At 71.4% G+C, this 56,109-nt stretch carries 55 protein-coding genes and 1 pseudogene (2 of these 56 cut by a window edge); 30 read left to right on the forward strand and 26 right to left on the reverse strand.

Going from position 1 to position 56,109, the window contains the following annotated elements:
• A protein-coding gene (allB, locus tag ACZ7OH_RS19605; RefSeq protein ID WP_470282053.1) for an allantoinase AllB crosses the window boundary here: on the reverse strand, positions 1-964 show its 5' portion. Its footprint begins 365 nt before the window's first position; the window shows 964 of its 1,329 coding nt (coding positions 1-964); the start codon lies at positions 962-964; its stop codon lies beyond the left edge, outside the window.
• A 130-nt stretch (positions 965-1,094) separates the two neighbouring features.
• Here allB and ACZ7OH_RS19610 point away from each other — a divergent pair, with 130 nt between their 5' ends.
• The 6 genes from ACZ7OH_RS19610 to ACZ7OH_RS19635 all read left to right on the forward strand — a co-directional run bounded on the left by ACZ7OH_RS19610 (position 1,095) and on the right by ACZ7OH_RS19635 (position 5,690).
• Positions 1,095-1,637, forward strand: a complete 543-nt coding sequence (locus ACZ7OH_RS19610; protein ID WP_470282054.1) for a helix-turn-helix domain-containing protein — start codon at positions 1,095-1,097, stop codon at positions 1,635-1,637.
• Positions 1,638-1,692: 55 nt separating this feature from the next.
• Positions 1,693-2,145 (forward strand): 2-oxo-4-hydroxy-4-carboxy-5-ureidoimidazoline decarboxylase, encoded by a 453-nt coding sequence (gene uraD / locus ACZ7OH_RS19615; protein WP_470282055.1) that lies wholly within the window; start codon positions 1,693-1,695, stop codon positions 2,143-2,145.
• Entirely contained in the window at positions 2,142-2,459 is a 318-nt protein-coding gene (gene uraH / locus ACZ7OH_RS19620) for a hydroxyisourate hydrolase (protein WP_470282056.1), read from the forward strand. The genes uraD and uraH overlap by 4 nt, the downstream gene beginning before the upstream one ends.
• A 3-nt stretch (positions 2,460-2,462) precedes the next feature.
• A complete protein-coding gene (gene pucL, locus ACZ7OH_RS19625; protein ID WP_470282057.1) occupies positions 2,463-3,344 on the forward strand; it encodes a factor-independent urate hydroxylase in 882 nt (293 codons plus the stop codon).
• A gap of 54 nt (positions 3,345-3,398) precedes the next feature.
• Entirely contained in the window at positions 3,399-3,983 is a 585-nt protein-coding gene (locus ACZ7OH_RS19630) for a TetR/AcrR family transcriptional regulator (protein ID WP_470282058.1), read from the forward strand.
• A 129-nt stretch (positions 3,984-4,112) separates the two neighbouring features.
• Positions 4,113-5,690 carry a glycoside hydrolase family 27 protein gene (locus ACZ7OH_RS19635; RefSeq protein WP_470282059.1) on the forward strand — a complete coding sequence of 526 codons (1,578 nt, stop codon included), beginning with the start codon at positions 4,113-4,115 and terminating at the stop codon, positions 5,688-5,690.
• Here ACZ7OH_RS19635 and pucD read toward each other — a convergent pair.
• From pucD to ACZ7OH_RS19655, 4 genes are read right to left on the reverse strand one after another with little or no spacing between them, the layout of a single operon-like run.
• On the reverse strand, positions 5,683-7,941 hold the full coding sequence (pucD, locus tag ACZ7OH_RS19640) for a xanthine dehydrogenase subunit D (RefSeq protein WP_470282060.1): 2,259 nt from the start codon (positions 7,939-7,941) through the stop codon (positions 5,683-5,685). The genes ACZ7OH_RS19635 and pucD overlap by 8 nt on opposite strands.
• On the reverse strand, positions 7,938-9,278 hold the full coding sequence (locus ACZ7OH_RS19645) for an 8-oxoguanine deaminase (protein WP_470282061.1): 1,341 nt from the start codon (positions 9,276-9,278) through the stop codon (positions 7,938-7,940). The genes pucD and ACZ7OH_RS19645 overlap by 4 nt, the downstream gene beginning before the upstream one ends.
• Positions 9,275-9,742 (reverse strand): (2Fe-2S)-binding protein, encoded by a 468-nt coding sequence (locus ACZ7OH_RS19650; RefSeq protein WP_470282062.1) that lies wholly within the window; start codon positions 9,740-9,742, stop codon positions 9,275-9,277. Before ACZ7OH_RS19650 ends, ACZ7OH_RS19645 begins: the two co-directional genes overlap by 4 nt.
• On the reverse strand, positions 9,733-10,605 hold the full coding sequence (locus tag ACZ7OH_RS19655; protein ID WP_470282063.1) for an FAD binding domain-containing protein: 873 nt from the start codon (positions 10,603-10,605) through the stop codon (positions 9,733-9,735). The genes ACZ7OH_RS19650 and ACZ7OH_RS19655 overlap by 10 nt, the downstream gene beginning before the upstream one ends.
• A 141-nt stretch (positions 10,606-10,746) precedes the next feature.
• Here ACZ7OH_RS19655 and ACZ7OH_RS19660 point away from each other — a divergent pair, with 141 nt between their 5' ends.
• Together ACZ7OH_RS19660 and ACZ7OH_RS19665 are read left to right on the forward strand one after the other, a co-directional pair.
• Entirely contained in the window at positions 10,747-12,069 is a 1,323-nt protein-coding gene (locus ACZ7OH_RS19660) for a PucR family transcriptional regulator (protein WP_470282064.1), read from the forward strand.
• Between the two features lies 1 nt (position 12,070).
• On the forward strand, positions 12,071-12,553 hold the full coding sequence (locus ACZ7OH_RS19665; protein WP_470282065.1) for a MarR family winged helix-turn-helix transcriptional regulator: 483 nt from the start codon (positions 12,071-12,073) through the stop codon (positions 12,551-12,553).
• Here ACZ7OH_RS19665 and ACZ7OH_RS19670 read toward each other — a convergent pair.
• Complete coding sequence (locus ACZ7OH_RS19670) at positions 12,550-12,873, reverse strand: DoxX family protein (protein WP_470282066.1); 324 nt, start codon at positions 12,871-12,873, stop codon at positions 12,550-12,552. The genes ACZ7OH_RS19665 and ACZ7OH_RS19670 overlap by 4 nt on opposite strands.
• 56 nt (positions 12,874-12,929) lie before the next feature.
• Here ACZ7OH_RS19670 and ACZ7OH_RS19675 point away from each other — a divergent pair, with 56 nt between their 5' ends.
• Positions 12,930-14,099, forward strand: coding sequence for a DUF2786 domain-containing protein (locus tag ACZ7OH_RS19675; protein ID WP_470282067.1), 1,170 nt, complete (start codon positions 12,930-12,932; stop codon positions 14,097-14,099).
• A gap of 3 nt (positions 14,100-14,102) precedes the next feature.
• On the opposite strand, the gene ACZ7OH_RS19680 is transcribed toward ACZ7OH_RS19675, so the two are convergent.
• Both ACZ7OH_RS19680 and aceB read right to left on the reverse strand, forming a co-directional pair.
• Positions 14,103-15,290, reverse strand: coding sequence for a DUF6986 family protein (locus tag ACZ7OH_RS19680; protein WP_470282068.1), 1,188 nt, complete (start codon positions 15,288-15,290; stop codon positions 14,103-14,105).
• Positions 15,290-16,867, reverse strand: a complete 1,578-nt coding sequence (gene aceB / locus ACZ7OH_RS19685) for a malate synthase A (RefSeq protein WP_400903629.1) — start codon at positions 16,865-16,867, stop codon at positions 15,290-15,292. Before aceB ends, ACZ7OH_RS19680 begins: the two co-directional genes overlap by 1 nt.
• 112 nt (positions 16,868-16,979) lie before the next feature.
• Between aceB and ACZ7OH_RS19690 the strand changes: the two genes are divergently transcribed.
• Positions 16,980-17,756, forward strand: coding sequence for an IclR family transcriptional regulator (locus tag ACZ7OH_RS19690; protein ID WP_470282069.1), 777 nt, complete (start codon positions 16,980-16,982; stop codon positions 17,754-17,756).
• A 73-nt stretch (positions 17,757-17,829) separates the two neighbouring features.
• A complete protein-coding gene (locus tag ACZ7OH_RS19695; protein ID WP_470282070.1) occupies positions 17,830-18,129 on the forward strand; it encodes a hypothetical protein in 300 nt (99 codons plus the stop codon).
• 4 nt (positions 18,130-18,133) lie between these two features.
• On the opposite strand, the gene ACZ7OH_RS19700 is transcribed toward ACZ7OH_RS19695, so the two are convergent.
• Positions 18,134-18,634, reverse strand: a complete 501-nt coding sequence (locus tag ACZ7OH_RS19700) for a GNAT family N-acetyltransferase (protein WP_470282071.1) — start codon at positions 18,632-18,634, stop codon at positions 18,134-18,136.
• 145 nt (positions 18,635-18,779) lie between these two features.
• Between ACZ7OH_RS19700 and ACZ7OH_RS19705 the strand changes: the two genes are divergently transcribed.
• Complete coding sequence (locus ACZ7OH_RS19705) at positions 18,780-19,232, forward strand: hypothetical protein (protein ID WP_470282072.1); 453 nt, start codon at positions 18,780-18,782, stop codon at positions 19,230-19,232.
• A 36-nt stretch (positions 19,233-19,268) separates the two neighbouring features.
• Here ACZ7OH_RS19705 and ftsY read toward each other — a convergent pair whose 3' ends face one another.
• On the reverse strand, positions 19,269-20,561 hold the full coding sequence (gene ftsY / locus ACZ7OH_RS19710) for a signal recognition particle-docking protein FtsY (protein WP_470282073.1): 1,293 nt from the start codon (positions 20,559-20,561) through the stop codon (positions 19,269-19,271).
• A 139-nt stretch (positions 20,562-20,700) separates the two neighbouring features.
• On the opposite strand from ftsY, the gene ACZ7OH_RS19715 reads away from it, so the two are divergent.
• From ACZ7OH_RS19715 to ACZ7OH_RS19730, 4 genes are all read left to right on the forward strand, one after another.
• A complete protein-coding gene (locus ACZ7OH_RS19715) occupies positions 20,701-21,906 on the forward strand; it encodes an anhydro-N-acetylmuramic acid kinase (protein WP_470282074.1) in 1,206 nt (401 codons plus the stop codon).
• A 16-nt stretch (positions 21,907-21,922) separates the two neighbouring features.
• A complete protein-coding gene (locus tag ACZ7OH_RS19720) occupies positions 21,923-23,488 on the forward strand; it encodes a sodium:solute symporter (RefSeq protein WP_470282075.1) in 1,566 nt (521 codons plus the stop codon).
• Positions 23,489-23,574: 86 nt separating this feature from the next.
• Positions 23,575-24,075, forward strand: a complete 501-nt coding sequence (locus tag ACZ7OH_RS19725; RefSeq protein WP_470282076.1) for a DUF3455 domain-containing protein — start codon at positions 23,575-23,577, stop codon at positions 24,073-24,075.
• 54 nt (positions 24,076-24,129) lie between these two features.
• Complete coding sequence (locus ACZ7OH_RS19730; RefSeq protein ID WP_470282077.1) at positions 24,130-24,354, forward strand: hypothetical protein; 225 nt, start codon at positions 24,130-24,132, stop codon at positions 24,352-24,354.
• 6 nt (positions 24,355-24,360) lie between these two features.
• Here ACZ7OH_RS19730 and smc read toward each other — a convergent pair whose 3' ends face one another.
• Together smc and ACZ7OH_RS19740 are read right to left on the reverse strand one after the other, a co-directional pair.
• Positions 24,361-27,963 (reverse strand): chromosome segregation protein SMC, encoded by a 3,603-nt coding sequence (smc, locus tag ACZ7OH_RS19735; protein WP_470282078.1) that lies wholly within the window; start codon positions 27,961-27,963, stop codon positions 24,361-24,363.
• 169 nt (positions 27,964-28,132) lie between these two features.
• Positions 28,133-28,420 carry an acylphosphatase gene (locus ACZ7OH_RS19740; protein ID WP_400903605.1) on the reverse strand — a complete coding sequence of 96 codons (288 nt, stop codon included), beginning with the start codon at positions 28,418-28,420 and terminating at the stop codon, positions 28,133-28,135.
• Between the two features lie 221 nt (positions 28,421-28,641).
• Between ACZ7OH_RS19740 and ACZ7OH_RS19745 the strand changes: the two genes are divergently transcribed.
• Entirely contained in the window at positions 28,642-29,235 is a 594-nt protein-coding gene (locus tag ACZ7OH_RS19745; RefSeq protein ID WP_470282079.1) for a hypothetical protein, read from the forward strand.
• 46 nt (positions 29,236-29,281) lie between these two features.
• On the opposite strand, the gene ACZ7OH_RS19750 is transcribed toward ACZ7OH_RS19745, so the two are convergent.
• Positions 29,282-29,923: a TetR/AcrR family transcriptional regulator gene (locus tag ACZ7OH_RS19750; RefSeq protein WP_470282080.1), complete on the reverse strand. Its 642-nt coding sequence runs from the start codon at positions 29,921-29,923 to the stop codon at positions 29,282-29,284.
• Positions 29,924-29,988: 65 nt separating this feature from the next.
• Here ACZ7OH_RS19750 and ACZ7OH_RS19755 point away from each other — a divergent pair, with 65 nt between their 5' ends.
• Positions 29,989-31,128 carry an acyl-CoA dehydrogenase family protein gene (locus tag ACZ7OH_RS19755; protein ID WP_470282081.1) on the forward strand — a complete coding sequence of 380 codons (1,140 nt, stop codon included), beginning with the start codon at positions 29,989-29,991 and terminating at the stop codon, positions 31,126-31,128.
• On the opposite strand, the gene ACZ7OH_RS19760 is transcribed toward ACZ7OH_RS19755, so the two are convergent.
• The 8 genes from ACZ7OH_RS19760 to kdpF are packed head-to-tail and all read right to left on the reverse strand — an operon-like array spanning position 31,125 to position 39,268.
• A complete protein-coding gene (locus tag ACZ7OH_RS19760; RefSeq protein WP_470282082.1) occupies positions 31,125-31,322 on the reverse strand; it encodes a hypothetical protein in 198 nt (65 codons plus the stop codon). The genes ACZ7OH_RS19755 and ACZ7OH_RS19760 overlap by 4 nt on opposite strands.
• Before the next feature lie 31 nt (positions 31,323-31,353).
• Positions 31,354-31,581 carry a hypothetical protein gene (locus ACZ7OH_RS19765; protein ID WP_400903596.1) on the reverse strand — a complete coding sequence of 76 codons (228 nt, stop codon included), beginning with the start codon at positions 31,579-31,581 and terminating at the stop codon, positions 31,354-31,356.
• 22 nt (positions 31,582-31,603) lie between these two features.
• Positions 31,604-32,302 carry a response regulator gene (locus ACZ7OH_RS19770; RefSeq protein WP_400903594.1) on the reverse strand — a complete coding sequence of 233 codons (699 nt, stop codon included), beginning with the start codon at positions 32,300-32,302 and terminating at the stop codon, positions 31,604-31,606.
• Positions 32,299-34,836, reverse strand: coding sequence for a sensor histidine kinase (locus ACZ7OH_RS19775; RefSeq protein WP_470282083.1), 2,538 nt, complete (start codon positions 34,834-34,836; stop codon positions 32,299-32,301). The genes ACZ7OH_RS19770 and ACZ7OH_RS19775 overlap by 4 nt, the downstream gene beginning before the upstream one ends.
• A gap of 4 nt (positions 34,837-34,840) precedes the next feature.
• Positions 34,841-35,452 (reverse strand): potassium-transporting ATPase subunit C, encoded by a 612-nt coding sequence (locus ACZ7OH_RS19780; RefSeq protein ID WP_470282084.1) that lies wholly within the window; start codon positions 35,450-35,452, stop codon positions 34,841-34,843.
• A gap of 5 nt (positions 35,453-35,457) precedes the next feature.
• Positions 35,458-37,509 (reverse strand): potassium-transporting ATPase subunit KdpB, encoded by a 2,052-nt coding sequence (gene kdpB, locus ACZ7OH_RS19785; RefSeq protein WP_470282085.1) that lies wholly within the window; start codon positions 37,507-37,509, stop codon positions 35,458-35,460.
• Positions 37,506-39,167, reverse strand: a complete 1,662-nt coding sequence (gene kdpA, locus ACZ7OH_RS19790) for a potassium-transporting ATPase subunit KdpA (protein ID WP_470282086.1) — start codon at positions 39,165-39,167, stop codon at positions 37,506-37,508. The genes kdpB and kdpA overlap by 4 nt, the downstream gene beginning before the upstream one ends.
• The gene (gene kdpF, locus ACZ7OH_RS19795) at positions 39,167-39,268 is read right to left on the reverse strand and encodes a K(+)-transporting ATPase subunit F (RefSeq protein ID WP_155545259.1); all 102 of its coding nucleotides are present in this window, start codon (positions 39,266-39,268) and stop codon (positions 39,167-39,169) included. Before kdpF ends, kdpA begins: the two co-directional genes overlap by 1 nt.
• 402 nt (positions 39,269-39,670) lie before the next feature.
• Here kdpF and asnB point away from each other — a divergent pair, with 402 nt between their 5' ends.
• Together asnB and ACZ7OH_RS19805 are read left to right on the forward strand one after the other, a co-directional pair.
• Entirely contained in the window at positions 39,671-41,512 is a 1,842-nt protein-coding gene (asnB, locus tag ACZ7OH_RS19800; protein ID WP_470282087.1) for an asparagine synthase (glutamine-hydrolyzing), read from the forward strand.
• A 19-nt stretch (positions 41,513-41,531) separates the two neighbouring features.
• Positions 41,532-41,840: a hypothetical protein gene (locus tag ACZ7OH_RS19805; protein WP_470282088.1), complete on the forward strand. Its 309-nt coding sequence runs from the start codon at positions 41,532-41,534 to the stop codon at positions 41,838-41,840.
• On the opposite strand, the gene ACZ7OH_RS19810 is transcribed toward ACZ7OH_RS19805, so the two are convergent.
• The gene (locus ACZ7OH_RS19810; protein WP_470282089.1) at positions 41,837-42,835 is read right to left on the reverse strand and encodes a Gfo/Idh/MocA family protein; all 999 of its coding nucleotides are present in this window, start codon (positions 42,833-42,835) and stop codon (positions 41,837-41,839) included. The two genes, ACZ7OH_RS19805 and ACZ7OH_RS19810, sit on opposite strands and share 4 nt — an antisense overlap.
• Positions 42,832-43,851 carry a LacI family DNA-binding transcriptional regulator gene (locus tag ACZ7OH_RS19815; protein ID WP_470282090.1) on the reverse strand — a complete coding sequence of 340 codons (1,020 nt, stop codon included), beginning with the start codon at positions 43,849-43,851 and terminating at the stop codon, positions 42,832-42,834. Before ACZ7OH_RS19815 ends, ACZ7OH_RS19810 begins: the two co-directional genes overlap by 4 nt.
• 114 nt (positions 43,852-43,965) lie before the next feature.
• On the opposite strand from ACZ7OH_RS19815, the gene ACZ7OH_RS19820 reads away from it, so the two are divergent.
• The 9 genes and pseudogenes from ACZ7OH_RS19820 to ACZ7OH_RS19860 all read left to right on the forward strand — a co-directional run.
• Positions 43,966-44,844: a TIM barrel protein gene (locus ACZ7OH_RS19820; RefSeq protein ID WP_470282091.1), complete on the forward strand. Its 879-nt coding sequence runs from the start codon at positions 43,966-43,968 to the stop codon at positions 44,842-44,844.
• Positions 44,845-44,867: 23 nt separating this feature from the next.
• Complete coding sequence (locus tag ACZ7OH_RS19825) at positions 44,868-45,866, forward strand: sugar ABC transporter substrate-binding protein (RefSeq protein ID WP_470282092.1); 999 nt, start codon at positions 44,868-44,870, stop codon at positions 45,864-45,866.
• Positions 45,863-46,906, forward strand: coding sequence for an ABC transporter permease (locus ACZ7OH_RS19830; RefSeq protein WP_470282093.1), 1,044 nt, complete (start codon positions 45,863-45,865; stop codon positions 46,904-46,906). The genes ACZ7OH_RS19825 and ACZ7OH_RS19830 overlap by 4 nt, the downstream gene beginning before the upstream one ends.
• Positions 46,903-47,682 carry an ATP-binding cassette domain-containing protein gene (locus ACZ7OH_RS19835; protein WP_470282094.1) on the forward strand — a complete coding sequence of 260 codons (780 nt, stop codon included), beginning with the start codon at positions 46,903-46,905 and terminating at the stop codon, positions 47,680-47,682. The genes ACZ7OH_RS19830 and ACZ7OH_RS19835 overlap by 4 nt, the downstream gene beginning before the upstream one ends.
• Entirely contained in the window at positions 47,679-48,608 is a 930-nt protein-coding gene (iolC, locus tag ACZ7OH_RS19840; RefSeq protein WP_470282095.1) for a 5-dehydro-2-deoxygluconokinase, read from the forward strand. The genes ACZ7OH_RS19835 and iolC overlap by 4 nt, the downstream gene beginning before the upstream one ends.
• Positions 48,605-49,495, forward strand: coding sequence for a Cgl0159 family (beta/alpha)8-fold protein (locus ACZ7OH_RS19845; protein WP_470282096.1), 891 nt, complete (start codon positions 48,605-48,607; stop codon positions 49,493-49,495). The genes iolC and ACZ7OH_RS19845 overlap by 4 nt, the downstream gene beginning before the upstream one ends.
• On the forward strand, positions 49,492-50,382 hold the full coding sequence (gene iolB, locus ACZ7OH_RS19850) for a 5-deoxy-glucuronate isomerase (RefSeq protein WP_470282097.1): 891 nt from the start codon (positions 49,492-49,494) through the stop codon (positions 50,380-50,382). Before ACZ7OH_RS19845 ends, iolB begins: the two co-directional genes overlap by 4 nt.
• Entirely contained in the window at positions 50,379-52,214 is a 1,836-nt protein-coding gene (iolD, locus tag ACZ7OH_RS19855) for a 3D-(3,5/4)-trihydroxycyclohexane-1,2-dione acylhydrolase (decyclizing) (protein ID WP_470282098.1), read from the forward strand. Before iolB ends, iolD begins: the two co-directional genes overlap by 4 nt.
• A 68-nt stretch (positions 52,215-52,282) precedes the next feature.
• Positions 52,283-52,713: pseudogene (locus ACZ7OH_RS19860) on the forward strand (transposase); the annotation flags it as partial.
• Positions 52,714-52,766: 53 nt separating this feature from the next.
• Here ACZ7OH_RS19860 and ACZ7OH_RS19865 read toward each other — a convergent pair.
• Positions 52,767-54,149 carry a cytochrome P450 gene (locus ACZ7OH_RS19865; RefSeq protein WP_470282099.1) on the reverse strand — a complete coding sequence of 461 codons (1,383 nt, stop codon included), beginning with the start codon at positions 54,147-54,149 and terminating at the stop codon, positions 52,767-52,769.
• Positions 54,150-54,228: 79 nt separating this feature from the next.
• On the opposite strand from ACZ7OH_RS19865, the gene ACZ7OH_RS19870 reads away from it, so the two are divergent.
• Complete coding sequence (locus tag ACZ7OH_RS19870) at positions 54,229-54,801, forward strand: TetR/AcrR family transcriptional regulator (RefSeq protein ID WP_470282100.1); 573 nt, start codon at positions 54,229-54,231, stop codon at positions 54,799-54,801.
• Here the strand turns inward: ACZ7OH_RS19870 and ACZ7OH_RS19875 are convergent.
• Positions 54,791-55,732 carry a TolB family protein gene (locus tag ACZ7OH_RS19875; protein WP_470282101.1) on the reverse strand — a complete coding sequence of 314 codons (942 nt, stop codon included), beginning with the start codon at positions 55,730-55,732 and terminating at the stop codon, positions 54,791-54,793. The genes ACZ7OH_RS19870 and ACZ7OH_RS19875 overlap by 11 nt on opposite strands.
• Positions 55,729-56,109, reverse strand: the end of a protein-coding gene (locus tag ACZ7OH_RS19880; protein WP_470282102.1) for an MFS transporter. 849 nt of this gene lie beyond the right edge of the window; only the last 381 of its 1,230 coding nucleotides appear in the window; its start codon lies off the right edge, out of view — the gene reads right to left on this strand; its stop codon occupies positions 55,729-55,731. Before ACZ7OH_RS19880 ends, ACZ7OH_RS19875 begins: the two co-directional genes overlap by 4 nt.

The following is a 56,109-nucleotide window of genomic DNA, read 5'->3' on the forward strand; positions in this document are numbered from 1 at the left end:
CGCTGTCGAAGCGTTTCAGCTCCGGCGTGCACGGCGAATGGTCGCTGACGATGGTGTCGATCACGCCGTCGGCGAGCCCCTGCCACAGCAGCTCGCGGTTGGCCGCCTCCCGGATCGGCGGGCAGCACTTGAACTGCGTCGCGCCGTCGCGGATCTCCTCGGCGATGAAGCTGAGGTAGTGCGGGCAGGTTTCCGCCGTCAGCGCGACACCGTCGCGGCGCGCCGACGCGACCAGCGGCAACGCCTCGGCCGACGAAAGGTGCAGGATGTGCGCTCGCGCGTCGTGGCGGCGGGCCGCCGCGATGACCTGGGAAATCGCGAGGTTCTCCGCCTCACGCGGCCGCGAGCTCAAGAAGTCGACATAGCGACCGCCGTGCGGTTCCGGCGCCGAGTCGATCTCGTGCGCGTCTTCGGCGTGGACGATCATCAGCGCGTCGAAGGAACTCAGCTCGCGCAACGCTTCGTCGAGCCCGGCCGGGTCGAGCGGCGGGAACTCGTCGACGCCCGAGTGCAGCAGGAAGCACTTGAAGCCGAACACCCCGGCTTCGTGCAGGGCACGCAGATCGCCGACGTTGCCGGGGATCGCGCCGCCCCAGAAGCCGACGTCGACGTGCACCCGGCCGGTCGCCGCCTTGCGCTTGACCTCCAGCGCCGCGATGTCGACGGTCGGGGGCAGGCTGTTGAGCGGCATGTCCACGATCGTGGTCACGCCCCCCGCCGCGGCCGCGCGGGTCGCCGTCTCGAAGCCTTCCCACTCGGCGCGGCCGGGATCGTTGACGTGGACGTGCGTATCGACGAGTCCCGGCAGCAGCACGACGTCGTCGCCGAGCTCCAGCTCGCGGTCGCCGGACAAGGCAGCCCCGCCGGGTTCGACCGCGACGATCCGGCCGCCGTCGACGCCGAGGGTCGCCGGAACCTCGCCCTCGACCGTGACGGCTCGGGCTGCGCGCACCACAAGATCCATCCGAAAACCCTTCTCCGGGAGGATTGACCACCGCCGATTTCACAGTACGGAAAGACGGTTTCGCACAACGACAGTAACCACGGCGCGCGCCGCTCGTCAACGACGGACGCGGCGCGTTACGGTCATCCTCGTGCGGCTTGAAGCGGAGTTCACCAGCGAACCGTTCCACGGCGAGGGTTCACCACCCGAGCACGCCGTCGCCGCGCGCGACGCCGCCGCGGAAGCCGGGCTGGACACCGACTTCGGCCCGCTCGGGACGCTCGCCCGGGGCGAGGCGAAGGAGCTTTACGACGCGCTTCCGGCGATCGCGCGGGCCGCGCTCGACGCGGGTGCGACCCAGGTGACGCTGCAGGTGCGCCGGGTCGGCGCGGACAAGGCCGAAGCCGCCGAACCGCGCGCCGCGACAGGCGGGAAGACGCCACGCGATGCCGGAAAGGGGGCGGACGAGACCGTCGTCGAGCTGAACGATGCCCTCGCCCGCCTCATCGCCGACGTCGAGCGCGAAATGGGCGCCAAGCTGGGCGAACTCGACCGCGCCGGGAAGCAGCGGGCCGTGCGCGTCCTGCGCGAGCGCGGTGCCTTCGACCTGCGGAAATCGGTCTCCTCGGTGGCCGACGCGCTGGGCGTCACGCGGTTCACCGTCTACAACTACCTGAACCGGGAAGCGGACTGACCAGCGCTTTCAACAAAATGTTGACGTAACTCCGGCGCCGACGTACGGTCAGCCCGTGCTGCTCTCCGAGTTCAACACCGCCGACGACGTCCGCCCGCTGCTGACGGCGTGCCTCGCCGTCCCCCGCTGGGTCGACGCGATCCTCGACGGCCGCCCGTACGCCGACCTGGCCGCCCTCAAGGCCGCCGCCGACCTGCCGCTGAGCAGCGACGAAATCCGGCAGGCCATGGCCGCGCACCCGCGGATCGGCGAGAAGCCGGCGAGCGGCTGGGCGCGCGGCGAACAGTCCGGTGTGGACAACGCCGACGCCTTCGCCGCCGCGAATGCGGAGTACGAAGCCAAGTTCGGCCACGTCTACCTCGTCTGCGCCAGCGGCCGCAGCGGCGAAGAGCTGCTGAAGATCCTCCGATCCAGGCTGGACAACGATCCGGCGACCGAACTGGCCGTCGCCGGGCGGGAACTCCTCAAGATCGCCGAACTCCGACTCGCGAAAGCGGTGACCGCGTGAGCCTCGTGACCACCCACGTCCTCGACACGGCGGCCGGACGCCCCGCGCAGGGAATCGCCGTCCGGTTCGAGACCGCCGAGGGCAAGCCGATCGCCGACGGGCGGACCGACGACGACGGCCGCATCCGCGACCTCGGCCCCGAAACCCTGGCGCCCGGCGCGTACCGGCTGGTCTTCGACACCGGCGCCTACCTCGGCCCGGACGCGTTCTTCCCGGAGGTCGCGCTGACCTTCCGGATCGCCGACGGCACCGCGCACCACCACGTGCCGCTCCTGCTCAGCCCGTTCGCCTATTCGACCTACCGAGGGAGCTGAACCGTGGCCATCACCCTGGGCCCCAACCAGTACGGCAAGGCGGAGGTCCGCCTGGTGACGGTGCGCCGCGACGGCCCCGTGCACCACCTCAAGGACCTCACCGTGTCGACGTCGCTGCGAGGCGAACTCGCCGCGACGCACCTCACCGGTGACAACGCCGGCGTGCTCGCGACCGACACGCAGAAGAACACCGTGTACGCCTTCGCGAAGGAGGCGCCGGTCGGCGAGATCGAGGACTTCGGCCTGCGCCTCGCGCGGCACTTCACCGGCTCGCAGGGGAACATCACCGGCGCGCGGATCAAGATCGACGAGCACGGCTGGGACCGGATCGCCGTCGGCGGCGAGCCGCACGACCACGCGTTCAGCCGCTCCGGCGACGAACGGCGCACCACGGCCGTGACGATCCGCGACGGCCGCGCGTGGGTCGTGTCCGGCATCGACGGCCTGACGCTGCTGAAGTCCACGGGTTCGGAGTTCCACGGCTTCCCGCGCGACCAGTACACGACGCTCGCCGAGACCGACGACCGCATCCTCGCGACGGCCGTGACGGCGAAGTGGCGCTACCAGGGCGAGGACGTCGACTGGGCCGAGAGCCACCGCGAAGTCCGGCGGCTGATGCTGGAGAGGTTCGCGACGAAGCACAGCCTTTCGCTGCAGCAGACGCTGTACGCGATGGGCGAGGCGGTGCTGAACGCGCGCGAAGAGGTCGCTGAAGTACGACTCTCGCTGCCGAACAAGCACCACTTCCTGGTGGACCTGAGCCCGTTCGGGCTGAAGAACGACAACGAGGTGTTCTACGCGGCGGACCGCCCGTACGGCCTGATCGAGGGCACGATCCTGCGCGACGACGCCGAGGACCCGGGCCCGGCCTGGGACATCCACTAGCCGCCACGCCCGGTTTGATAGAACGCTCTATCAAACCGGGCGTATCGTGGCACCGTGGCAGGGACCAAAGAACGCATCATGGCCGCCGGCGCGGAACTGTTCCGGCGCAACGGCTACAGCGGTACCGGGTTGAAGCAGATCGTCTCGGAGGCGAATGCTCCCTTCGGGTCGCTCTACCACTTCTTCCCCGGGGGCAAGGAGCAGCTCGGGGCGGAGGTCATCCGGACCTCCGGGCTCGCCTACATCCAGCTCTTCGACCTCTTCATCGCGCCCGCTCCGGACGTCATCAGCGGGATCGAGGCCTTCTTCGCCGCCGGGATCGCCACCCTCGAAGCCACCGACTACGTCGAAGGCTGCCCGATCGCGACCGTCGCCCTGGAGGTCGCCGCCACCAACGAGCCGCTGCGGCAGGCCACCGCCGACGTCTTCACCGCCTGGATCGACGCCGGGACCGAAAAGTTCGGGAAGTTCGGGCTCGGCCCAGCCGCCGCGCGGACGCTGACCATCACCGCCGTCAACAACCTCGAAGGTGCCTTCGTCCTCTGCCGCTCGCTGCGGGACACCGAGGCCATGGCCGTCGCCGGCGCCGCCACCGTGGATGTTGCCAAGCGGCTACTCGACGAGAACGCACAACTTTAGTCGGGAATCCAACACGAATACTCAAAATGGCGCTTGACCGCGCAGCATCCGACACGGATGCTGCGCAGTGCTGTCTGACGACAGTGGTCTAGTCCTCCTGCCTCACACCGCCGTCCGGTTGGAGCCGCAATGCGCCGAGTCTTCGCCGTCCTTGCCGCCGTCCTGGCGGGCGCCGCACTCAGCAGCCCGCCCGCCCAAGCCCTCGAAAACGGGCTCCTCCGCACGCCCCCGATGGGGTGGAACACCTGGAACACGTTCCAGTGCAACATCAACGAGACGCTCGTCAAGCAGACCACCGACCTCATGGTCAGCTCCGGGATGCGCGACCGCGGCTACACCTACGTCAACCTCGACGACTGCTGGATGACCAAGACGCGGGACGGCAACGGCAACCTCGTCGCCGACTCCGCCAAGTTCCCGAGCGGCCTCAAGGCCCTCGGCGACTACATCCACGCCCGCGGGATGAAGTTCGGCATCTACGAGAGCGCCGGCTCCGAAACCTGCCAGCACTACCCCGGCAGCCTCGGCCACGAGCAGGCCGACGCGAACCTCTTCGCGAGCTGGGGCGTCGACTACCTCAAGTACGACAACTGCGGCAGCCCCGCCGGCGAAAACCAGCAGGACTACGTCCGCCGCTACTCCGCGATGCGTGACGCGCTGAAGGCCACCGGCCGCCCGATCGCCTACAGCATCTGCGAATGGGGGAACTTCAACCCCTCGACGTGGGCGCCGGACGTCGGCAACCTGTGGCGCACGACCGGCGACATCACGAACAACTGGGGCAGCATCGACTCCATCTACCGGCAGAACGTCGGCCTCGCGTCCGCCGCGAAACCCGGCGCCTGGAACGACCCCGACATGCTCGAAGTCGGCGACGGCATGGACTTCCAGGAGGACCGCGCCCACTTCACGCTCTGGGCCGCGATGGCCGCGCCGCTGATCGCCGGCGCCGACCTGCGCTCCGCCAGCGTCGCCACCTTCTCGACCTACCTCAACGCCGACGTCATCGCCGTCGACCAGGACGCGCTCGGCAAGCAGGCCACCCGCATCGCGACCGGGAACGGCCTCGACGTCCTCGCGAAACCGCTCCAGGGCGGGGACGTCGCCGTCGTGCTGTTCAACGAAAACGGCACCACGAAGACCATGTCGACCACGGCCGCCGCGGCCGGGCTGCCCGCGGCGTCGAGCTACCGGCTGACCAACCTGTGGTCCAAGGAGCAGACCACCAGCACCGGCACGATCAGCGCGGACGTCCCCTCGCACGGCGCGGTCATCTACCGCGTCAAGGCCGGCGCGAGCGGCAGCAGCACCGCCCGGCCGTTGCAGGGCGCGTCGTCCTCACGCTGCATCGACATCAACGGCAACGTGACCACGCCCGGCACCACGGTCGACATCTGGGACTGCGACGGCGGCCCCAACCAGTCCTGGACGTTCACCGGCGCCGGCGAGCTGAAGTCCGCCAGCGGTCTTTGCCTCGACGCCAGCGAAGGCGGCACCACCGCCGGGACCAAGCTGATCGCCTGGACCTGCCACGGCGGCGCGAACCAGAAGTTCAAGCTCAACCCCGACGGCTCGATCACCGGTACCCAGACCGGTCTGTGCGTCGACGTCACCGGCGGCGACAAGCCCGCCGGCAACGTCAACGGCGTCCAGCTCGAGCTCTGGGGCTGCAACGACGACGCCAACCAGAACTGGCTGCTCAAGTAGCGGTCAGGTGCTCCGGCCGGACCGGGACGCGCGTGAGCGCGAGCCCGGTCGCGGCCCGGATCGCGGCCACGATCGCCGGGGTCGACGAGATCGTCGGTGGCTCGCCGACCCCGCGCAGGCCGTACGGCGCGTGCGGGTCCGGGCGCTCCAGGACGTCGATGCTCATCGGCGGCATGTCCAGGACCGTCGGGATCAGGTAGTCGGTGAAGGAGGGGTTCCGGATCTTCCCGCCGGAGGTCTGGATCTCCTCCATCACCGCGAGCCCTAGCCCCTGCGCCGAACCCCCTTGGATCTGGCCCAGCACGGCTTGCGGGTTCAGCGCCTTGCCGACGTCCTGGGCGCAGTCCAGCGCGACCACCTTCACCAGGCCCAGTTCCGTGTCGACGTCGACGACCGCCCGGTGCGCGGCGAACGCGTACTGCACGTGCGCGGTGCCCTGCCCGGTCTCCGGATCCAGCGAAGAAGTCGGCCGGTGCCGCCACTCGACGGTTTCGTCGTGGACGTCGTCGCCGAGGACGTCCACCAGGTCCGCGACCACCTGGCCGTCGGCCGCGACGAGCTTGCCGCCGACCACGCGCACCCGCTGGTCGAACCGGGACAGCAGCCGCGCCCGCACCGCCGCGCACGCGGCCTGGACCGCGCCGCCGGTGACGTAGGTCTGGCGTGACGCCGACGTCGAGCCGCCGTTGCCGATCGAGGTGTCCATCGGCAGGACCGTCACCTGGTCGACGCCGAGCTCGGTCCGGACGATCTGCTGCATGATCGTCACCAGGCCCTGGCCGACCTCGCAGGCCGCGGTGTGCACGGTCGCGGCCGGCTCGCCGCCGACCAGCTGCAGGCGCACCCGGGCCGTCGAGTAGTCGTCGAAACCCTCGGAGAAGCAGACGTTCTTGATGCCGACGGCGTACCCGACGCCGCGGACGACGCCCTCGCCGTGCGTCGTGTTCGACACCCCGCCCGGCATGTGCCGCAGGTCGAACGGCCGGACCGGCGGCATCGGCATCTCCCGCACGCGGGAAAGCAGCTCGGCGACCGGCGCTTCCGCGTCGACGACCTGGCCGGTCGGCATCAGATCGCCTTCGCTCATCGCGTTGCGGACGCGGATCTCCACCGGGTCCAAGCCACACGCGAGAGCGAGCTTGTCCATCTGCGACTCGTACCCGAACGCCGCCTGCACCGCCCCGAAGCCGCGCATCGCGCCACACGGCGGGTTGTTCGTGTACGTGCCCCAGCAGTCCACCGAGACACTGTCCACTTTGTACGGTCCGACGCCGAGCGTGGCGGCGTTCGCGACCACCGCGCCGGTCGAGGACGCGTACGCGCCGCCGTCGAGGTACAACCGCGTACGCACGTACACGAGACGCCCGTCGCGGGTGGCGCCGTGCTCGTAGTACATCTTCGCCGGGTGGCGGTGGACGTGGCCGTAGAAGGACTCTTCGCGGTTGTAGACCATCTTCACCGGCTTGCCGGTGTGCAGCGCGAGGAGACACGCGTGGACCTGCATCGACAGGTCCTCGCGGCCGCCGAACGCGCCGCCGACACCGCCGAGCGTCAGCCGCACCTTCTCGACCGGCAGGCCCAAAGCGGCGACGATCTGCTGCTGGTCGACGTGCAGCCACTGCGTCGCGACGTAGAGGTCGACGCCGCCTTCGGTGTCCGGCACGGCGAGCCCGGACTCGGGCCCGAGGAACGCCTGGTCCTGCATGCCGACCTCGTAGACGCCCGAGACGACGACGTCCGCGGAGACGTCTTGCGGGCCGCGGCGGATCTTCACGTGCCGGACGACGTTGCCGCCCTCGTGCAGCGAAGGCCCTTCGCCCGCGACGGCCGCTTCGGAGTCCGTGACCGGAGAAAGCTCTTCGTACGAAACGACGATCCGCTTCATCGCGCGGCGCGCGGTCTCCGGGTGGTCGGCGGCGACCAGCGCGACCGGTTCGCCCTGGTACCGGACGACGTCGGACGCGAGCACCGGCTGGTCGGCGTGCTCGAGGCCGTACCGGTTGACGCCGGGGACGTCTTCGTGCGTCAGCACCGCGTAGACGCCCGGCACGGCCAGGGCTTCGGTGATGTCGATGCCGGTGATCCGCGCGTACGGGTGCGGACTGCGCAGCGTCACGCCCCACACCATGTCCTCGTGCCACAGGTCCGAGGAGTAGGCGAACTCGCCGCGCACCTTCACCGTGCCGTCGGGGCGGCGCGGTGACGCGCCGACGCCGTTCGCGGTCTGCGTGGTGACGGAAGTGGTGGTCATCTGCCCTCCCTCAACCGGGCGCTCGCGCCCGCCAGCTCACGGGCGATCTCGGACTCGTCGGCTTCGCGCAGCGTGCCGTCCGCGACGACGGCCTTGCCGCCGACGAACAGCCGGCGCAGCGGCGGGGTCGTGCCGAGCACCAGTGCCGCGACCGGGTCGGCGATGCCCGCGTAGTTCAGGCCGGTCAGGTCCCAGACGGCGAGGTCGGCGAGCTTGCCAGGCTCGATCGAGCCGAGGTCGTCGGCGCGGCCGAGGCAGCGGGCGCCGCCCATCGTGCCCATCCACAAGGCTTCCCGCGTGGTCAGGCCGCGGGGCCCGCCGCGCTGGCGGGCCTGCAGCAACGCCTGGTGCAGCTCTTCGCCGAGGCCACCGGACTCGTTGGACGCGGCCCCGTCGGCGCCGAGCCCGACCGGGACGCCGGCGTCGAGGAGGTCGCGGACCGGGGCGATGCCGGCGCCGATCCGGCCGTTGGACGTCGGGCAGTGCGCCGAGCCCGTGCCGGTCGCGCCGAACCGGCGGACCGCCTCGGGCGCGAGGTGGATGGTGTGCGCGAGCCAGACGTCGTCGGCGAGCCAGCCGAGCTTGTCGGCGTACTCGGCGGGCGTGCAGCCGACCTCGGCGAGGCACTGCTTCTCCTCGTCGAGCGTCTCCGCGAGGTGCGTGTGGAGCCGGACGCCCTTGCGACGGGCCAGTTCGGCCGCGCCGGACATCAGCCGCTCGGTGACCGAGAACGGCGAGCACGGGCCCACGGCGATCTGCAGGTGGGCACCCGCCGAGTCGTCGTGGAAGCGCTCGATCGCCGCTTCGGTGCCGGTCAGCGCGTCCTCGGTCGACTCGACGAGGTTGTCCGGCGGCAGGCCGCCGTCGGACTCGCCGCGGTCCATCGACCCGCGCACGACGTGCAGCCGGACGCCGATCCGCTGGCGGGCCGCCGCGAGCGCCGCGACCTGGTCGCCGCCGTCGCGCGGGAAGACGTAGTGGTGGTCGGCGACGGTCGTGCAGCCGGTCAGCGCCAGCCGCGCCATCCCGGCGGTGCCGGCGGCGTGCGTGATCTCCGCGTCGAGGCGCTTCCAGACCGGGTAGAGCGCGACGAGCCACTCGAAGAGCGTGTGGTCGGCGGCCAGCCCGCGGGTCGCCCACTGGTAGAGGTGGTGGTGGGTGTTGATCAGGCCGGGCGTGACCAGGCACCCTTCGGCGTCGACGCGCTCGTCGAACTCGCCCGTGTAGACGCCTTCGCCGACTTCGGCGATCCGGTCGTTCTCGACGACGACATGGCCGTTGGCGTACTCCTCGCCGCTGACGGTGGCGACCGCTGCACCGCTGATGAGCGTCCTCACGCGACCCCGCCCTCCGCGACGGCGCGCACGGCGTCGAGGATCTTCTCGTAGCCGGTGCAGCGGCACAGGTTGCCGGCGAGGGCTTCGCGGATCTCCTCGTCGGACGGGTCGGGGACGCGGTTGAGCAGGTCGTGCGCGGCGACGACCAGGCCCGGGGTGCAGAAGCCGCACTGCACCGCACCCGCGTCCACAAAGGACTGCTGGACCGGGTCGAGGGTGTCGCCGTCGGCCAGGCCCTCGACCGTGCGGACCACGCGGCCCTCGGCCTGCCCGGCCGCGACCAGGCAGGCGCACACCGGGACGTCGTCGAGGTAGACCGTGCAGGAGCCGCATTCTCCCTGCTCACAGGCGTTCTTAGAGCCCGGCAGGCCGAGCCGCTCACGCAGGACGTAGAGCAGGCTTTCGCCCTCCCAGACGTCGTCCGCCTCGCGTTTCTCGCCGTTGATCGTGACATTCAGGCGCATGCGCGCTCCCCCGTCCGGTGTTCGTCCCAGGCCCAAGTCAACGTACGCCGCGCTAGTACCCCCAACGCGTGCTTCCGATACGCGGCGCTGCCCCGGACGTCGTCGATCGGTGACGTCGCTTCGGCCACGAGGTCGCCGAAGCGGCGCTTCAGGGAGTCGGCCAGCGGCTCGGACGACGTCCACGGCAGCTCGGCGGCCAGGAACTCCTCGGCCGCTCGTGCCCGGCGCGGGGTCGGGGCGGCGGACCCGATCGCCGCGCCGACCTGCCCGTCGCGTAGGGCGAGTGCGAACGAGCAGACCGCGATGACCATCGCGTTGCGCGTCCCGACCTTGGCGAACTGCTGCGGCCCGGCGTGCGCGGGCAGGTGGACGGCGGTGATCAGCTCGTCCGGTTCGAGGGCGTGGCGTTTCACGCCGACGTAGAAATCCTCCGCGCGGAGGATCCGGGTCCCCCGGACGGAGGCTGCCTCGACCCGCGCGTCGAGGGCCAGCAGCACCGGGTGGGTGTCGCCGGCCGGGGACGCGGCGCCGAGGTTGCCGCCGACCGTGCCCCGGTTGCGGATCTGCGGCGACCCGACCGTGCGCGACGCCATGGCCAGCGCCGGGACGGATTCACCCAGTTCGGCGATCACGCGGGTGTACGGGACGCCGGCGCCGAGCCGGACCGTGCCGTCCGAGTGATCCACAGTGGACCACTCCGCCAGTTCGCCGACCCGGGTCAGGTCCAAGAGGGCCTCGGGGCGCCGGTGGTCGAAGTTCAGCTCGACCATGACGTCGGTGCCGCCGGCGATCGGCACGGCGTCCGGCCGCTCCGCCTTGAGGGCGAGGGCCTCGGCGAGCGTCGTGGGACGCAGGAACTCCACTCTGCCTCCTTAAAGCGTGCTCCTTCGCCGGAGAAGGGACGATAGACCAGTAGACGCCGAACCGGGTCCGGGCGGCAACGGCACGGCGCATGAAACGCACAGGAGCGAAACCCGGTCCGGTTGTGCTTTCCTACAAGCCTGATGACGACCGTGAAAACTCTGCTGGGCCTCCCCGGTCTGCGGCTGCGCCCGCGAGCCGGGGCCGAGTTGCTCGACCGCCCGGTGACGCGCATCTACGTGACGGAGCTGCCCGACCCCGGACGGTACCTCTCGGCCGGTGAGCTGGTGCTTTCCGGCCTGCTCTGGTGGCGGCGCCCCGGTGACGCCGAGCCGTTCGTGGCGGCGCTGGCACGCTCGGGAGCGGCGGCGCTGGCGGCGTCCGGCGCCGACTCCGGCGGCATCCCCGGCGACGTCGTCGAGGCCTGCGAGCGGCACCGGATCCCGCTGCTGGAAGTGCCCGCCGACCTGTCGTTCTCGGTGATCACCGAGCAGGTGGTGCTGGCGCTGGCCGCCGCGTCCGAGAGCGCGCGCAAACGTTTGCAGGCCGCCGCGGACGCCCCGGTCGAGACGCTGCTGGAGCGCGCGTCCGCGGAGTTCGGGCTGCCGTGCTGGGTGCTGTCGGGGCTCGGCCGGGTCGTCGCGGGCACGTCTCCGCTGCCGGTGCCGGCGCCCGACGTCGTGCGACGGTACGCGGCGAAGGAAGCCGGGTCGCTGACGGTGGTGCCGGTCGAGGGACGGCACGCGGTGCCGTGGCTGGTCGCCGTCGGCGGGCCGTTGAGCACCGCGCAGGCGGAGCTGGCCGAGGAGCTGGCGGGGCTCGTGGGCGTCACGCGCGCGCGGTCGGTTCCGCCCGACGTCGAGGTGCCCGCCGAGGCGCACGTCATCGCGTTGCGGACCGAGGGCAGCGACGAGAGCCGGGACGTCCTGCGGGAGCTGCTGCCGGACGGGCTGCCGCTCGAGTCCACTGGGGACACTTCGTACGCGGCTGTCGCGCGGTGGCCGGGCTCGGCCGGGCTGTCCACTGTGGAACCGTTGCTGCGGGCGTCCCGGATCCTCTGCGGGGTGGGCGATTCCGCGCCAAGGGCCGAGGCTCTCGCGACGGCGCGGTTCGCGCTGGACGTGGCGGCCGGGCGCGCGGGACGCGTCGTGGTCGTCGAGGCCGGCGACGTCGACGCGCACCGGCTGCTGCTGGCCGGGACGCCGGAGGGGCTGCGCGCGGCGTTGCGGCGCCGGGTGCTCGGGCCCCTGCTGGCGTACGACGCCGAGCAGCACACGGACCTGGTGCACACGGTGCGGGTGTTCCTGGAGTGTTCGGGCTCGCCGACGCGGGCGGCGAAGGCGCTGCACGTCCACGTCAACACGTTGCGCTACCGCATCGGCCGGGCGGGCGAGCTGCTCGGGGCGGACCTGACGGAGTTCACCGACCAGCTCGACGTCTACCTCGCGTTGCGCATGGAGGAGTGAAGTGGAGATCACGTCGGCCCAGCAGGCCGCCTACGACCCGCGGGTGCTCGCATTCGGCCGGCTGCAGGGCGCGGCGAACCGGCTCGAGTACTTGCTCGGCCGCGCGCTGGAGCGCGAATGCGGGATCACGCACCTGATGTACGAGGTGCTGCTGATCGTCGGCCGCACGGGGCAGGATGGGCTGACGATGCGGTCCATCGCCCAGGAGCAGGTCCTGACGACGGGCGGCGCGACCCGGCTGGTGGACCGGATGTCGGCGCTGGGTTTGGTGACGCGCACGGTTTCGCCCGACGACCGCCGCGTCCAGCTGGTGCGGCTGACCGCGCTGGGCGAGGAGACCACGGTGCGGGCCAGCCGGGTGCACGTGGAGAACATCGAGCAGTTCTTCTTCAAGCCGCTGCCGCCGGAGCACCGGGAGCGGTTCGCGGAGGATTTGCGGATCTTGAGCCACTTCGCGCGGGACGCCCTGCCGCGGCTGCGTTAGAGCGTCGCCACGGCGAGGCCGAGGAAGAGCAGCGGGGCGACACCGGTGGCGATCTTGCGCGCCCGGAGGTGGGCGATGATCGCCCCGAGGTAGAAGAGGACCAGCCCGACCGCGGCGGCTGTCCCTATCGGTCGGATCCCCGCCAGGCCCAGGGTGAGGCCGGCCGCCCCGGCGAGCTTGAGGGCGCCGAGCACGGGCAGCCAGCTCGGCGGGACGTCGACGGCTCGCGACGTGGCGAGGACGAACTCGGCCTTGGCCAGGTCGGCGAGGCCGATGCCCGCGTTGAGGACGATCGCGATGAGGGTGAGTGCGGTGTGCATGCCTTCCCGACGGGCCGGGCGCCGGGAAGGTGACCGGGCTGCGGCACACTCGCCCGGTGGGCAAGCAGAAGCGACGCACCCCGGCCCCGGAAACCCCGAGGCCCGGGACCGCCGAAGAGTTCGGCGACGCGCTGCTGGCCGCCGCCTCCGAGACCGCGCAGGGAGTCCGTCGCGCGGCCGGGACGCACGCGAACCGGCTGGCGCCGGACCTCGAGCTGCCCGCCGAGGCGGCCGAAGGGGCCCGCCGGGCCGCGCACCTCCTGATCTCCCGGGCCCGCCGCGGCGGCTGGCTGCCGGAAGACCTCGACCAGGCGGCCCGGCGGCGGGTCGACGAGTTCGCCCGGTCCTTCGTGCTCGACACCGCGGCCGCCGACGTCGAGACGACCTCGCGGGACCGGCTCGACGACGTGGGCGCCGTCCGGTGGTGGACCGAGTCCGAGCCGCACCTGCCGCAGTGGGTGGCCAAGCACATCCTTACCCCGGCCGAGGCCCTGACCTCCGTCATCGAAGCCCTCGGCTTCCTGATGACCCTGCCCGTTCTGACCACGCCGGGCACCGCGGCGCCGAAGCGCCCCGCCGCCGACGAAAAGAAGCTGGGCCGGGTCCGCGCGCTGCTGGCGAAGGCCGAGTCCAGCGCCTTCCCCGAGGAGGCCGAAGCCCTTTCGGCGAAGGCGCAGGAGCTGATGACCCGGCACGCCCTCGACCGCGTGCTGGTCGAAGCCGGCGTGTCCGCGCCCGACGTGCCCGCGTCCCGCCGGATCTGGCTCGACACCCCGTACGTCGACGCCAAGTCGCTGCTGGTCGACGTGGTCGCGAAGGCCAACCGCTGCCGCGCCGTCTTCGACCCGCGCTGGGACTTCGTGACCGTGGTCGGCGACGAGGACGACCTGGACGCCGTCGCGCTGCTGACGACGTCCCTGCTCGTGCAGGCGACCCGCGCCATGATCGCCGGTCCCGCCGGCCGGGACCGGGCGTTCCGGAAGTCGTTCCTCGTCGCCTACGCCACCCGGATCGGCGAGCGCCTCGAAGCGGTCGCCGAGGCGACGCTCACCGCGACGCCCGACGCGGACCGGCTGCTGCCGGTGCTGGCGTCGCACGAGCTGAAGGTGAACGCGGCGTTCACCGCGCTCTTCCCCCAGGTGGTGGGCAAATCGGTGACCGTGCGCAGCCACGAAGGCTGGGACGCGGGCCGCGAGGCCGCCGACCGAGCCCGGCTCGGTGAGTGAGCCTCACGCCAGGCGTTGCGCGTACTTCTCCAGCTCCGGCCGTCCGAAGGACAACTCGCCCTCGTCCAGCGCGCCGCAGTCCAGGCCTCTCAGCAGGTACACCGCCAACGCCTGCGCGGTCGCCGGTTCGTCCAGCACTCCCCCGGCCTGCTTGTCCGCGTACGCCTGCAGCCGCTCGACCGCGGCCGCGGAGCCCGAGCGGTAAAACTGGTACGTCGCCGCGAAACGCGTCGGCAGCTGGTGCGGGTGCAGGTCCCAGCCCTGGTAGAACCCGCGCTCCAGGGAGCGGCGGACCAACCGCAGGTGCTCCGCCCACGCCGAAGGCAGCGCGTCGCCGATCGGGAGGCGGTTCGTCGATCCGTCCGACAGCCGGACGCCCGTACCCGCTGCCGAGACCTGCATCAGGCCCTTCGCCAGGTCCGCCGCCGGGTGCTCCATGCTCTGGTACGCCGCCGCGATCCCGAGCCCGGCGCTGTAGTCGTACGTCCCGTAGTGCAGCCCCGAACACCGCCCCGCCGCCGCCTGGACGATCCGCGGCACCGACAGCGTCCCGTCGATGTCCACAATGGACTGGGACGTCTCGATCTGGACCTCGAACCGCAGCGTTCCCTCGGCGAGCCCGTACGCGGATTCCAAGCGCGCCAACACTTCCGCGGCGACGGCGACCTGCTCGATCGCCGTCACCTTCGGCAGCGTCACGACGAACCCGGGCGGCAGCGGCCCGTTCTCGAGGAGCCCCGTGAGGAACAGGTCCAGCGTCCGGATGCCACGCCGGCGCGTCGCCGCTTCGAAGCTCTTGAAGCGGATGCCCGAGAACGGTGTCCCGCCGGTCGTCGCCAGGGTCTGGCCGGCCGCGAGCGCCGCCGCGTCCTCGACGTCGTCGGGTACGCGGCCGTAGCCGTCCTCGAAGTCGATGCGCAAGTCCTCGATCGGCTCGGTCAGCAGCTTCGCGCGGACGCGTTCGTATACGTCCGCGTCGACGCCGAGGAGGTCGCCGTGCTCGATGAACACGCGCATCGCCTGCTTGCCCCAGTCGGCGACCAGGCGCGTCTTGTACCGCGACGCCGGGACGTAGACCGTGTGCACCGGCTGCCGCCCCGGGCGCTCCCCCGGGTACGACGCCGCGACGCGCGCGTCGGCCTCGGCCAAGCGCGCGTCGGCGGCGTCGTAGACGTCCTCGGGCAGCCGCACTACTTGATCCGCTCGTACGCGGGGAGCGTCAGGAAGTCCGGGAACTCGTCGGCCAGCGCGACCTGCTCGAACAGCTCGATCGCCGGCACCAGCAGGTCGGCCGCGATCTCGCGGGCCAGCTCGCCGCGGACGTCCGTCAGCACCCCGCGCACCAGCTCCTTCGTCACGACGTCGCCGGTGTCCAAAGTGGTCCCGTTCTTGACCCACTGCCAGATCTGCGACCGCGAGATCTCCGCCGTCGCCGCGTCTTCCATCAGGTTGTGGATCGCCGCCGCGCCGTTGCCGCCGAGCCAGGACGCGATGTAGCGGACACCGACGTCGACCGCGGCGCGCAGGCCGGCCGCCGTCGCGCCGCCCGGCGTCGAAGCGACGTCCAGCAGCTGGTCGGCGGTGACGCTGACCTCGTCCCGGGTGCGCTCGAGCTGGTTCGGCTTGTCGCCGAGGACCTTGTCGAACTCCTCCTTGCAGAGCTCGACCATGCCCGGGTGCGCGACCCAGGAGCCGTCGAAGCCGTCGCCGGCCTCGCGGGACTTGTCCGCGTGGACCTTCTCGAAGGCACCCTTGTTGACCTCGGGGTCCTTGCTCGGGATGAACGCGGCCATGCCGCCGATCGCGAACGCGCCGCGCTTGTGGCAGGTGCGCACGAGCAGCTCGGTGTAGGCGCGCATGAACGGCGCGGTCATGGTGACCGAGTTGCGGTCCGGCAGCACGAACTTCTCGCCCGCGTCGCGGAAGTACTTGATCACGCTGAACAGGTAGTCCCAGCGGCCGGCGTTGAGACCCGACGCGTGCTCGCGCAGCTCGTAGAGGATCTCCTCCATCTCGAACGCGGCCGGGATGGTCTCGATCAGCACGGTCGCGCGGATGGTGCCGTGCTCGATGCCGAGGGTCTTCTCGGCGTGGGTGAAGACGTCGTTCCAGAGCCGTGCCTCGAGGTGGCTCTCCATCTTCGGCAGGTAGAAGTACGGGCCCTTGCCGCGCTTGAGCAGCTCGGCCGCGTTGTGGAAGAAGTACAGGCCGAAGTCGACGAGCGCGCCGACGGCCTCGCGCCCGCCGAAGGACAGGCCGCGCTCGGGCAGGTGCCAGCCGCGCGGGCGGACCACGATCGTGGCGTGCTCGACGTCGTCCTTCAGCGCGTAGCTCTTGCCGCCGCTCTCGAGGGTGATCGTCTCGCGGACGGCGTCGTACAGGTTGACCTGGCCGGACACGACGTTCGCCCAGTGCGGCGTGTTGGCGTCCTCGAGGTCGGCGAGCCAGACCTTCGCGCCGGAGTTGAGCGCGTTGATGGTCATCTTGCGGCTGGTCGGCCCGGTGATCTCGACGCGGCGGTCCCGCAGCGCCGGCGGGGCGCCGGCGACCTGCCAGTCGCCGTCGCGGATCTCCTTGGTCTCCGGCAGGAAGTCGAGCCGGCCGGTGGTCCGGGCCTCCTCGCGGCGCTTGCTCCGCGCCTGGAGCAGCTCGTCGCGGCGGGCGGCGAAGGCGTCGTGCAGTCCGGCGAGGAAGTCGAGCGCCTCCGTGGTGAGGATCTCGTCGCCGCGCTCGACCGGCTCGCCCAGCACCTGGACTTCAGAAGACATGGGGAAACACCTCGAAGGTTCGGAATCTTGGATAACGGCCCTACGGTTTTCTACCAGCCGGACTATAGTTTCTGCATAGCGGAACCTCAACGCCGACGTAAGGAGGGCCACCGTGCCGGCGGAGAAGAACGGTCGCGACGGCGGCGTCCAGTCCCTGCAGCGCGCCTTCGAGCTGCTGGAACACCTCGCGGACACCGGCGGCGAAGCCAGCCTGTCCGAGCTGGCGACGTTGTCCGGGCTGCCGATGCCGACGATCCACCGGCTCATCCGCACCCTGGTCGACCTCGGGTACGTCCGGCAGAACACCAACCGCCGCTACGCGCTGGGCGCGCGCCTGATCCGCCTCGGCGAGAACGCGAGCATGCAGTTCGGCGCGTGGGCGCGGCCGTTGCTGGCGGAGCTGGTCGAGGAGGTCGGCGAGACGGCGAACCTGGCGGTCCTGGAGCGCGACGAAGTCGTGTACGTGTCCCAGGTGCCCTCGAAGCACTCGATGCGGATGTTCACCGAGGTAGGACGGCGGCTGCTGCCGCACGGGACCGGGGTGGGCAAGGCGATGCTGGCCCACCTGCCCGCTTCGGAGGTGCGGGCGTTGCTTTCGCGGACGGGCATGCCCGCGTACACCGAGCACACGTTCACGGACCCGGACGCGCTGGCGGTCGAGCTTTCGCGGATCGCTTCGCAGGGGTACGCGCTGGACGAGGCGGAGCAGGAGCTGGGGGTCCGGTGCGTCGCGGTGGCGGTGCCGGGAGCGCCGGTGCCGGCGGCGGTTTCGGTGTCGGGCCCGTCGGGCCGGCTGACCGCCGAGGCGGTGGCGCACATCGCCCCGGCGGTGCAGCGGGTGGCCGACGCCCTGGGGGCGAGCCTTTCCCAGACGGCACTATCAGTGTGACTTTGAGTGATATCCTATGACTGAAAGTGACCCTGATGTCGGAGACTCTGAGCCCGCCGGTAAAGTAACCGGCATGGCCAGCCTCGAAGACCTCGAAGCCCGCGTGACCATTTTGGAAGAGCAGGTGCGGTCCACCCGGCAAGACGCCGCGGCCGCCCGAGTGCTCGCCGGCACGGCGGACCGCGACGTCTCCGAGTTCAAGCAGACCTTGAACGGTCACACCAAGGTGCTGAACGCGGTGCGCGAGACGCAGGTCGAGGACCACGACAGGCTCAACAGGCTCGAAGCCAAGGTCGACAGCGGCTTCACCAAGATCAACGTCAGCATGGACCGGATCAGCCGCTTGCTCCAGCAGGTCGTCGACAAGGACTGACCCCTTACTTCAGCTCGCCGGCCAGCAGGTCCATCAGCAGGCCGTCGTGCCAGGTGCCGTCCGGGGCGCGCTCGTAGTCGCGCATCAGGCCGACCGGGCGGAATCCCACCTTCGTGTACACCCGGATCGCCGTCTCGTTGGCCGCCGCCGGGTCGATCGTCAGGCGGTGGTGGCCGCTTTCGAGCAGGTGGCGAGCCAGGGCGCGCAGCGCGTCCGTGCCGATGCCGCGACCGTGGAAGTCCGGGTGCACCGAGATGTCGATGCCCGCGTGGCGGTACTGCGGGTCCAGTTCCTCGCAGCTCTGGATCAACCCGACGACGACCCCGTCGAGCTCGATCGCGTAGACGGAGTAGCCGTCTTCGACCTCGTACAGGCCTTCGGTTTCGTGATCCGGGTCGCCCCACCAGCGGGCGACTTCGGGCGTGGCGAGGATTTCGCGCAAACGGGCGCGGTCCGCGGCGGCGATCGGGCGCAGCACTACCCGATCGCCGGGGATGACAGTCATGATGGTTCCTCTCGTGTAGCGGACGACGGCTTCCGGGCGTCTGACACGAGGAGGAGCACGAGCGGACGTGCGTCAACCGGGCATACCCGGATTCTGCGCCGGCGCGCGCCGCCCGTCACCTGGATTTCCGCCGGAGGGACCCCCGATGGACCCGCACCTCAGCTGGCTCGCCGCTTCGAACCTCGTCGACCGGCTCGTCGACCGCGCCCTCGACGGGTCGCCGCCGCCGCCCAAGTGGCCGCACCCGCCCAAGACGGCCGCGGGAACGGTCGAGATCACCGTCCGGCACCACTCGGCGGTGAAGGTCCGCACGCCGGTGGTCTTGACGCTGCAGGAGGAGGGCAGCCGCACCGGCACGGCGTTCTCGCTCGTCCTCGGGCACACGGCCCGCATCGCCGTACCGGGCGGCCACTACGTCGGGGCGGCGATGGTGGTCGACCCGGCCCGCCGCACCCTGCAGGGCATCGGCTGGTCCCGGCTGACGGTGAAGCCCCGCGGGACGTCCCCGTGCCTGATCCCGGCCACCCGCCCGTCGGCGCCGGTGATCCTGCAGCTGGGGCTGCGGAAGCCGGACGGGACGCCGCTTTTCCGGCTCTGAGCCGGTAGCGGCTCGGTGAGGTGACCCGACGGTCGGTCAGCCCAGCAGGGCGTCCACGAACGCGCCCGGCTCGAACGGCGCCAGGTCGTCCGGGCCTTCGCCCAGCCCGACCAGCTTCACCGGCACCCCCAGCTCGCGCTGCACCTGGAACACGATCCCGCCCTTGGCAGTGCCGTCCAGCTTGGTCAGCACGATGCCCGTCACGTCGATGACCTCGGCGAACACCCGCGCCTGCATCAGCCCGTTCTGGCCCGTCGTCGCGTCGAGGACCAGCAGCACCTCGTCGACCTTCGCCTGCTTCTCCACGACTCGCTTGACCTTGCCCAGCTCGTCCATCAGGCCCGTCTTCGTGTGCAGCCTGCCCGCCGTGTCGACCAGGACCGCGTCCACGCCCGTGTCGACGCCGCGCTTGACCGCCTCGAACGCCACCGCCGCCGGGTCCGCGCCCTCCTTGCCGCGGACGACCTCCGCGCCCACGCGCTCGGCCCACGTCTGGAGCTGGTCGGCCGCCGCCGCGCGGAACGTGTCCGCCGCGCCCAGGACCACCGTCTTGTCCTGGGCCACCAGGACGCGGGCCAGCTTGCCCGTGGTCGTCGTCTTGCCCGTGCCGTTCACGCCCGCCACCAGAACCACCGCCGGCTGCTTCTTGCCGTCGACGATGTGCGGCAGCGCCCGGACCGCGCGCTCGGCGTCGGTGGACAGCTGCGCCGTCAGGACCTCGTGCAGCACCTCGCGCGCCTCGGCCGACGACCGGATCGCGCGGCGGGACAGCTCGTCGCGCAGGCGCTCGACGATCTGGGTCGTCGTGGCCGCGCCGAGGTCGGCCATCAGCAGCGTGTCTTCGACGTCCTGCCAGGAGTCCTCGTCGAGGTCACCCGCGCCGAGCAGGCCCAGCAGGCTCGTCCCGAACACCGAACGCGACTTCGACAGCCGGCCGCGCAGCCGCTCCATGCGGCCGGTCGCGGGCTCGATCTCCTCGACGACCGGAGCGGCGGGAGCAGCGGGAGCGGCCTCCGAAGGCGCTTCGGGCAGCTTGACGTCGCGGACCGTGCGCTGCGCCGAGTCGCGCGGCACCGCCGCGTCGTCGCCCACCGCGGGCTGGCCGTCGGTTTCCGGCCGGTCTTCGACGGGGTGTTCGGGGGCCTCGCCGCCGGGGGCGAGCGCGATGCCCCCGCTGGCCGCGTAGGAGCCGCCCTTCGGCTTCTCCTCGACCTCGCGCTTCGCGTCCAGGCTGATCCGGCGCTTGCGCGCGACCAGCAGGCCGGTCACCAGGATGGCGACCAGCACGACGACGGCGACGACTACGAACAGGAACCAGGTGCTCGACACCCGCCCATCCTTTCATCCGCACCGCGGCGTCGCGGACACCCCGTCCGCACAGGCAATTCATAACGACGTAGATCCCGATTGGGGCAAGACTTCACCACGTGGGTTGCGTCACCAGGGACCCTGCACTAAACCCCTCCCGATGGGGAATCGCGCAAGTCACAGCTTCCGGGTGATCGGGCTGCTTTCGGGCACCTCGCTCGACGGCATCGACGTGGCCGCCGCGGACCTGCACGCCGAGGACGACACGGTGGTCCTGACCCCGCTCGGCGAGCTCGACGTCCCTTATCCCGAACCGCTGCGCGAAGGCCTGCTCGCCGCGTTGCCGCCGAACCCCTGCACCGCCGGCGAGCTGACGCGGCTCGACACCGGCGTCGGCCAGGCGTTCGCCGACGCGGCCGCGCGCGGGGCCGAAGAGCTGGCCGGCGGCGCGGACCTCGTCGCCTCCCTGGGCCAGACGGTGTTCCACTGGGTCGAGGAGGGACACGTCCGCGGCACGCTGCAGCTGGGCCAGCCCGCCTGGATCGCCGAACGCACCGGGCTGCCGGTGGTCGCCGACCTGCGGGCCCGGGACGTCGCCGCGGGCGGCCACGGCGCTCCGCTGGCGAGCACGCTCGACCAGCTCTGGCTGCGCGGCCTGGCCGAGGACAGCGGCCACCCGGTCGCCGCGCTCAACCTCGGCGGGATCGCGAACATCACCGTCGTCGCCGGGGCCGAGCCGGCGATCGCCTACGACACCGGGCCCGCCAACGCCCTGCTCGACGTCGCCGCCCACCGCGTCACCGGGCAGCGCAGCGACGTCGACGGGCGGCTCGCGTTCAGCGGCTCGGTGCGCAACGACCTGCTCGTCCGGCTGCTCGCCGACCCGTACTTCGCCGCCGCGCCGCCGAAGTCCACCGGCAAGGAGCACTTCAACGCGCCCTACCTCGACGCCGCCCTCGCCGGGCTGCGGCCGGTGGATCCCGGCGACCTGCTGGCGACGCTGACGGAGTTCACCGCGGTGACCGTCGCCGACCAGTGCCTGCGCCACGGCGTCACGACGGTCGTCGCCTCCGGCGGCGGGATCGCGAACCCGGCGCTGATGACGGCGCTGGCGCGGCGGCTGCCGTCCGCGGTGATCAAGACCAGCGACGACCTCGGCCTGCCCGGCGCCGGCAAAGAGGCGTACCTCACGGCGCTGCTGGGCTGGCTCACCTGGTGCGGTGTGCCCGGTACGGTGCCGTCCGCGACCGGTGCCCGCGGACCGCGCCTGCTCGGCGCGCTCGTCCCGGGCGCCGGGCCCCTGAACCTTCCCGCCCCGCTGGGGGGCACCGTGACGCGGTTGCGAGTCGCGGAGAAGGCCGGATAGACGGTAGGAGAAGTCCATGCGCGGAGTTGACCTCGCGATCATCGTGGTCTACCTGGCGGCGATGCCGCTGATAGGCGTGCTCGTCGGCCGGAAGCAACGGTCGGCGGCCGACTACTTCGTCGGCGAACGCAGCCTGCCGTGGGGCGCGGTGATGCTGTCCGTGGTGGCCACGGAGACCTCGACGCTGACCGTGATCAGCACGCCGGGCCTCGTCTTCGGCAACGCGTTCCTGTTCCTGCAGCTCGCCTTCGGCTACATCATCGGCCGGACGATCGCCGCGTTCGTGCTGCTGCCGCGGTACTTCCGGGGCAACCTCGTCAGCGCGTACGCGTTCCTGGGCAAGCGCTTCGGCTCGGGCCTGCAGGGCACGGCGTCGGTGACGTTCGTGATCACGCGGCTGCTCGCCGAGGGCGTGCGCCTGTTCGCCGGCGCGATCCCGATCAAGGTGATCCTCGGGCACTACAACATCCACCTCGACTACTGGGTGATCGTGGTGATCCTGACCGCGCTGACGCTGATCTACGCCTACATCGGCGGGATCAAGGCGGTCGTCTGGGTCGACGTCATCCAGCTGTCGCTCTACCTGGGCGGCGCGGCGGTGGCCGCGATCGTGCTGCTGAACAAGCTGCCCGGCGACTGGATGACCCAGGCGTCCGACGACGGCAAGTTCATGCTCGTCGACTTCTCGAAGAACCTGCTGACCAGCCCGTACGCGTTCGTCACGGCGGTCCTCGGCGGCGCGGCGCTGTCGATGGCCTCGCACGGCGCCGACCAGCTGATCGCGCAGCGGCTGATGGCCACGCGCAGCCTGCGCGACGGCCAGAAGGCGCTCATCGGCAGCGGCATCATCGTCACCATCCAGTTCGCGCTGTTCCTGCTGGTGGGGGCGATGCTGTGGGTGTTCAACGGCCGCAAGTCGGTCGCGCAGCTCGGCCTGCAGAGCCCGGACGACGTGTTCTCGCGGTTCATCATCGACGACCTGCCGGTCGGCGTGTCGGGCCTGCTCATCGCGGGCGTGCTCGCCTCGACCATGGGGGCGCTGGCCTCGGCGCTCAACGCACTTTCGACGTCCACCGTGGCCGACCTCTACCAGCGCTTCACCAAGCGCTCGCCGGAGGATTCGAAGCTGCTCAAGCACGGTCGCATGTGGACACTCATCTGGGCCGTGGTGTTCGCGATCTTCGCGTCGCTGTTCTCCACCACGAAGAACTCGGTCATCGAGCTGGGCCTGGCGATCACCGGCTACACCTACGGCGCGCTGCTCGGGTCGTTCCTGCTCGGCCTGCTCGTCAAGAAGGCGCGGCAGGTGGACGCGATCATCGCGTTCGTCGCCACGGTCGTGGTGATGGCGTTCGTCATCCTCGGGGTGAAGTTCAGCGCGAAGACCGGCGGGCTGATCGGCATCGACTTCAGCAAGGCGGCCGGGGATCGCGTGGCCCTGGCCTACCCCTGGTACACGCTGCTGGGTGTGGTGATCACGCTGGTCGTGGGCGGGTTGCTCTCACTGCGGCACCGGACGCCGGACCCGAAGGCGGCCGAAGCCGAAGCCGCCGGCGAAGCGGAAGAAGTCCCCGCCGCCTGATCCTTCTGAACCGTTTCCGGCGGGCGCCCGTGTCGATTTGCGGGAGCCCGCCGAGAAGCGGCGGGAGGACTTCGAAGGTGGACTTCATGAAGCGGATGACGGTGGCGCTCGCGGTCGGTGGCCTGCTGCTCGGCGGCGCGGCGACGGCTTCGGCCACCCCGGCGGCCCCGAAGGTGCCGGACGCGATCAAGGTCCCGGCGGGCAACGTGGCGCTGGCTTCATACCCCGCCGAAGGGGTACAGATCTACGGGTGCACCGGGGGCGCGTGGACGCTGATCCAGCCCGCCGCGGTGCTCACCCGGCACGGCAGGCCGGTGGCCCTGCACAGCAAGGGTCCGGTGTGGACGTCCGTTGTGGACGGCAGCACGGTCGGCGCGGCGGCGGTGGCGAACTCCCCGCAGCCGAACGCGATCCCGCAGCTGCTGCTCAAGGCCAACCTCAACACCGGCGACGGGATCTTCGGCAAGGTCACCTACGTCCAGCGGCTGAACACCCGCGGCGGCGTGGCCCCGGCGGGAACGTGCACGGACGGCGCGCAGACCGCGGTGCGCTACTCGGCGGACTACGCCTTCTGGGTCGCTGAATAAGTGGCTGTGAGACCCCCTCCCGCTCCCGTAACCTGGGCGCGGAGGGGGTTTCACATGGGGTTCTTCATCGGGATCGGCGTTGTTCTCGCCGCGGTGCTCGTCATCGCGCTGGTCCTGGACCGGTCGGACCGCGAGCGGGGCGTGGAGCGCGGCTTCATCACCCCGCGCGGCCGGCGGGCGCGGATCGACGACGGGCGCTGGGTCGGCAACGACCTCGGCACGTTCGACCCCCGGGCGAAACCGGACGAGCGCGCGCCGCACGAAGACGACATGCGCTGAGCCGGGTCAGCTGACCGGGACCGGCTCCTCCTCGGCCGTGCGCAGGCGCTGCGAGATCACCTTCGTGATGCCGTCGCCCTGCATGCTCACGCCGTAGAGCGCGTCGGCGATCTCCATCGTCGGCTTCTGGTGGGTGATGATGATCAGCTGCGACGAGTCGCGCAGCTGCTCCAGCAGCCCGATCAGCCGGCGCATGTTGGTGTCGTCGAGCGCCGCCTCGACCTCGTCCATGACGTAGAAGGGTGACGGCCGGGCGCGGAAGATCGCGACCAGCATGCCCACCGCGACCAGCGACTTCTCGCCACCGGAGAGCAGCGAAAGCCGCTTGACCTTCTTGCCCGGCGGGCGCGCTTCGACGTCGACGCCGGTGGCCAGCAGGTCGTCCGGCTCGGTGAGGACCATCCGGCCCTCGCCGCCCGGGAAGAGCACGCCGAACACCGTCTCGAACTCGCGGGCCACGTCCGCGTACGCCCCGGCGAAGACCTCGAGGATCTTCTCGTCGACCTGCTTGATGACCGCTTCGAGGTCCTTGCGCGTGTCCTTGAGGTCTTCCAGCTGCGTGGAGAGGAACTTGTACCGCTCCTCCAGCGCCGCGAACTCCTCCAGGGCGAGCGGGTTCACCTTGCCCAGCAGGGAAAGGTCCTTCTCGGCGCGCTTGGCGCGGCGGGCCTGAGTGTCGCGGTCGTAGGGCATGGGCGGCGGCGGGGTGACGTCCTCGCCGCGCTCCTTGGCGGCCTCGTACTCGGCCATCTCGCCCGCGCTCGGCGGGACCGGGACGTCCGGGCCGTACTCCTGGACCAGGTCGGTGAGCCCGATGCCGAAGTCCTCGGCGATCTTCGCTTCCAGGGTCTCCAGGCGCAGCCGCTGCTCGGCGCGCAGGACCTCGTCGCGGTGGACGGCGTCGGTCAGCTTCTCCAGCTCGCCGGTGAGCTCGCGGACCTTGGCGCGGACTCCGGTCAGCGCCTGCTCGCGGCTCTGGCGGCGGGCCTGGACCTGGTCGCGTTCGGTAGCCGCGCGCTGGACGGAGTGCTCGATGCGTTCGAGGGCGATCTCGCCGCCGTTGACGACGGCGTTGGCGATCTCGGCGCCGCGCTTGCGGGCCGTGGCGGCGCGCTCGGCGCGTTCCCGGGCCTGCTGCTCGGCGTGCGCCGCGCGGCGGAGGCCTTCGGCCTTGCCGGCGATGCTGCGCGCCCGCTCCTCGGCAGTGCGCTGCGCGAGCCGCGCTTCCATCTCTTCCTGCCGGACGACGGCCAGCTCTTCGACGGCGGCGTCGCGCTCGGCGGTGTCCGGGTCGTCCTCGACGGGCTGCTCGGCGACGGCGGCGAGGCGTTCCTCCAGCTCGGCGAGCTGGGCGAGGGCCTGCTCACGGCTCTGCTCGACCTTCGCGCGCTGACCGGCGAAGCGTTCGACCTCGGCCTGCGCCTGGCGGGCCGCCTGCTGCAGCCGGCTGAGCCGTTCCGAGGACCGGGCCTTGCGGACCTTGGCCTCGCCGAGGGCGTCCTTGGCCTGCGAAACCTCTTCGCGACGCGCTTGCTGCTCGGCGCGGGCGCCTTCCAGCTCGGCCGCGTAGCGCTCCAGCGAGCGTTCGGCCGTGCGGAGCCGCTCCCCCGCCTCGTCGACGGCCGCCTGGACCTCGATGACGCTCTCGCGCTTGCCGGAGCCGCCGATCGCCCAGCGGGCGCCGAAGACGTCGCCTTCGGCGGTGACCGCCCGGACCTCGGGGTGCACCGCGACGAGGTGGCGGGCCGCGTCGAGGTCGCGGACCAGGGCCAGCTTGTCGAGGGCCTGCTCGACGGCGGGCCGCAGCTGCGCCGGCGCCGAGACGACCTCACGCGCCCAGCGCGCGCCTTCCGGCAGCGCCGGCCACGAGTACGTGTCCACAGTGGACTCGGGACCGCCGAGCAGGATGCCCGCCCGGCCGGAATCGGTGTCCTTCAAGTACTTCAGGGCACGCAGGGCGTCTTCGCCGCCGGTGACGGCGACCGCGTCGGCCACCGGGCCGAGCGCCGCGGCCAACGCGACCTCGTACCCGGGCTCGACGGTGAGCAGCGCGGCGACCGAGCCGAGCAGGCCCGGCAGCTCGTGGGACGCGCCGAGCAGCGCGCCTGCGCCGTCCTTGCGCCGCAGCCCCATCGACAGCGCCTCGACGCGCGCCTTCTCCGACGCGATCTCGCGCTCGGCGGTGCGTTCGGCCTTGACCAGCTCTTCGACGCGCGCCTTCGCCGCGTTGTTGGCCTCGACCGCGCGGTCGTGGCGGTCCATCAGGCCGGCGTCGTCGGACTCCTCGACGCCGCCCTCGGCCTTGGCCATTTCGAGCTCTTCGACGGCGATCTCGGCGCGCTCGGCGGCCTCTTCGAGGGAGACGCTGAGGCGGTCGATCTCGTCGGAGGTGGCGCCGTTCTTGCTGCGCAGCGCTTCGACCTGGCCGGTCAGCTTGGCCATGCCCTCGCGGCGGTCGGCGATGGCGCGGACGGCGGCCCAGTGCGCGCGCTCGGCGGCCTGGACGCGCTGTTCGAGGTCTTCGCGGCGCAGCACGGTCTGGGCGAGCAGCTCCCGGGCCTCCATGACGGCCTCGTTGAGCTCTTCTTCCTGCTCGGCGACGCGCTCGGCCTCTTCGAGGAGCTCTTCGGGGTCGCGGCCGCCGGTCGACGTCGAGACGTCGGCGGAAAGGTGCCGCTGCCGCTCGATCGCGAGGCGGACGGTGCCGCGCAGGCGCTCGGCCAGCGCGGACAGCTTGTACCAGGTCTCCTGCGCGGTCTGCAGCAGCGGAGCGTCCTCGGCGAGCGAGGCCTCCAGCTCGGCTTCCTCGGCGGAGACGATCTCGAGGTGCTGCTCGACCTCGGCGCGGCGCTGGCGGGCGGTGCGCTCGTCGGCTTCGTCGCGCTCGATGGTGGTCCGCTGGGTGACCAGGTCGTCGGCGAGCAGGCGCAGGCGGGAGTCGCGCAGCTCGGACTGCACCGACTGGGCCTTGCGGGCGATCTCGGCCTGCTTGCCCAGCGGCTTGAGCTGGCGGCGCAGCTCGGTGGTGAGGTCGCCGAGGCGGTCGAGGTTGCCCTGCATGTTGGCCAGCTTGCGCAGGGTCTGTTCCTTGCGCTTGCGGTGCTTGAGGACGCCGGCGGCCTCTTCGATGAAGGCGCGGCGCTCTTCGGGCTTGGACTCGAGGATCGCCGAGAGCTGGCCCTGCCCGACGATGACGTGCATCTCGCGGCCGATACCGGAGTCCGAAAGGAGTTCCTGGACGTCCATCAGGCGGCAGCGGTCGCCGTTGATCTCGTACTCGCTCGCGCCGTCGCGGAACATCCGGCGGGTGATCGACACCTCGGCGTACTCGATCGGGAGCGCGCCGTCGGCGTTGTCGATGGTGAGGGTGACCTCGGCGCGGCCGAGCGGGGCGCGGCCCGCGGTGCCGGCGAAGATGACGTCCTCCATCTTGCCGCCGCGCAGGTCCTTGGCGCCCTGGGTGCCCATGACCCAGCGCAGCGCGTCCAGCACGTTGGACTTGCCGGAGCCGTTCGGGCCGACCACGCAGGTGATGCCCGGCTCGAAGCGCAGCGTGGTGGCCGAGGCGAAGGACTTGAAGCCCTTGAGCGTCAAGCTTTTCAGGTGCACTGGGTGCTGACCCCTCTGGCTGCCGGTACTGGCGGTTCAATCGTCCCAGGCTACCCGGGGGTCCCCGCGAGCCGCCGGACGCGCCCCCTCATCGGCGTGCCCTAGCACATCTTCCGAGGTCTCAGCAACCTCACGAACCACACCGGCCCCGGAAGTACCAAGGCCCGCGTCAGCGTTCGAGGAAGCCGCTGAGTCCCCCTTTCGGGTCGGACCAGCGCTCGACGACCGTCTCCACACTTCCGGGTGATTCTCCGGACCGCAGAGCGGCGAGCAACCGCTCACAGTGGTCTCGATCACCCTCCGCTATGACCTCGACACGCCCGTCGGGCATGTTGCGGGCACTGCCCACCAACCCCAGCTCGAGTGCACGGCTACGGGTCCACCAGCGGAAACCGACACCCTGGACGCGACCGCGCACCCACGCCGTCAACCGGGTGTTCGTTTGTTCCTCACTCACGCTTTCATCCTTTCCGGACACTCCGACTGCGCACAGTGATCGCGCAGGCCCACTACCTGGGCGAATGCGGCACCGACGGTGATAACCTCGCCGCCGAGGTCGTCCTCCCGGGTTCCCCCGCCCGGGAACGCAGTGATCGATTCACGGCCTCCACCGCGCTCTCCCGAACCCCCGAGGAGCCTGCAATGCCCCGCCCCGACGGGTCCGCCTCGAGCTCGCCCGTGACCAGGATCGACACCGCCCCGCCGAAGAGCAGCAAACCGAACCGCACCGGGTACGTCGTGCTCGGGGTGGCCGGATTGGTGGTCGCGACCGCGTTCGCCGCGGTCGCCGAGCTCGCCGGCCCGGACCCCGCCACCACCGCGGGCAGCACCGGCGGCACCGGCGGCCAGGGCACCTCGCAGGCCGGCCTGCAGACGGTGCCGAGCACCCCGTCGTCGTCCAGCGGTCCGTCGACCGTCGGCGGCGTGCCCACGAGCGCGTCGGCGACCACGGCGTCGAGCGCGCCGACCACGGTGGTTTCGATCAGCCCGGACGGCAAGACCACGACCACGGTCGTCACCCACGCCGACCCGCCCCCGCCCCCGCCGCCGCCGCGCGACGACACGGGCAACCCGCCGCCGGTCAGCAATTCCTCGCCGAAGCCGCCGACGAAGACGCCGACGCCGACGCCGACCACGACACCGGCTCCTACGACGACGCCCGACCCGACGACGACGACGCCGCCGAGTGGTGGCGCGAGCACCGGCGGTGCGCCGTCGCCGAGCACGACGGGCTCCCCGACCGGCAGCGGGAGCACCGCGCACGCGCAGTGAGAACCAGCCCCGAAGGCCACCGTTCCGGCGGTGGCCTTCGGCATGTCTAGACCAGGATCGCGGCCACGACCGCGTCGCGCACGAACTGCCCGTAGCGCTCCGGCGGCCACCCGCGCTCCAGGCACAGCAGCTCGTACTGCTCCGGCCCGTGGTAGGCCCACAGGACGTCGCGCACGTCGTCGGCGGCCAGGTCCGGCTTGACCTGACCGGTCGCCAGCAGGTCGGCCGAGAAGTACGTCATCGCCGTGAGCATCTCCGCGCGCATCTGCGCCCACACCTCGGCGGCCGCCGGGTCGGCCGCGGCGGCGTCCCGGGCCAGCAGCTGGACCGGGAACACCACCGGCGCGGTCGTCGCGAGGTGCTCGAAGTACATCCCGATCTTCCGGGCGGCGGCCGGTTCGGCCTGGATCGCCGCGATGAAGTCGCGGCCGGCGATCGGGATGTCCTCGTCGTCGCCCGCGACGGTCACGTCGAAGACCGCCTTGAGCAGCGTCGCCTTGTTCGCGAAGGCCTTGTAGACCGTCTGGACCGCGACCCCCGCAGCCTTCGCCACTTCGGGCATCGCGGTGCCCGCGTACCCCTTCTCCCGGAAGAGCCCCGACGCCGCCGCCAGGATCCGGCGGCGGTTCTCGCGCGCCTGCTCCTGGCGTCGCGACGTGTCGTAACGGCGCTTGACAGGCTCAGCCATTTAGGTAGAGACTCCTCTATCAAATAGATGTCCATCTATCATGACACCCTGAGGGGGCGCTGACCATGATGGGACAAGCCACCACCGACGCCGTGACCGCCGCGCGGCAGCTCGCGCCCGAGCTGAGCGCGCGGGCCGTCGAAGCCGAACAGCTGCGGACGCTGCCGCGCGACCTCGTCGAGAAGGCGCGGGAAGCCGGGCTCTTCCGGCTGGCGACCCCGCGCGTCCTCGGCGGTCGGGAGCTGCCGCCCGCCGAGCTCGTCGAAGTCGTCGAGGAGCTCTCCCGCGCCGACGGGTCCGCGGGCTGGACGATCGCCATCGGCAACGGCTCGGCGTTCCTCGCCTGGCTCGACCCGGCCGTCGCGGCGGACCTCGTCGCGGGAGTGCCGGACCCGATCGGCGGCGGCGTCTTCGCGCCGATGGGCCGGCTCACCCCCGACGGCGCCGGGAAGTTCACGCTCGCCGGCCGGTGGGGGTTCTGCAGCGGCAGCCCGCACACCGACCTGTTCTTCAACGGCGGCTTCGCCGGCGGCGACCCGCGGGACTGGCGGCTGGCCGCGGTCCCGGCCGCCGAGGTGCGGGTGGTCGAGAACTGGGACGTCAGCGGCCTGCGCGGCACCGGCAGCCACGACGTCGAGATCGACGCCGTCGTGCGCGAGGAGCACACGATCTCGCCGTTCACGAACCCGGCGCGCCACGACGGGCCGCTGTGGCGGTTCCCGTTCTTCACGTTCATCGGCACGGTGCTGGCGGGCGTCCCGCTCGGCATCGCGCGGCGCGCGCTGGACGAGTTCACCGGGTTCGCCCCGGCCAAGTTCCGCCCGCCGGGCCCCGGCCCGATCGCCGAGGACGGCGACGTCCAGATCGCCCTGACCCGGGCCGAGGGCGAGCTGCGGTCGGCGCGCGCGTTCGTGTTCGACGCGCTCGGCGCGCTGTGGGAGACGGCGTGCGCGGGCGACGTACCGGATGCGGCTCAGCGAGGGCAGTTCCTGCTGTCGACGCAGCAGGCGATGCGAGCGGCGCTGGGCGCGGTGAACACGGTGACGGGCCTCGCGGGCGCGGGCGCGCTGCACGCGGACCAGCCGGTCCAGCGGTGTTTCCGCGACCTGCACGCGGCGTCCCAGCACATCTACTTCTCCGCGGCGGCGTCGAAGCGGTACGCCAAGCTGCGGTTCGGGATCGAGCAGCCGACCTTCTGGTTCTAGCGGCGCCGGGAGCGGTACAGCAACGCGTAGTACGCCGCCTGGATCAGGGACACCGCCGCGACTCCGGCGAGCACCCACCCTTTCCAGGCGGCGAGTCCGCCGTCCAGCGCGAGCAGGAGCCAGCCGGCCGCGATGAGCGCGAAAAGCAGCGTCAACAGCAACGCGAGCTTCGGCGGCAGCTTATCGCCGCCCAAAAACCACCGCTTGCTTCCCCCGGCCACCCCGTCAGCGCCGCCGTCGGAGGCGGTGGGCGAACAGCGCCCACAGGTAGACGGTCAGCAGGGCACCCGCGCCCGCCGCCGCCACGCGCAGCCACGTCACCCCGCTCACGCCGCCGTCGAACGCGGTGAACACCCAGCCGAGGGCGCCGAACGTCGCTCCCACGGCCAGGGTCAGCACGATCACCGGCGGGATGCGCTCACCGCCCTGCAGCCACGTCTTCGACCCGTCCATGCCCGGTGGAGTACCCCGCCCGCTAGACCTCGAAGCGGTAGCCCATCCCGGGTTCGGTGAGCAGGTGCCGGGGCCGCGACGGCTCCGGCTCCAGCTTGCGCCGCAGCTGGGCCAGGTACACCCGCAGGTAGTGGGACTCCGTCTCGTACGACGGCCCCCACACCTCGTGCAGCAGCTGCTTCTGCGCCACCAGCCGGCCGCGGTTGCGGACCAGCAGCTCCAGCACGCCCCACTCCGTCTTCGTCAGGTGGACCTCCTCGCCGTCGCGGAGGCGGACCTTCTTCGCCGCGAGGTCCACGCTGAACGACGAGGTGTCCACGACCGCCTCGACGCCGTCCGCGCCGGCCACCGCCGACCGGCGGACCGCCGCCCGCAACCGGGCCAGCAGCTCGTCCATGCCGAACGGCTTCGTGACGTAGTCGTCCGCGCCCGCGTCGAGGGCCTGGACCTTGTCCGCCGAGTCGCCGCGCGCCGACAGCACGATGATCGGGACGGTCGTCCAGCCGCGCAGGCCCGCGATCACCTCCGTGCCGTCCAGGTCCGGCAGGCCGAGGTCCAGCACCACCACGTCCGGCTTGGTCTCGGCCACCGCCTTCAACGCGGCCGTGCCGTCGTGCGCGGTGATCACCTTGTAGCCGCGCGCGTTCAGGTTGATCCGCAGCGCCCGCACGATCTGCGGCTCGTCGTCCACCACCAGCACGGTGGCCCCCGCGTCGCTCATCGCACCCCCTCTTCTTCGAACTCGACGCTGAACGCGGGCAGCGAGACCACGATCGTCAGCCCGCCGCCCGGCGTGTCCTCGGCGCGGATCGTGCCACCCATCGCCTCGGTGAACCCCTTCGCCACCGACAGCCCGAGCCCGACCCCCGGCGTCGTGTCGCGGTCGCCGCCCAGGCGCTGGAACGGCGCGAACGCCGAGTCCGCGGCCCCCTTGCGCAGCCCTTTGCCGTGGTCGACGATCCGCAGCTCGACGTGGCCGGAGTGCGCCGACGCCCGCGCGGACACCGGACCCCCGCCGTGCCGCAGGGCGTTGTCCAAGACGTTCGCCACCACCCGCTCCAGCAGCCCCGGGTCGGCGAGCACCGCCGGGAGCTGGTCGTCCACGGCCACCCGCACCGCGTCCGATGCGTCCACAGTGGACAAAGCGTGCGCGACGACCTCGTCGTAGCCCACGGGACGCAGGTGCGGCTTCACGGCACCGGTGGCCAGCCGCGAGGAGTCCAGGAGGTTGTCGATCAGGCCGGCCAGCCGGTCGGCCGACAGCTCGATGGCCTCCATCAGCTCCGCGGTGTCCTCTTCGGACAGGTCGAGGTCGGGCGCGCGCAGGCTGCCGATCGACGCCTTGATCGACGTCAGCGGCGTCCGGAGGTCGTGGCCGACGGCCGAGAGCAGCGTCGTGCGCAGCTCGGTCGCTTCGGCCTTGCGCTCGGCGCGGGCCGCGGCGGCCGCCGTCCGCTGCTGGCGCAGGGCGAGCAGCGCCTGCCCGGCCACGGCTTCCAGGACGCGCCGGTCGGCCGCGGGCAGCGCCCGGCCGCGCAGGGTCAGGTGGACGTCGGCGGTGACGGCGATGTCGACGTCGGCCTCGTCCGGGTCGGCGCACGGCTGCTCCCCCGCGCACGCCACCGCCCGCCACTCGCCTTCCTGCTTTTCCAGCAACGTGACCGAAGTCAGCGCGAAGTTCTCCCGCACCTTCTCCAGCAGCCGCTCGATCGGGTCCGTGTGGGTCAGCACCGTCCGGGCGTAGGAGGCGAGCAGCGCCGCTTCGGTCCGCGCCCGCGCCGCCTGCGTGGCCCGGCGCGCCGCCTGGTCGACGACCAGCGCGACGAGCACCGCGACCACGACCATCGCGATCAGCGTCACCAGGTTCTGCGGGGTGTGCACGTTGAGCGTGTACAGCGGCGGCGTGAAGAAGAAGTTGAGCAGCCCGGCCCCGAGCACGGCCGCGACCAGCGCCGGGCCGAGGCCGCCGACCAGCGCGACGACGACCGTGGCCAGCACGTAGGAGATGACGTCGGTGGCGAAGTCGAGGCCGGCCGGGATGTAGAAGCCGATGAGGGTGACCAGCACCGGCAGCACGACGCTGAGCACCCAGCCCGCGACCAGCCGCGAGAACCCCAGCGGGCTGGCGCCGAGCCGGGCCCGCAGCCGGCCGCCGGCCTGGGCGTGGGTGACCATGTGGACGTCGATCGGGCCCGACCGCTGGACGACCGAGGCGCCGATGCCCTCGTCGAACAGCCGCGCCACTCGGGAGCGCCGCGAGGTGCCGATGACGAGCTGGGTCGCGTTGACGCCTCGGGCGAAGTCCAGCAGCGCGGCCGGGACGTCGTCGCCGACGACGGTGTGGAAGGTCGCCCCCACCTCTTCGGCCAGGGTGCGGCAGCGGGCCATCGCGGTCGGGCCGATCCCGGACAGGCCGTCGCCGCGCAGGATGTGCAGCACCTGCAGCTCGGCCCCGGCCCGGGTGGCGATCCGGCTGGCGCGGCGGATGAGCGTCTCGCTCTCCGGGCCGCCGGTGATGGAGACGACCACGCGTTCGCGGGCCTCCCACGTGTCGGTGATCCGCTGTTCGGCGCGGTAGCGCTGCAGGGCGACGTCGACCTGGTCGGCCACCCAGAGCAGGGCCAGCTCGCGCAACGCGGTGAGGTTGCCGGGGCGGAAGTAGTTGCCGAGGGCGGCGTCGATCCGCTCGGCCGGGTAGACGTTGCCGTGCGCGAGCCGCCGCCGCAGCGCCTCCGGCGTGATGTCGACCAGCTCGAGCTGTTCGGCGCGGCGGACGACCTCGTCCGGGACGGTCTCCTGCTGCGTGACGCCGGTGATCCGCTCGACGACGTCGTTGAGGCTCTGCAGGTGCTGCACGTTGACCGTCGAGAGCACGTCGATCCCGGCTTCCAGGAGCTCCTCGACGTCCTGCCAGCGCTTGGCGTTGCGCGAACCCGGCACGTTCGTGTGCGCGAGCTCGTCGATGACGGCGACCTCGGGCGCCCGGGCCAGGATCGCGTCGACGTCCATCTCGTCGAACTCGCGGCCGCGATGGTCCGCGTGCCGCCGCGGGACGATCTCGAGGCCGTCCAGCAGCACCGCCGTCTTCTCGCGGCCGTGCGTCTCCACCAGCCCGACGACGACGTCGGTGCCGCGGTCGAGCCGCCGGCGCGCTTCGCCGAGCATGGCGAAGGTCTTGCCGACGCCCGGAGCCGCGCCGAGGTAGATCCTCAGTTCTCCCCGGCGCGGCTTCGATGGCGTGTTCGCGGTGGTCACGCTGTCAGTGTGCCCCTCCGGCCGCGGCTTGCACGGCCAAGTTGAGCGGGAGCACATTCACGCCCGGAACGCCGATCCCGGCCCCGCTCGTGTTCTGCTCGATCAGCTGCTTCACCCGATCCACCGGCAACCCGGTCACCCGGGCCACGCGGGCGATCTGAAGGTCGGCGTAGGCCACGCTGATCGACGGGTCGAGTCCGGACCCAGACGCCGTCACCGCGTCCGGCGGTACCTGACCGGGTGACACGCCTTCGCGCTGGGCGATGGCGGTCCGCCGCTCTTCGATGGTCTTCACGAGGTCCTCGTTGTACGGGCCCTTGTTGGACGCACCGGACGTCGAGGGGTCGCCGGGGCCGAGCGCGTCCTTCGCGAGCGCCGAGGGCCGGGTGTGGAACCACGGGTCGCGCGCCGGGTCGGCGGGCACCGGGTCGACACCGATCAGCGACGACCCGACGGCCTGGCCGTTCTGCGTGACGACCGACCCTTCGGCGTTCGACTCCAAGCTGGGGATGCGGGCGATCGCCCACACGGCCAGGGGGTAGAGGATCCCGAGCAGGACGGTCAGCACGATGAGGACGCGCAGCCCGGCCCAGGTCTGCTTGACGAGCGTGTTCACGACAGTCACCCGATTCCAGGGATGAGGCGCACGAGCAGGTCGATCAGCCAGATCCCGAGGAAGGGGCTGACGATCCCGCCGAGGCCGTAGACGAGCAGGTTGCGGCGCAGCAGGGCCGAGGCCGACGACGGCCGGTACCGCACGCCGCGCAGGGCCAGCGGGATGAGCACGACGATGATCAGCGCGTTGAAGACGACGGCCGACAGGATCGCCGACTTCGGCGTGGCCAGGTGCATGATGTTCAGCCCGCCCAGCTGGGCGTAGATACCGGTGAACATCGCGGGCAGGATCGCGAAGTACTTCGCCAGGTCGTTGGCGACGCTGAACGTGGTCAGCGCGCCGCGCGTGATCAGCAGCTGCTTGCCGATCTCGACGATCTCGATCAGCTTCGTCGGGTCGCTGTCGAGGTCGACCATGTTCCCGGCTTCCTTGGCGGCCGAGGTGCCGGTGTTCATCGCGACGCCGACGTCGGCCTGCGCGAGCGCGGGGGCGTCGTTGGTGCCGTCGCCGGTCATCGCGACCAGCCGGCCGCCTTCCTGCTCCTTCTTGATGAGTGCCATCTTGTCTTCGGGCTTGGCCTCGGCGAGGAAGTCGTCGACGCCGGCGTCGGCGGCGATGGCCTTCGCGGTGAGCGGGTTGTCGCCGGTGATCATCACCGTCTTGATGCCCATCTCGCGCAGCTCCGCGAAACGCTCTTTCATGCCCGGCTTGACGACGTCGGACAGCCGGATCACGCCGCGCACCACGGTGTCCTCGGCGACCACCAGCGGAGTGCCGCCCTGGGCGCTGATCTCGTCGACCACCCGCTCGGTTTCGTCGGGGAACTCGCCGCCGTTGTCCCGCACCCACTCGCGGACGGCGCTCGCCGCCCCCTTGCGGATCCGGCGGGTCCCGATGTCGAGGCCGCTCATCCGCGTCTGCGCGGTGAAGGGGACGAACTCGCCGTGCTCGTCCTGCGCCGCGTGGTCCGCCGTCAGCTCGACGACGCTGCGGCCCTCGGGGGTCTCGTCGGCGAGGCTGGCGAGCCGGGCGGCGCGGGCCAGTTCGTCCGGGGTGGACGTTCCGACCGGGATCAGCTCGGTCGCCCGGCGGTTGCCGAAGGTGATCGTGCCGGTCTTGTCGAGCAGCAGCGTCGAGACGTCGCCGGCGGCCTCCACCGCGCGGCCGCTGGTCGCGAGGACGTTGCGCTGCACCAGGCGGTCCATGCCCGCGATGCCGATGGCGCTCAGCAGCGCGCCGATCGTCGTCGGGATCAGGCAGACGAGCAGCGCGGTCAGCACGATCACCGACTGCTCGCTGCCCGAGTAGCGGGCCATCGGCTGCAGCGCGACGACGGCGAGCAGGAAGATGATCGTCAACGTCGAGAGCAGGATGGTCAGCGCGATCTCGTTCGGCGTCTTCTGCCGCGAAGCGCCTTCCACCAACGCGATCATGCGATCCACAAAGGACTCACCGGGTTTGGTCGTGATCTTCACGACGATCCGGTCGCTCAGCACGGTCGTGCCGCCGGTGACGGCCGACCGGTCGCCGCCGGACTCGCGGATGACCGGCGCGGACTCGCCGGTGATGGCCGACTCGTCGACGGTCGCGATGCCCTCGACGACGTCGCCGTCGCCCGGGATCACCTGGCCCGCTTCGACGACGACCAGGTCGCCGATCTTCAGCTCGACCCCGGGCACCTGCTCTTCGGAGCCGGTTTCGGTGAGCCGCCGGGCGACGGTCTCCTTCTTCGACCGCCGCAGGGATTCCGCCTGCGCCTTGCCCCGCCCTTCGGCGACGGCTTCGGCGAGGTTCGCGAACAGGACCGTGAACCACAGCCAGACGGCGATCAGGATCGTGAACACGCTCGGGTCGGTGACCGCGAAGACCGTGGTGAGCGCGGAACCCACCCACACCACGAACATCACCGGGTTGCCGAGCTGATGCTTCGGGTTGAGCTTCCGGAACGCGTCGGGCAGCGACGTCCAGAGCTGGCGGGGGCTGAACACCCCGGCGCCGACCCGGCCAGTGGTCTCAGTGGCGGGAGTCACCTGCGGTCGTTCTTGGGTGACGGTCATGCGAGTGCCTCCGCGATGGGCCCGAGCGCGAGCGCCGGGATGAACGTGAGGGCCGCGACGAGCACCACCGTGCCGGTGAGCATGGTGGCGAACAGCGGTCCGGTGGTGGGCAGGGTGCCGGCGGTTTCCGGCACCTTGCGTTGCGCGGCCAGCGAACCGGCCAGGCAGAGCACGGCGAGGATCGGCACGAACCGGCCGATCGCCATGGCGACGCCGAACGACGACTGGAACCAGTCGTTCGTCGCGGTCAGGCCGCCGAACGCGCTGCCGTTGTTGTTGCCGGTGGACGCGTAGCCGTAGAGGATCTCGGACAGGCCGTGCGCGCCGCCGTTGCCGAGCGCGCCCGCCGTGTCCGGCAGCAGGAGCGCGATCCCGGCGCCGAGCAGCACCACGGTCGGCATGGCGAGCATGGCGATCGCCGCCGCGGTGACCTCGCGCTTGCCGAGCTTCTTGCCCAGGTACTCCGGCGTCCGCCCGACCATCAGGCCGGCCAGGAACATCGCGATGATCGCCATGACGAGGATGCCGTAGAGGCCGGTGCCGACGCCGCCGGGCGAGATCTCGCCGTAGAGCATGTTCAGCAGCGGTCCCCCGCCGCCGAGGCCGGACAGGCTGTCGTGGGCGCCGTTGATCGCGCCGGTCGACGTGCCGGTGGTGGTGTCGGCGAAGATCGACGTCAGGCCGATGCCGAACCGCTGCTCCTTGCCCTCCATGCTCGCGCCCGCGGCCAGCGCCGCCGGGTTGTTCGCGTTGGCTTCGGAGAACCAGATGATGGCCAGCGAAGCCGCCCACAGCAGGCCCATCACGCCGAGCAGGACGTACCCCTGCTTCGGCTTGCCGACCAGCTTGCCGAACGCGCGGGTCAGGCTGACCGGGATCACCAGGATCAGGAACAGCTCGATCAGGTTGGTCCAGGCGTTGGGGTTTTCGAACGGGTGCGCGGAGTTGGCGTTGAGGATGCCGCCGCCGTTCGTGCCCAGCTCCTTGATGGCCTCCTGGCTCGCCGCCGGGGCGAGGGCGATCGTGCTGTGGCTGCCGTCCGGGTTCGTCACGGCGACGCCGGCCTTGAGGCTCTGCACGACGCCGAGCGCGACCAGCACGAGCGCGAACACGAACGCCATCGGCAGCAGGACGCGGACCGTGCCGCGCGTGAGGTCCACCCAGAAGTTGCCGAGCCGGTCGGTCTTCGCGCGGATGAACCCGCGCGTCACCGCGATCGCCACGGCCAGGCCGACGCCGGCGGACAGGAAGTTCTGCACGGTCAGCCCGGCCATCTGCACGAAGTGGCCCATCGTCGTCTCGGGGACGTAGGACTGCCAGTTCGTGTTGGTGACGAAGGAGACCGCCGTGTTGAAGGCGACGGCCGGGCTCACCGCGCCGCGGCCGAGGTTCCACGGCAGCAACGGCTGCAGGCGCTGCAGCAGGTAGAGCAGAACGACCGAGACGAACGAGAAGCCGAGCACGCCCGCGGCGTAGGTCGGCCACCGCTGTTCGGAGTCCGGGTCGACGCGGAAGAGCTTGTACAGGCCCTTCTCGAGCTTCGTGTGCTTCTCGGTGGAGAAGACGCGCGCCAGGTAGTCGCCGAGCGGCTTGTAGACCGCGGCGAGGGCGGCGAGGAGGAGGCCGAGCTGGATGAGCCCGGCCGTCGTGTCGGACATCAGAATTTCTCCGGCTTGATAAGCGCGACGAAGAGGTAGACGAGCAGGCCCAGCGCCAGCAGTCCGCCGACGACGTTGGCCACGGTTCCGGCGCCGCTCACAGCTTCTCCAGTCCGCGCAGCGCCAGCGCGAGCACCACGAACACGCCGATCAGCAGGACGGCGTAGAGCAAGTCGGCCACAGGCACCTCTCAAGACGGGTCACCGGGTTCGGTGACCGGACGCGTTCACTCTGCGGCTCCGGGACCCCGCCCCGACCTGCGGCTGACGGCGCCTTGATGCGTTCCTGACACGCATTTACGCCGCCTTTATGGCTGGTGGCGGCCATCACGCAAACGTTTGCCGATTAATCACAGAATGCAGTCGGTTAGTGACTCACGACACAACGCGTGACGGAACAAGTGCGGAACGTGCAATTCGGGCAGACAAGATCTACAGCCCGTGTTACACCTGTGTTACCGATAGTTGTATCGGCTAAGCAAATCTTGGGAGAGGGGATCACTTATGTGCGGTATCGCCGGCTGGGTTTCCTACGACGCCGACCTCACCCGCCGCCAGGAAGTGGTCGATGCGATGACCGCGACCATGTCCTGTCGCGGTCCGGACGACGAGGGCACCTGGGTGCGCACGCACGTCGCGCTCGGCCACCGGCGGCTGGCCATCATCGACCTGCCCGGCGGCCGGCAGCCGATGTCGGTGCGCACGCCGAACGGCGACGTCGCGATGGTCTACAGCGGTGAGGCGTACAACTTCACCGAGCTGAAGGACGAGCTGACGAAGCTCGGCCACCAGTGGGAGACCGACAGCGACACCGAGGTCGTGCTGCACGGCTACCTGCAGTGGGGCGACGAGGTCGTCGACCACCTCAACGGCATGTACGCCTTCGCGATCTGGGACGAGCGCGACGACCGGCTCGTCATGATCCGCGACCGGATGGGCATCAAGCCGTTCTACTACTACCCGACCCGCGACGGCGTCCTGTTCGGCTCCGAGCCGAAGGCCATCCTGGCGAACCCCCTCGCCAAGAAGGTCGTCGACCTCGACGGCTTCCGCGAGCTGGCCGGCTTCACCAAGCGGCCGGGCTGGTCGCTGTGGAAGGACATGGAGGAGGTCCAGCCGGGCACGATCGTCACCGTGTCCCGCGAGGGCATCAAGACCCGCACGTACTGGAAGCTGGACGCGAAGCGGCACACCGACGACCAGGAGACGACGGTCGCCCGCGTGCGCGAGCTGATGACCGACATCGTCAACCGCCAGCTCGTCGCCGACGTCCCCCGCTGCGTCCTGCTGTCGGGCGGCCTGGACTCCAGCGCCGTCACCGGCCTGGCCGCCGCGCGGCTGGCCCAGCAGGGCGAGCAGCTGCGGACGTTCTCCGTCGACTTCTTCGGCCAGGAGGAGAACTTCAAGCCGGACGAGATGCGCGACACCGCGGACTCGCCGTTCGTGCGGGACGTCGCTTCCTTGGTCAACTCGGCGCACGAAGACGTCATGCTCAACCCGGGCGACCTGACCGACCCCGAGGTCCGGCGCGCGGTGCTGCGGGCCCGCGACATCCCGGCCGGCCTCGGTGACATGGACACGTCGCTGTACCTGCTGTTCAAGGCGATCCGCGGCCAGTCGACGGTGGCGCTCTCGGGTGAGTCGGCCGACGAGGTGTTCGGCGGCTACCGCTGGTTCCACGACGAGAAGGCCGTCAACGCCGACACGTTCCCGTGGCTGGCGTTCCGCACGTCGATGATGGACGAGCGGGCGTCGCTCTACACGCCGGAGCTGGTGAAGAGCCTCGACGTCGAGTCCTACGTCGCGGACCAGTATTCGTCGGCCGTTTCCGCGGTCGAGCACCTCGACGGCGAGTCCGCGGTCGAGGCGCGCATGCGGACGATCTGCAACCTGCACCTGACCCGGTTCGTGCGGATGCTGCTCGACCGCAAGGACCGCGCGTCGATGGCGGTGGGCCTGGAGGTCCGCGTGCCGTTCTGCGACCACCGGCTGGTCGAGTACGTGTACAACACGCCGTGGTCGCTGAAGACGTTCGACGGCCGCGAGAAGAGCTTGCTGCGGCACGCGACCAAGCATGTCCTGCCGGAGTCGGTGGCCCAGCGGGTGAAGAGCCCGTACCCGTCGACGCAGGACCCGGGCTACGCGGCGGCGCTGCAGCAGCAGGTCAAGGAGGTCCTGGCCGAGCCGAAGCACGAGGTGTTCGGCCTGGTGGACCGCGCCTGGGCGCACCGGGCGTCCGAAGTGGACTCGGCGACCATGGACCCGGCCATGCGGATCGGCCTGGACCGCGTGCTCGACCTGTACCACTGGATCGAGATGTACTCCCCCACGCTCGAACTGTCTTGACTTCGAGTGCCCTTGAGGTGTGAGCCTGGTCGGCATGAAGGTGCTGCTGTTCGGCCGCAACGCGGCCACGGTCTCGAGGGTGACGGCGGCGCTGTCCGCGGCGGGTCTCGCCGCGGACGGCGTCGTCTCGGAGGAGTCGGTGCTGTCCCGGCTCGGTGTGGTGGACGCCCTGGTGCTGGGCGCGGGGGTGGTGGGCCCGCTGCGGGAGCGGGTGACGGCCGCTGCGGTCCGGCACGGCGTGGTTTGGGTGCAGGGGCCGCACATCCTGCCGTCGCGGGACGCGCTGGAGTACGTGCGGACGGAGATCCTGCCGCGGCTGCCCGTTTAGCGGCGGACCTCGGCCAGCTTCACCGGGCGCCGTTCGCGGCGGGACACCTCGCACGCCTCCGCGATGTAGAACGCCTCCAGCGCGTCCGCCGCTCCGCACGGCGACGGTGCCCGGCCGGCGACCACGTCCAGGAACGCCTTCAGCTCCGTTGTGTACGCGGGGCGGAACCGCTCCATGAACCCCGGGTACGCCGGCCCCGGCAGCGGGGCCACCCCCGGCTCCACCGAACGCAGCGGTGCCCGGTCGTCCAAGCCGACCACCACCCCGGAAACCGAGCCGAGCACGTCCAAGCGCACGTCGTAGCCCGCGCCGTTGTAGCGGGTCAACGACACCGTCGCCAACGTGCCGTCGTCCAGGGTCAGCGTCGCCGCCGCCGTGTCGACGTCGCCCGCGTCCGCGAAGAACTGCTCGCCGCGGTTCGCGCCGATCGCGTACACCTCCTCGACCTCGCGGCCGCTCACCCAGCGGATGATGTCGAAGTCGTGGACGCCGCAGTCGCGGAACAGCCCACCCGAGTGGGCGACGTATTCCGCCGGCGGGGGCGCCGGGTCGAACGTCGTCGCGCGCAGCGTGTGCAGCCAGCCGAGCTCGCCCGACGCCACGGCCGCGCGGGCCGCTGCGTACCCCGCGTCGAAGCGGCGCTGGAAGCCGATCTGGACCGCGACGTCCGACGCGCCGATGCGGTCGATCACCGCCAGGGTGCCGGGGATGTCCGCGGCCACCGGCTTCTCGCAGAAGACCGGGAGGCCCGCGTCGACCGCCGCGATGATCAGGCCCGGGTGGGCGTCCGTGGCGGCCGTGACGACCAGGCCGTCGAGACCCGCGGTGAACAGGTCGTCGAGGGAAGCCGTCTCGACGCCCAGCTTCGCGGCGGCCGACTGCGCCCGCGCGGGGTCGACGTCGGCCACCACGACCGACTCGACCTCCTCGAAGCCCTTCAGCGTCTCCGCGTGCGCGGTGCCGATCCGGCCGGTGCCCGCCAGTCCCAACCTCATCGTGGTGATCCTCCTATTGCAGAAATCCCAGCGGTGGTCGCCCGGACCACCAGTGACGGGTGCAGCAGGTGCCGGACCGGCTCCGTGCGTTCCCCGCGGACCCGTTCGGCTAGCGCTTCGAAGGCCAGGCGGCCCATCTCGGTGCGCGGCTGGTCGACTGTGGTCAGTGAGAGGTGCCGCAGCGCGGCCAGCGACGTGTTGTCGTAGCCGACTACCGACACGTCCTCCGGCACGCGCAACCCCGCTTCCTCCAGCGCCGAGATGGCCCCGACGGCGTTGAAGTCGTTGCCCGCCACCAACCCCGTCGGCAGCTCGGCGCGCGCGTACGTCGCCAGCAGCTCTCGGACGGACTTCTCGCCGCCGGTGTCGGTGTGCTCGCTGCGCACGACGATCGGCTCGAGGCCGTGGCGCCGCATCGCCGCCTGGAACCCGCGCCGGCGCTGGGCCGCCCCGGCCGCGCCGCCGCCGTCGAGGTGCGCGATGCGCCGGTGCCCGAGGCCGACGAGGTGGTCGACGGCCAGTGCCGAGCCCGCCTCGCCGTCGTCGTTCACGGTGTCCACTGTGGACGATCGGATCGTCCGCGAGACCAGGACGACCGGGCACTGCTTGGCGGCGGTCTGGATCGACGCGGCCGGAACGACCGGCGAAAGCAGGATGATCCCCGCCGGCCGGAACGAAAGCAGGTTGTGCAGGGCGTTCCACTCCCGCGTGGGACTCCGGCCGCCGGTGTTGAGGATGAGGTCGAAGCCCGCGGCCTGCGCTGCCGCGTCCAGCCCTTCGACGACGTCGGCGAAGAAGGCATTGCGCAGGTCGTTGACCATCACGCCGAGCACGGTGGACGTCCGGCTGGCCAGCGACCGCGCCATGACGTGCGGCTGGTAGCCGAGTTCCTCGGCCGCGCGCAGCACGGCCGCGCGCCGGGCGTCGGAAACCTTCGGGGAGTTCCGCATGACCAGGGACACCAGCGCACGGGAAACCCCCGCCCGCGCGGCGACGTCCTCCATCGTCGGACGCATGCGGCGCACCTCCCCTGATCACCGGAAACTCGGCCTTGACTTGGTGTGACGGACGCTACAAGATTAGAGCGCTCTAATCAATAGAGCGCTCCAACGGACCAACGGAGGCCCCTTGTGACAGCGACGATCCGCGTGGCCGCCGCCCCGATCTCCTGGGGCGTCTGCGAAGTCCCGGGCTGGGGCCGGGTGCTGGACGCGGCGACCGTGCTCGGCGAGATGGCGGCCCTCGGAGTCCAGGCGACCGAGCTGGGCCCGCCCGGGTACCTCCCGCGGGAGCCGGCCGAGCTGCGGGAGCTGCTCGGGCAGTACGGCTTGACGCTCGTCGGCGGCTTCCTCGCCGTTGTCCTCCACGCCGATCAGGACGCCGCGCTGAAGGAAGCCGAGCGGTCGGCCGCGCTGTTCGCCGCGTGCGGCGGCGACGTCCTCGTGCTCGCCGCCGCGACCGGGCTCGACGGCTACGACGAACGGCCGAAGCTCACCGACGCCGAATGGGCGACCCTGGTCGACACCGCGGGCAAGATCCGCGACCTCGCGGCCGCCCACGGCCTGCGCACGGTGCTGCACCCGCACGTCGGGACCCACGTGGAGCAGCGGGCCGAGGTCGAGCGGTTCCTCGCCGATTCCGATCTCGGCTTGTGCCTCGACACCGGGCACCTGATGATCGGCGGGACGGATCCGGTCGAGCTGGCGCAGCGGTATCCCGAACGGGTGGGGCACGTGCATCTCAAGGACGTCCGAGAAGACCTGGCGGCCGAGGTCCGCGCGGGCCGGCTCGGCTACACCGACGCGGTCGGGCGGGGCATCTACACCCCGCTCGGCGAGGGGGACGTGGACGTGGCGTCGATGGTGCGCTCCGTCCAGGCGGCGGGCTACGACGGCTGGTACGTCCTCGAACAGGACACCGCCCTCGGCGACTCGAGCCCCGACGACCTACCCCGGCGGGACACCGAGCGCAGCCTGGCCCACCTCGCGAAGATCACCGACTCCCACTGATCCCTGGTCCCAAAGGAGTGACTGTGTTCTCTACCAAGAAGCTGGCCGGTGTGGCGGCGCTCGCCGCCGCCGCGCTGGTCCTGTCCGCCTGCAGCGGCCCGAGTGCCGACAACTCGAAGAGCAGTTCCGGCAGCAGCCCATCGGCGGCGGCGCCCAGCTCGAGCGGGCCGCTGAAGGTCGCCGTCGTCACGCACGGCAGCGCCGGTGACGCCTTCTGGAACGTCGTGAAGAACGGCGCCGAGCAGGCGGGCAAGGACCTGGGCGTCGGCGTCGACTACTACTCCGACGGCGACCCCGGCAACCAGGCCAAGCTGATCGACAACGCGGTCGCGCAGAAGGTCGGCGGCCTGGTCGTCTCCATGGCCAACCCCCAGGCCCTGCAGACGTCGATCCAGAACGCGGTCAAGGCCGGCATCCCGGTCGTCACCATCAACTCCGGCGAGGACTCCAGCGCGCAGTTCGGCGCGATCGCGCACGTCGGCCAGAGCGAGGGCCTCGCAGGCCAGGGCGCCGGCCAGCGGCTCAAGGCGGCCGGCAAGACGAAGCTGCTGTGCGTCATCCACGAGGCCGGCAACATCGGCCAGAACCAGCGCTGCGACGGCGCGAAGCAGACCTTCGGCAACGTCTCCACGCTGCAGGTCGACATCTCCAACCCGACCGACGCGCAGGCCCGGATCCGCGGCGCGCTGCAGTCCGACCCGTCGATCGACGCGGTGCTGGCGCTGAACTCGCAGGTCGCGGCCCGCGCGGTCGACGCCGCCAAGGAAGCGAGCTCGAAGGCGCAGGTGGCGACGTTCGACCTCAACGCCGACGTCGTCGCGGCCATCAAGGCGGGCACGATCCTCTTCGCCGTCGACCAGCAGCAGTACGAGCAGGGCTACCTGCCGATCGTGTTCCTCAAGCTGTACAAGGAGAACGGCAACACCATCGGCGGCGGCCACCCGGTCCAGACCGGTCCCGGCTTCGTCGACAAGACCAACATCGACACCGTCGCCCCGTACGCGCAGCGCGGCACGCGATGACCGCAGCCATCCAGGCGCACCCCGACGAACGCGTCGCGAAGAAGAGCCTGACCGACCGCTTGGTGGTCCGGCCCGAGATCGGCGCGCTGCTCGGCGCCGTCCTCGTGTTCGTGTTCTTCTCCGTCGTCACCGGCCAGTTCCTCAGCCCGCTGGGCGTCGCGACCTGGCTCGACGACTCGTCGACCCTGGGCATCATGGCCGTCGTGGTCGCGCTGCTCATGGTCGGCGGCGAGTTCGACCTCTCGGCCGGCGTCATGACGGCGTCGACGTCGCTGGTCACCGCAATCCTGGCGACGCAGGCGGGCTGGAACGTCTGGCTCGCCTTGGGAGTTTCGCTCGTCTTCGCGCTCGGCGTCGGCGCGTTCAACGGCTGGCTCGTCATGAAGACCGGGCTGCCCAGCTTCATCGTCACGCTGGGGTCGTTCCTCGCCCTGCAGGGGCTCAACCTCGGCGTGACGCGGCTGGTCACCAACACCGTCCAGGTGTCGGGCATGCGCTCGACCAGCGGTTACGAGTCGGCGGGCGGGCTGTTCGCGTCCACCTTCGACATCGGCGGCACCGAGTTCCAGTCGTCGATCATCTGGTGGATCGTCGTCACGGCGATCGCCGCGGTGCTGCTCGTGCGGACGCGGTTCGGCAACTGGATCTTCGCGGTCGGCGGGTCGCAGGTGTCGGCCCGCTCGGTCGGCGTGCCGGTGGTGCGCACGAAGATCCTGCTGTTCATGGGCACCGCGCTCGGCGCGTGGCTGGTCGGCTCGATCAACATCCTGCGGTTCGCGAGCGTGCAGGCCAACCAGGGCATCGGGCTGGAGTTCCAGTACATCATCGCGGCGGTGATCGGCGGCTGCCTGCTCACCGGCGGGTTCGGCTCGGCGGTGGGCGCGGCGATCGGCGCGCTGATCTTCGGCATGGCGCGCCAGGGCATCGTGTTCGCGCAGTGGAACAGCGACTGGTTCATGCTGTTCCTCGGCATCATGCTGCTGGCCGCGGTCCTGGTGAACAACGCCTTCCGGCGGCGCGCGGAAAGGGTCCGTCGATGAGCTTGCTCGAAGTTCACGAGATCGGGAAGACCTATGGCAGCGTGATCGCGCTGCGGGATGTGTCCACTGTGGTCAACGCGGGCGAGGTGACCTGCGTGCTCGGCGACAACGGCGCCGGGAAGTCCACGCTGATCAAAATCCTGGCCGGCGTGCACCAGCACGACCGCGGCGAGTTCCTCGTCGAGGGCGAGCCGGTCCGGTTCGCCTCCCCGCGCGAGGCCCTCGACCGCGGCATCGCGACCGTGTACCAGGACCTCGCCGTGGTGCCGCTGATGAGCGTCTGGCGGAACTTCTTCCTCGGTTCGGAGCCGACGACCGGGTTCGGGCCGTTCAAGTTCCTGGACCGGCGCAAGGGCCGCGAGACGACCAAGCAGGCGCTGTCCGACATGGGCATCGACCTGCGGGACGTCGAGCAGCCGGTCGGGACGCTCTCCGGTGGCGAACGCCAGTGCGTCGCGATCGCGCGGGCGGTGTACTTCGGCGCGAAGGTGCTGATCCTCGACGAGCCGACCGCCGCGCTGGGCGTCAAGCAGGCCGGGGTCGTGCTCAAGTACGTCGCCCAAGCGCGGGACCGCGGGCTCGGCGTCGTGCTGATCACGCACAACCCGCACCACGCCTACCCCGTCGCGGACCGGTTCCTGCTGCTCAAGCGCGGTGCGCCACTCGGCTCGTACGAGAAGAAGGACATCGACATCAACGAGCTGACCCGGCAGATGGCGGGCGGTGCGGAACTGGAAGCCCTCGAGCACGAGCTGCGGCAGGTGGAGAAGGCGTGAGTCTCGAAGCGCTGACGATCGGCCGGGTGGGCGTCGACCTCTACCCGGAGCAGAGCGGCGTGCCGCTGGCCGGGGTCAGCACGTTCGCCAAGTCGCTCGGCGGGACCGCGACCAACGTCGCGGTCGCCGCCGCGCGGCTCGGCCGGCGCACGGCCGTCCTCACCAAGGTCGGGCCGGACGGCTTCGGCGACTACGTCCGGCAGGCTCTCGAGGGCTTCGGCGTGTCCTCGGCGCACGTGGGCACTTCGCCGGATCTCCAGACGCCGGTGGTGTTCTGCGAGCTGAACCCGCCCGCGGACCCGCCGTTGCTGTTCTACCGCTCCCCGATCGCTCCCGACCTCACGCTCACCGACGACGACGTGCCCTGGGACGTCGTCGGGTCGGTGCCCCTGTTGTGGGTCACCGGCACCGGCGTCTCCGCCGAACCCGCACGGACCACCCAGCGGAAGATCCTCGAAACGCGCGGACGCCGTGCGCACACCGTGCTGGACCTCGACTACCGGCCGATGTTCTGGCCGTCGGCCGAGCAGGCGCGGGAGGAGATCGGCGGGATGCTCGACCACGTCACCGTCGCGGTCGGCAACCGCGCCGAGGTCGAGGTCGCCGTCGGCACGGAGGACCCGGACGCCGCCGCGGACCGCCTGCTGGAGCGCGGCTTGCGGCTGGCCGTCATCAAGAAAGGCGCCGAGGGTGTGCTGGTGGCGACGCCGGACGGACGGTCGACCGTGCCGCCGCAGCGAGTCGAGGTCGTCTGCGGGCTCGGCGCGGGCGACGGCTTCGGCGGCGCGCTGATCCACGGCCTGTTGTCGGGCTGGGACCCGGTCCGCATCGCCGAGTACGCGAACGCCGCGGGCGCGCTCGTCGCGTCCCGGCTGGCCTGCGCCGACGCCATGCCGACCGCGACGGAGATCGAGGAGCTGCTGTGATCCTCACCGACGAGCGCTGGCGCGAGCTCCTCCACACCCGGGCGACGAACCCGGGCGCGGTCCGCCAGGCCTACGCGACGCGCAGACGCCGTTCGAAACTGCTGTCCGACAACGGCACCCTGTTCCTCGTCGCGGCCGACCACCCGGCCCGCGGCGCCTTGGGAGTCGGCGACGACCCCCTCGCGATGGCCGACCGGCGGACGCTGCTGGAACGCCTGCTCGTCGCGCTCGCCAACCCCGCCGTCGACGGCCTCCTCGGCACCCCCGACGTCGTCGAAGAACTGCTGCTGCTCGGCGCGTTGCACGACAAGGTCGTCTTCGGCTCGATGAACCGCGGCGGCCTCGCCGGTGCCGACTGGGAGATCGACGACCGCTTCACCGGCTACGACGCCCGCACGCTCGTCGACTGCGGGCTCGACGGCGGCAAGATGCTGCTGCGGCTCGTCGACTCCGACCCGGGCACGGTCCCGACGCTGCAGGCCTGCGCCGACGCCGTCACCGAGCTGGCCGCGTACGGCCTGGTCGCGATGGTCGAGCCGCTCCCCTACACCCGCGTCGACGGGAAACTGGTGCTGCAGCGGGATCCGCTGTCCCTGGCGCGGGCGGTCACGGTGGCGTCCGGGCTGGGCACGACGTCGGCGCACACCTGGCTGAAGCTCCCGTCGACCGACTCGGCCGAGGTCCTCGGCGCGACGACGCTGCCGGTGGTCGTGCTCGGCGGCGTGCCCTCCGGCGACCCGGCCGCCGACCTGGCCTCCTGGGGCCGGACGCTGCGCCACGACGTCGTGCGCGGCCTGGTCGTCGGCCGCACCCTGCTCTACCCGCCCGACGGCGACGTCGGTGCCGCCGTCGAAGCCGCCGCGAAGGTCCTGGAGGCCGCGAAGTGAGCAAGCTCCACCGTCCACTGGGGACACTGTCCGACGACGCCGACCCGGTCCGGCTCACCCCGGACAGCGCGGGCTGGACGTACACCGGCCTGCGGGTGCTTTCCCTGGCGCCCGGCGAGGTCCGGGTCCTGCACACCGGCGAGTTCGAGGCGTTCGTGCTGCCCCTGGCCGGGTCCGCGACCATCCGGGTCGACGGGCAGGTCTTCGAGCTGCGCGGCCGGGAGTCGGTCTTCACGCGCGTGACGGACTTCGCCTACGTGCCACGCGACGCCGAAGTCGAGTTGTCGACAAAGGACGGTCTGGAGGTCGCGTTGCCGATGGCGCGCTGCACCCGCCGCCTCTCCCCGGCGTACGGACCCGCCGAGGACGTCCCGGTCGAGGTCCGCGGCGCCGGGCAGGCGACCCGGCAGGTGACCAACTTCGGCGTGCCCGGGGTGTGGGACCACGCCGACAAGCTCAACGCGTGCGAGCTGATCACGCCGGGTGGGAACTGGTCGTCGTACCCGCCGCACAAGCACGACGAGGCGACCGGGTGCGAGGTCGTCAACGAGGAGATCTACTACTTCCGGATCGCCGGCCGCGACGGCGTGACGCCGTCCCGTGAGGGCTTCGGCCTGCACCGCACGTACACCGCCGACGGCGACCTGGACGAAGACGTCGCCGTGCGCGACCACGACGTGTTCCTCATCCCGCGCGGCTACCACGGCCCGTGCGTCGCCGCGCCGGGGTACCCGATGTACTACCTGAACGTCTTGGCGGGACCGGCCGAAGAGCGGTCCATGGCGTTCTGCGACGACCCCGCGCACAGCTGGGTCCGCGACACGTGGGCGTCGCAGGACCTCGACCCGCGGTGCCCCGTCACGAGTCACGAAGGGCGTGTTCAGTGAAGCTGACGACGGCTCAGGCGCTGGTCCGCTGGATCCTGGCGCAGCGCTCGGAAACCCTGGACGGGCGCGAAGTCCCGCTCTTCCCCGGCGTCTTCGCGATCTTCGGGCACGGGAACGTCCTCGGCCTCGGGACGGCCCTGGAAGAACACCGCGATGAGCTGCCGGTCTGGCGCGGGCACACCGAGCAGGGCATGGCGCTGGCCGCGGTCGGGTACGCGAAGGCCACGCACCGGCGGCAGGTCGGCGTCGTGACGTCGTCGATCGGGCCGGGCGCGCTGAACATGGTCACCGCCGCCGGGGTCGCGCACGCGAACCGGCTGCCGGTGCTGCTCCTGCCGGGCGACACGTTCACCGGCCGCGCGCCGGACCCCGTGCTGCAGCAGATCGAACCCTTCGGCGACGCCACCGCGACGGTCAACGACGCCTTCCGCGCGGTCTCGCGCTACTTCGACCGGATCACCCGGCCCGAGCAGCTGATCTCGACGCTGCCGCAGGTCGCGCGGGTGCTCACCGACCCGGCGGACAGCGGGCCGGTGGTCCTGGCGCTGCCGCAGGACGTCCAGGCGGAGACGTACGACTTCCCGGACGCGCTGTTCGCGCAGGTCACGCACCGGCCGTTGCGCCCGCGTCCGGACCGGCGTTCGGTCACCGAAGCGGCCGGTCTGCTGCGTTCGTCGAAACGGCCGTTGCTGGTGCTCGGCGGCGGTGTCCGGTACTCCGGCGCCGGGCAGCGCGCCCTCGACTTCGCCGAACGGCACGGGATTCCGCTCGTCGAGACGACCGCGGGGCGGACGCTGGTGGCCCACGACCACCCGCTGCACGCGGGACCGCTGGGTATCACGGGTTCCTCGTCGGCGAACGCTCTCGCGGCTGCGGCCGACGTCGTCCTGGCGGTCGGGACGCGGCTGCAGGACTTCACGACGGCATCGTGGACGGTCTTCTCCCCCGACGTCCGCCTGGTCACGCTCAACGCGGCCCGGTTCGACGCGGTGAAGCACGGCGCGCTGTCGGTGGTCGGGGACGCCGACGCCGGCCTGACGGACCTGGCTGCCCAGCTGGAGAGCTGGCGAGTGGACCCGGCGTGGACCGCGCGGGCATCAAGTGAACGGGCTTCCTGGGACGCGCACATCGACTCGCTGCGCTCTTCCGCTTCGGAGGTTCCTTCGTATGCGCAGGTCGTCGGGGTCGTGAACGATCTGTCGGCGACGGACGACTACGTCATGACGGCGTCGGGCGGCCTGCCGGGCGAGCTGATCGGCGGCTGGCGCGGGTCGGGTGCGCTCTCGATGGACGTCGAGTACGGGTTCTCGTGCATGGGCTACGAGCTGTCCGGCGCGTGGGGCGCGGCGATCGCCTGGCCCGGCCTGGTCACGACGCTGCTGGGCGACGGCTCGTACCTGATGCTGAACTCGGAGCTGTTCTCGGCGGCTTTCGCGGGCCACCCGTTCGTGGCGGTCGTCTGCGACAACGACGGGTACGCGGTGATCGCGCGGCTTCAGGAGGGCCAGGGCGGGAAGCCGTTCAACAACTTCTACGCGGACTGCACGACTTCGCACGCTTCGCCGCCGCGCGTGGACTTCGCCCGGCACGCGGAATCGCTGGGTTGCTTGGTGTTCTCGGCGTCCACAGTGGACTCGCTGCGGACGGCCTACGCGTCGGCCCGCGAGGCCGCGGTGGCCGAACGGCGTCCGGCGGTGGTCGTGGTGAAGACGCAGCCGTCGACGTGGACCGAGGCGGGGGCCTGGTGGGAGGTCGGGGTACCGGAGCACCTGGCCGGCCGGGACGGCTTCGAGCGCGGGAAGGGCGGGCAGGTGCGTTACCTGGAGTCCTGACCGCGGGTCGCGGGGGCGCCCGCGCGGCCGGACACCTGGTGGCCTATCTGCCCAGGCTGGCGATGCGCCGCATCGCCAACCGCGTCCGCGGGCTGCTCACCGGCATCCACCCCGCCCTGGAGCGGACGATCGGCCACGAGGTCAGCCACCCGGCGGTGCTGGAAATCCTGTCCCGCTGCGGCGGTCTGGCCGGGATCGCCAAAGCCGGCCGCCGCAAACTCACCGCGATCGCGAAGGCCCATGCGCCCCGCATCGGCGACAAGCTGGTCGAGGCGATCATGACCGCAGCCCGCATCCTGCTCGCCTCGTTTGGGCATCCGGCGGCCTACGCCGGCATCGCCCCGGTCACCCGCAGCTCCGGCACCAGCATCAAAGGCGAGCCCCCGCCCGAACTGGCAACCGGCAGCTCAAGCGCGTGTTCTTCCTCGCTGCCTTCGCCTCATTGTCCGACCCGGTCAACCGCTCTTACTACGACCGGCAGAGGGCCGACGGCAAGAAACCCGCTCCCGCCGCGGCTTGACAACCCGATAGGGGCGCCCCCCGTAATCAACATTACCGGACGGCACCGACATTTTCGGCCGCCGTGCGCACCCGCGGCCGCAGCGTGAACCCGCTCGGCTTGAGCGTCAGCGACTCGACGATCTTCAGCTCGTACGACGGGTCGACGTCGAAGTCGTAGCGCTGCAACACCATCCCGAGCGCCAGCACGGCTTCGTGCAGCGCGAACTGGCGGCCGATGCAGGCGCGCTCGCCCGTCCCGAACGGCTTGTACGCCTGCGCCGGCCGCTTCTTCACCGCGGCAGGCTCGAAGCGGTCCGGGTCGAACCGTTCGGGGTCGGGCCAGGCCGCGGGATCGCGGTGCACCAGGGGAAGCGGCACGATCACCCAGTCCCCCTTGCGCATCCGGTACTTCCCGCCGAGTACGACGTCTTCGCGTGCTTCGCGCGAGTAACCGGGCGCGGTCGGCCAGAGCCGCATCGCCTCGTCCAGGCAGCGTCGCACGTAACGCAGCTTCGCGACGTCCGAGAACGCCGGCTCGCGGTCGCCCCACACCGCGTCGACCTCCGCGCGCGCCTTCGCCAGCAGCTCCGGGTGGCGCGTCAGGTAGTACAGCGCGAACGACAGCGCGCCGGACGTCGTCTCGTGGCCTGCGACGACGAACGTGATGGCCTGGTTGCGGATGTTCACCGGGTCCAGCCGCTCCCCCGTCACCGGGTGGCCTTCGGTGAGCATGAGGTCGAGCAGGTTCTCCGCACTGCCGCCGCGGCGGGCTTCGATGACCTCGTCGACCAGGTTCGTCATGGTCGCGATGTCGGCCCGGTTCTGCTCGGGCGTCCCGGCGAACGCGCGTCGCACGAACGGGAGCTTGACGTTCTGCAGCTGCGCGTACCGCAGCGCGCGGATCATCGCCGTCACGAACGGGTGCGGCTCGGCGCGTTCGAACGAGCCGAAGCGGTAGCCGAACCCGGCGCGGCCGATCGTCTCCAGGGTCAGGCGGGTCATGTCGGCGGAGACGTCGACCGGGCCGTCCGCCGCGTCCCAGGCCGCCGTCAGTTCGCGGGCGACTTCCAGCATCACCGGGTGGTAGCGGCGCATCGCCTCCGCGGAGAACGCGGGCTGCAGGATGTCGTGGGCCAGCCGCCAGTTCGGCTCGTGGGTGTGCGCGGTGAACAGCCCGTCGCCGGCGACCGCGCGCAGGTTCTCGATGCCCAGGCCGACGTGCTTGCCGAACTTCGTCTCGTCGTTCAGCTCGGTCACCAGGTCGACCCCGCCGGCGAAGACGATCTCGAAGCCGAAGACCTTGCGCGTGAAGATCGGGCCGACGCGCCGGCCGACGCGCAGCGTGTCCTGCAGCGGCGTGCGCGGGTTGGCGCCGATCAGGTCGCCGATCACCGGCAGGCGGCCCGGCCGGTGCGGAATCCCGGTGGTGTCCACGGCATGCCCCTCTATTGAACCCGTATTCAATAGGGTCACGATCCCCCGCTACTGAACCCGTGTCAAGTAAGCTCGGGGGATGCGGACGCGGCTGAGCACCGAACAGCGTCGCGAGCAGCTGCTGGCGATCGGCGCCGGCCTGTTCGCGAACCGGCCGTACGACGAGGTGTGGATCGAGGAGGTCGCCGAGATCGCGCAGGTCTCGCGCGGCCTGCTGTACCACTACTTCCCCACCAAGAAGGACTTCTTCGCGTCGATCGTCCGCGCGCAACGCGACCAGCTCCTGGCGATGAGCGAGCCCGACCCGGTGCTGCCCGTGGCGGAGCAGCTGCGGGCCGGGCTCGACGTGTACCTCGAGTTCGCGCGCACGCACCCGGACGGCTACCGGATCGTGCACCGCGCCGCGAGCGGCGCCGACCGCGAGATCCAGGAGATCCGCGAGGCCGGGATGGCCGCGAACGCCACTCGCATCCTCGACGCGGTGAGCGTGCTGACACCCGTCACCGAGGTGACGCGGCTGGCCGTGCGCGGCTGGCTGACGTTCGTCGCGACGACCATCCTCGAGTGGCTGGACCAGCCGAAGGTCACCCAGGAAGAGCTGCGCGACCTCTGCGTGCGGACGTTGTTCGCGGCGGTCGGCGTCACCCCGTGACGGCGGGCGACGCGGCGCCCTCGGCCAGCTTCCGCGGGGCGCCGGAACCGTCCGCCGGGACCGCCCAGACGGCGTTGTCCCGCCCGTAGAGGACGGTGTGGTCGTCCTGCCACAGGGCCTGGTCGTCGACGCTCTTCTGTTCCGCCAGCTCGGTTTCCCGCAGGCTTTTCAGGTCGAGGACCGACAGCCGCCAGACGCCGTCGCCGACCTTCTTCTTGAAGGCGACCCGGGTGGCATCCGGGGACAGCGAGGGGCATTCGACGTTCTCCCGGAGGGCTTTCCCGCGGTAGCGCTTGTAGTCGGCCTCGACGAGGTAGGTCTTGCCCTTGCTGCCGAGGGTGGCGTAGAAGCGGTTGCCGTCAGGGGCGAAGGTGATGCCCCAGTAGTTGGCGTCGGCGGCGAAGTAGCGCTGGTCGTCGACGAACACCGGCAGCTCCTCGATCGTCTTGACGAGCCGTCCGGTGTCCACTTCGTACAGTCCCGCGCGCGTCGAAAACCCGGTCTCCGCGTACGAATCGCCGGTGACGAAGAGCGTCCAGTAGACGCGCTTGCCGTCCGGCGAGACCCGGGCTCGGCTCGGCGTGCCCGGCAGCGACTCGGTGTGGCGGACGGCGAGGTGGTCGTCGAGGACGAGGACGTCGGTGACCGCGGGGAGCGTGCCCGGCTGGACGGCCAGGCACACCGCCGTCTGCTTCGCCACCGCGAACCGGTCGCACTTCAGGCCACTGAGCTGGGGTTTCTTCTCGGTGTCGGCGAGCGGGACGGCCCCGACGCGGCCGGTCGCCGTGTCGCGGAACAGCAGCTGGCCGGGGCCCAGGGTGAGCTGGGCGGCGGGCGTGGCGTCGGCGTCGTGGCGGGCGCTGACGGTGTAGACGACGGCCGCGGCGACCAGGACGGCCGTGCCGGCCAGGGCGAGGACGAGTTTCTTCACGGGCGCACCGGTTTCGCGAGGGCGGCGGCGAGGGCGACCGCGGCCACGCAGCCGGCGGCGACGAGCACCGCGGGCCGCAGGTCCCAGAGCGTCCAGGCCAGTCCGAAGAGGACGGAGGAGAGCATGCGGGCGACGGCCTGCCCGGTCTGCACGACGGCCATCCCGGTGGCGCGGAGGTCACGCGGGATGAGCGGGCCGGCGGCGGCCATGAGGACCCCGTCGGTGGCCGCGTAGAACACGCCGTGCAGGCCGAGCGCGACGACCGGGATCGCCGCGTAAGCCGGGCCACAGAGCAGGACCAGCGCCAGGCACAGCGCGGCGTGCCCGCCGAGGAACACCGGCCAGCGGCCGATCCGGTCGGCGAGCTTGCCGAGCGG

The organism is Amycolatopsis sp. NPDC114478, from assembly GCF_055633805.1.

Coding starts and splice junctions, on each gene's coding strand:
- ACZ7OH_RS19730 (WP_470282077.1), top strand. CDS start 24,130: ATGGGGTTCTTCATCGGGATCGGCGTTGTTCTCGCCGCGGTGCTCGTC.
- ACZ7OH_RS19635 (WP_470282059.1), top strand. CDS start 4,113: ATGCGCCGAGTCTTCGCCGTCCTTGCCGCCGTCCTGGCGGGCGCCGCA.
- ACZ7OH_RS19650 (WP_470282062.1), bottom strand. CDS start 9,742: ATGCGCCTGAATGTCACGATCAACGGCGAGAAACGCGAGGCGGACGAC.
- ACZ7OH_RS19770 (WP_400903594.1), bottom strand. CDS start 32,302: ATGAGCGACGCGGGGGCCACCGTGCTGGTGGTGGACGACGAGCCGCAG.
- ACZ7OH_RS19815 (WP_470282090.1), bottom strand. CDS start 43,851: ATGCGTCCGACGATGGAGGACGTCGCCGCGCGGGCGGGGGTTTCCCGT.
- ACZ7OH_RS19755 (WP_470282081.1), top strand. CDS start 29,989: ATGATGGGACAAGCCACCACCGACGCCGTGACCGCCGCGCGGCAGCTC.
- ACZ7OH_RS19810 (WP_470282089.1), bottom strand. CDS start 42,835: ATGAGGTTGGGACTGGCGGGCACCGGCCGGATCGGCACCGCGCACGCG.
- asnB (WP_470282087.1), top strand. CDS start 39,671: ATGTGCGGTATCGCCGGCTGGGTTTCCTACGACGCCGACCTCACCCGC.
- ACZ7OH_RS19870 (WP_470282100.1), top strand. CDS start 54,229: ATGCGGACGCGGCTGAGCACCGAACAGCGTCGCGAGCAGCTGCTGGCG.
- ACZ7OH_RS19700 (WP_470282071.1), bottom strand. CDS start 18,634: ATGACTGTCATCCCCGGCGATCGGGTAGTGCTGCGCCCGATCGCCGCC.
- ACZ7OH_RS19765 (WP_400903596.1), bottom strand. CDS start 31,581: ATGGACGGGTCGAAGACGTGGCTGCAGGGCGGTGAGCGCATCCCGCCG.
- ACZ7OH_RS19705 (WP_470282072.1), top strand. CDS start 18,780: ATGGACCCGCACCTCAGCTGGCTCGCCGCTTCGAACCTCGTCGACCGG.
- ACZ7OH_RS19715 (WP_470282074.1), top strand. CDS start 20,701: ATGGGGAATCGCGCAAGTCACAGCTTCCGGGTGATCGGGCTGCTTTCG.
- ACZ7OH_RS19670 (WP_470282066.1), bottom strand. CDS start 12,873: ATGCACACCGCACTCACCCTCATCGCGATCGTCCTCAACGCGGGCATC.
- aceB (WP_400903629.1), bottom strand. CDS start 16,867: ATGTCTTCTGAAGTCCAGGTGCTGGGCGAGCCGGTCGAGCGCGGCGAC.
- ACZ7OH_RS19720 (WP_470282075.1), top strand. CDS start 21,923: ATGCGCGGAGTTGACCTCGCGATCATCGTGGTCTACCTGGCGGCGATG.
- ACZ7OH_RS19750 (WP_470282080.1), bottom strand. CDS start 29,923: ATGGCTGAGCCTGTCAAGCGCCGTTACGACACGTCGCGACGCCAGGAG.
- ACZ7OH_RS19725 (WP_470282076.1), top strand. CDS start 23,575: ATGAAGCGGATGACGGTGGCGCTCGCGGTCGGTGGCCTGCTGCTCGGC.
- kdpB (WP_470282085.1), bottom strand. CDS start 37,509: ATGACCGTCACCCAAGAACGACCGCAGGTGACTCCCGCCACTGAGACC.
- ACZ7OH_RS19695 (WP_470282070.1), top strand. CDS start 17,830: ATGGCCAGCCTCGAAGACCTCGAAGCCCGCGTGACCATTTTGGAAGAG.
- pucD (WP_470282060.1), bottom strand. CDS start 7,941: ATGACCACCACTTCCGTCACCACGCAGACCGCGAACGGCGTCGGCGCG.
- ACZ7OH_RS19835 (WP_470282094.1), top strand. CDS start 46,903: ATGAGCTTGCTCGAAGTTCACGAGATCGGGAAGACCTATGGCAGCGTG.
- kdpA (WP_470282086.1), bottom strand. CDS start 39,167: ATGTCCGACACGACGGCCGGGCTCATCCAGCTCGGCCTCCTCCTCGCC.
- ACZ7OH_RS19660 (WP_470282064.1), top strand. CDS start 10,747: ATGACGACCGTGAAAACTCTGCTGGGCCTCCCCGGTCTGCGGCTGCGC.
- ACZ7OH_RS19830 (WP_470282093.1), top strand. CDS start 45,863: ATGACCGCAGCCATCCAGGCGCACCCCGACGAACGCGTCGCGAAGAAG.